General features: G+C 45.8%; 35 protein-coding genes and 1 tRNA gene. 14 read left to right on the top strand and 22 right to left on the bottom strand.

What is annotated here, in order from left to right; all coding sequences use genetic code 11:
* Window positions 1-359 precede the first annotated feature (359 nt).
* Both QZV86_RS03090 and QZV86_RS03085 read right to left on the bottom strand, forming a co-directional pair.
* A tRNA-Met gene (locus tag QZV86_RS03090) sits at window positions 360-436 on the bottom strand.
* A gap of 82 nt (window positions 437-518) precedes the next feature.
* On the bottom strand, window positions 519-1,385 hold the full coding sequence (locus tag QZV86_RS03085) for a PA4780 family RIO1-like protein kinase (RefSeq protein WP_295623926.1): 867 nt from the start codon (window positions 1,383-1,385) through the stop codon (window positions 519-521).
* 311 nt (window positions 1,386-1,696) lie between these two features.
* Between QZV86_RS03085 and QZV86_RS03080 the strand changes: the two genes are divergently transcribed.
* The gene (locus QZV86_RS03080) at window positions 1,697-2,845 is read left to right on the top strand and encodes an HD domain-containing phosphohydrolase (RefSeq protein WP_295623924.1); all 1,149 of its coding nucleotides are present in this window, start codon (window positions 1,697-1,699) and stop codon (window positions 2,843-2,845) included.
* A 19-nt stretch (window positions 2,846-2,864) separates the two neighbouring features.
* Here the strand turns inward: QZV86_RS03080 and QZV86_RS03075 are convergent, their stop codons facing one another.
* The gene (locus tag QZV86_RS03075; protein WP_295623922.1) at window positions 2,865-4,112 is read right to left on the bottom strand and encodes a dicarboxylate/amino acid:cation symporter; all 1,248 of its coding nucleotides are present in this window, start codon (window positions 4,110-4,112) and stop codon (window positions 2,865-2,867) included.
* A gap of 7 nt (window positions 4,113-4,119) precedes the next feature.
* Window positions 4,120-5,016, bottom strand: a complete 897-nt coding sequence (hemF, locus tag QZV86_RS03070) for an oxygen-dependent coproporphyrinogen oxidase (RefSeq protein WP_295623921.1) — start codon at window positions 5,014-5,016, stop codon at window positions 4,120-4,122.
* A gap of 229 nt (window positions 5,017-5,245) precedes the next feature.
* Between hemF and aroC the strand changes: the two genes are divergently transcribed.
* Together aroC and QZV86_RS03060 are read left to right on the top strand one after the other, a co-directional pair.
* Window positions 5,246-6,415 carry a chorismate synthase gene (aroC, locus tag QZV86_RS03065; protein ID WP_295623919.1) on the top strand — a complete coding sequence of 390 codons (1,170 nt, stop codon included), beginning with the start codon at window positions 5,246-5,248 and terminating at the stop codon, window positions 6,413-6,415.
* Window positions 6,416-6,823: 408 nt separating this feature from the next.
* A complete protein-coding gene (locus QZV86_RS03060; RefSeq protein ID WP_295623917.1) occupies window positions 6,824-7,222 on the top strand; it encodes a DUF3579 domain-containing protein in 399 nt (132 codons plus the stop codon).
* Window positions 7,223-7,271: 49 nt separating this feature from the next.
* Here QZV86_RS03060 and QZV86_RS03055 read toward each other — a convergent pair whose 3' ends face one another.
* Window positions 7,272-9,344 (bottom strand): di-heme-cytochrome C peroxidase, encoded by a 2,073-nt coding sequence (locus tag QZV86_RS03055; RefSeq protein ID WP_295623916.1) that lies wholly within the window; start codon window positions 9,342-9,344, stop codon window positions 7,272-7,274.
* A 232-nt stretch (window positions 9,345-9,576) separates the two neighbouring features.
* Here QZV86_RS03055 and QZV86_RS03050 point away from each other — a divergent pair, with 232 nt between their 5' ends.
* The 3 genes from QZV86_RS03050 to QZV86_RS03040 are packed head-to-tail and all read left to right on the top strand — an operon-like array spanning window position 9,577 to window position 15,178.
* Complete coding sequence (locus QZV86_RS03050) at window positions 9,577-10,845, top strand: TolC family protein (protein WP_295623915.1); 1,269 nt, start codon at window positions 9,577-9,579, stop codon at window positions 10,843-10,845.
* The gene (locus tag QZV86_RS03045; protein ID WP_295623913.1) at window positions 10,842-12,014 is read left to right on the top strand and encodes an efflux RND transporter periplasmic adaptor subunit; all 1,173 of its coding nucleotides are present in this window, start codon (window positions 10,842-10,844) and stop codon (window positions 12,012-12,014) included. The genes QZV86_RS03050 and QZV86_RS03045 overlap by 4 nt, the downstream gene beginning before the upstream one ends.
* 2 nt (window positions 12,015-12,016) lie before the next feature.
* Window positions 12,017-15,178 (top strand): CusA/CzcA family heavy metal efflux RND transporter, encoded by a 3,162-nt coding sequence (locus QZV86_RS03040; protein WP_295623911.1) that lies wholly within the window; start codon window positions 12,017-12,019, stop codon window positions 15,176-15,178.
* Window positions 15,179-15,238: 60 nt separating this feature from the next.
* Here the strand turns inward: QZV86_RS03040 and QZV86_RS03035 are convergent, their stop codons facing one another.
* The 3 genes from QZV86_RS03035 to purL form a co-directional block, all read right to left on the bottom strand.
* On the bottom strand, window positions 15,239-17,203 hold the full coding sequence (locus QZV86_RS03035; RefSeq protein ID WP_295623909.1) for a M1 family aminopeptidase: 1,965 nt from the start codon (window positions 17,201-17,203) through the stop codon (window positions 15,239-15,241).
* Between the two features lie 89 nt (window positions 17,204-17,292).
* Complete coding sequence (locus tag QZV86_RS03030) at window positions 17,293-18,525, bottom strand: ChaN family lipoprotein (protein ID WP_295623906.1); 1,233 nt, start codon at window positions 18,523-18,525, stop codon at window positions 17,293-17,295.
* A 41-nt stretch (window positions 18,526-18,566) separates the two neighbouring features.
* Window positions 18,567-22,550: a phosphoribosylformylglycinamidine synthase gene (purL, locus tag QZV86_RS03025; RefSeq protein WP_295623904.1), complete on the bottom strand. Its 3,984-nt coding sequence runs from the start codon at window positions 22,548-22,550 to the stop codon at window positions 18,567-18,569.
* Window positions 22,551-22,636: 86 nt separating this feature from the next.
* Between purL and QZV86_RS03020 the strand changes: the two genes are divergently transcribed.
* Entirely contained in the window at window positions 22,637-24,199 is a 1,563-nt protein-coding gene (locus QZV86_RS03020) for an NAD(P)H-hydrate dehydratase (RefSeq protein WP_366925681.1), read from the top strand.
* 50 nt (window positions 24,200-24,249) lie between these two features.
* Here the strand turns inward: QZV86_RS03020 and QZV86_RS03015 are convergent, their stop codons facing one another.
* From QZV86_RS03015 to QZV86_RS02990, 6 genes are all read right to left on the bottom strand, one after another.
* Entirely contained in the window at window positions 24,250-26,160 is a 1,911-nt protein-coding gene (locus QZV86_RS03015; protein WP_295623902.1) for a GGDEF domain-containing protein, read from the bottom strand.
* A gap of 483 nt (window positions 26,161-26,643) precedes the next feature.
* On the bottom strand, window positions 26,644-27,687 hold the full coding sequence (locus QZV86_RS03010; protein WP_295623900.1) for a ribonuclease T: 1,044 nt from the start codon (window positions 27,685-27,687) through the stop codon (window positions 26,644-26,646).
* A 61-nt stretch (window positions 27,688-27,748) separates the two neighbouring features.
* Window positions 27,749-30,649, bottom strand: coding sequence for an EAL domain-containing protein (locus tag QZV86_RS03005; protein ID WP_295623898.1), 2,901 nt, complete (start codon window positions 30,647-30,649; stop codon window positions 27,749-27,751).
* An 11-nt stretch (window positions 30,650-30,660) separates the two neighbouring features.
* Window positions 30,661-32,076, bottom strand: a complete 1,416-nt coding sequence (locus tag QZV86_RS03000; RefSeq protein WP_295623896.1) for a hypothetical protein — start codon at window positions 32,074-32,076, stop codon at window positions 30,661-30,663.
* Window positions 32,045-32,452 carry a hypothetical protein gene (locus tag QZV86_RS02995; protein WP_295623895.1) on the bottom strand — a complete coding sequence of 136 codons (408 nt, stop codon included), beginning with the start codon at window positions 32,450-32,452 and terminating at the stop codon, window positions 32,045-32,047. Before QZV86_RS02995 ends, QZV86_RS03000 begins: the two co-directional genes overlap by 32 nt.
* 94 nt (window positions 32,453-32,546) lie before the next feature.
* Complete coding sequence (locus QZV86_RS02990; RefSeq protein ID WP_295623893.1) at window positions 32,547-33,317, bottom strand: PEP-CTERM/exosortase system-associated acyltransferase; 771 nt, start codon at window positions 33,315-33,317, stop codon at window positions 32,547-32,549.
* 541 nt (window positions 33,318-33,858) lie between these two features.
* Between QZV86_RS02990 and QZV86_RS02985 the strand changes: the two genes are divergently transcribed.
* The gene (locus tag QZV86_RS02985) at window positions 33,859-34,497 is read left to right on the top strand and encodes a transposase (RefSeq protein WP_295623891.1); all 639 of its coding nucleotides are present in this window, start codon (window positions 33,859-33,861) and stop codon (window positions 34,495-34,497) included.
* A 12-nt stretch (window positions 34,498-34,509) separates the two neighbouring features.
* On the opposite strand, the gene QZV86_RS02980 is transcribed toward QZV86_RS02985, so the two are convergent.
* Window positions 34,510-34,863, bottom strand: coding sequence for an FAD-dependent oxidoreductase (locus tag QZV86_RS02980; RefSeq protein ID WP_295623889.1), 354 nt, complete (start codon window positions 34,861-34,863; stop codon window positions 34,510-34,512).
* A 207-nt stretch (window positions 34,864-35,070) separates the two neighbouring features.
* Between QZV86_RS02980 and QZV86_RS02975 the strand changes: the two genes are divergently transcribed.
* Both QZV86_RS02975 and QZV86_RS02970 read left to right on the top strand, forming a co-directional pair.
* Complete coding sequence (locus QZV86_RS02975; RefSeq protein ID WP_295623887.1) at window positions 35,071-36,720, top strand: multicopper oxidase domain-containing protein; 1,650 nt, start codon at window positions 35,071-35,073, stop codon at window positions 36,718-36,720.
* A 244-nt stretch (window positions 36,721-36,964) separates the two neighbouring features.
* Window positions 36,965-37,972, top strand: a complete 1,008-nt coding sequence (locus QZV86_RS02970) for an NAD(P)-dependent alcohol dehydrogenase (protein ID WP_295623885.1) — start codon at window positions 36,965-36,967, stop codon at window positions 37,970-37,972.
* 75 nt (window positions 37,973-38,047) lie between these two features.
* Here the strand turns inward: QZV86_RS02970 and nudB are convergent, their stop codons facing one another.
* From nudB to QZV86_RS02955, 3 genes are all read right to left on the bottom strand, one after another.
* A complete protein-coding gene (nudB, locus tag QZV86_RS02965) occupies window positions 38,048-38,503 on the bottom strand; it encodes a dihydroneopterin triphosphate diphosphatase (RefSeq protein ID WP_295623883.1) in 456 nt (151 codons plus the stop codon).
* An 11-nt stretch (window positions 38,504-38,514) separates the two neighbouring features.
* Entirely contained in the window at window positions 38,515-40,302 is a 1,788-nt protein-coding gene (gene aspS, locus QZV86_RS02960; RefSeq protein ID WP_295623881.1) for an aspartate--tRNA ligase, read from the bottom strand.
* 73 nt (window positions 40,303-40,375) lie between these two features.
* Window positions 40,376-40,699, bottom strand: coding sequence for a zinc ribbon domain-containing protein (locus QZV86_RS02955; protein WP_295623879.1), 324 nt, complete (start codon window positions 40,697-40,699; stop codon window positions 40,376-40,378).
* Window positions 40,700-41,003: 304 nt separating this feature from the next.
* Between QZV86_RS02955 and QZV86_RS02950 the strand changes: the two genes are divergently transcribed.
* Window positions 41,004-43,940, top strand: a complete 2,937-nt coding sequence (locus QZV86_RS02950; protein WP_295623877.1) for an aconitate hydratase — start codon at window positions 41,004-41,006, stop codon at window positions 43,938-43,940.
* Between the two features lie 71 nt (window positions 43,941-44,011).
* On the opposite strand, the gene QZV86_RS02945 is transcribed toward QZV86_RS02950, so the two are convergent.
* The 3 genes from QZV86_RS02945 to guaB are packed head-to-tail and all read right to left on the bottom strand — an operon-like array spanning window position 44,012 to window position 49,515.
* Entirely contained in the window at window positions 44,012-46,486 is a 2,475-nt protein-coding gene (locus tag QZV86_RS02945) for a hypothetical protein (RefSeq protein ID WP_295623875.1), read from the bottom strand.
* Window positions 46,477-48,039 (bottom strand): glutamine-hydrolyzing GMP synthase, encoded by a 1,563-nt coding sequence (gene guaA / locus QZV86_RS02940; protein ID WP_295623873.1) that lies wholly within the window; start codon window positions 48,037-48,039, stop codon window positions 46,477-46,479. The genes QZV86_RS02945 and guaA overlap by 10 nt, the downstream gene beginning before the upstream one ends.
* A gap of 12 nt (window positions 48,040-48,051) precedes the next feature.
* Window positions 48,052-49,515: an IMP dehydrogenase gene (guaB, locus tag QZV86_RS02935; RefSeq protein ID WP_295623871.1), complete on the bottom strand. Its 1,464-nt coding sequence runs from the start codon at window positions 49,513-49,515 to the stop codon at window positions 48,052-48,054.
* A gap of 171 nt (window positions 49,516-49,686) precedes the next feature.
* Between guaB and QZV86_RS02930 the strand changes: the two genes are divergently transcribed.
* Together QZV86_RS02930 and QZV86_RS02925 are read left to right on the top strand one after the other, a co-directional pair.
* Window positions 49,687-50,139: a DUF4124 domain-containing protein gene (locus tag QZV86_RS02930; protein ID WP_292920912.1), complete on the top strand. Its 453-nt coding sequence runs from the start codon at window positions 49,687-49,689 to the stop codon at window positions 50,137-50,139.
* An 18-nt stretch (window positions 50,140-50,157) separates the two neighbouring features.
* Window positions 50,158-51,480 (top strand): hypothetical protein, encoded by a 1,323-nt coding sequence (locus tag QZV86_RS02925; RefSeq protein WP_295623868.1) that lies wholly within the window; start codon window positions 50,158-50,160, stop codon window positions 51,478-51,480.
* A 148-nt stretch (window positions 51,481-51,628) separates the two neighbouring features.
* Here the strand turns inward: QZV86_RS02925 and QZV86_RS02920 are convergent, their stop codons facing one another.
* The gene (locus tag QZV86_RS02920) at window positions 51,629-52,714 is read right to left on the bottom strand and encodes a biopolymer transporter Tol (protein ID WP_295623866.1); all 1,086 of its coding nucleotides are present in this window, start codon (window positions 52,712-52,714) and stop codon (window positions 51,629-51,631) included.
* 160 nt (window positions 52,715-52,874) lie between these two features.
* Between QZV86_RS02920 and QZV86_RS02915 the strand changes: the two genes are divergently transcribed.
* The gene (locus tag QZV86_RS02915; protein ID WP_295623864.1) at window positions 52,875-56,261 is read left to right on the top strand and encodes a M20/M25/M40 family metallo-hydrolase; all 3,387 of its coding nucleotides are present in this window, start codon (window positions 52,875-52,877) and stop codon (window positions 56,259-56,261) included.
* Window positions 56,262-56,430 lie beyond the last annotated feature (169 nt).

The raw sequence follows: 56,430 nt of genomic DNA, 5'->3' as shown, positions 1-56,430 counted from the left end.
CAAAATTCAATTAGCACAAACAGCTCTTTCTGGTCAGTTTTGGGTTAGCGTCAACGCCCAAAGCGTCAGGAACAGAATACGCCATCGACCTGCATGGCGACCTTGCCGGAATTTTGACAGTTGCGGCAGGCAAGCAGCAAAAGATTAGCGATCATGATCCTTTGTTGCAGCAAGTCAAAATGATGACCGAATCAGGTGATCAAAAACATGGTTGTCAGAAAGATTCTAATGCTGACGAAATTTCCTCGAAAGAGGATTTGTCAGACAAGAACGAGATGGTTAACCTAAATGCACGTTCATCCCGTAAATCTGAATCAGCTGAAAAGCCGCATGAAACGGCGATTCTCAGCAAGGATAGATGGTTGCGGGGGCAGGATTTGAACCTACGACCTTCGGGTTATGAGCCCGACGAGCTGCCAGACTGCTCCACCCCGCGTCAGGAGCGGAATTATAACACAAGCAATCACACACCAGTCAATCAACATCTTCACTCTATACTGATATCGGTGAACAAATACTCAATACTGCGAAGAATGGTTATTCCATTTTGTTTGCTTATGGCGCTGCCAGGCAACTTCTTTTCTGAGTACTGAGTCGATGATCTGGAGAACATTACCAACATTTACCGGTTTTTCTTGCTGTTTAACATTTCCGGTTAAACGCGCCTGCGGCAACTGACCGCGTTGATAGTAAGACCATATCTCAGCAGCATAATCTGAATGCGCCAATTCCGGAGCAAATCGGCTGAAATAAGCTGTCAAATTATCGATATCGCGTTTTATCATGATGCGCGCTTGATGATTCTCCGTAGCACTCACAGCTTGCGGCAGATCAATAATCACCGGTCCTTCTCCATCAACCAGTACATTGTAGGGTGAAAGATCTCCATGAACAATTCCGACACATAGCATTTGCACAATCTGGTCAATCAAAATTTTGTGATAGGTACGTGCCTGCTTGGGTGTCAGTATTAATTCACTCAATCGAGGTGCCACATTTCCTTCAGAATCCGTGATCAATTCCATAAGCAGGACACCAGCAAAAAGATTATAGAATTTTGGCACGCGAATCCCGACCGTCGCAAGTCGACATAACATGTCAACTTCAGTGCTTTGCCATGCTTCTTCACGCGCACTGCGACCATAATGGCTACCTTTCTCCATCGCCCGTGCACGCCGACTATTTTTAATTTTACGCCCCTCTGTGTAACTAGAACAGTGATGAAAATCACGCTTATTACTATCTTTGTAAACTTTAGCGCAACGGGCACGGCCTCCACTGCTGACCATATAAATCATCGCTTCCTTGCCGCTCATGAGCTGACAAATTACGCTGTCGATCAAACCTTCTTCAATTAGTGGCTCGAGTCTTGTAGGTATTTTCATAGGGCATTATGCAAGCGCATCAAGGTATTCCTATACGCTTCTCATCCTCCTGTGTTATTGACGAAAATAATACTTATAAACCTCTCGTGATATCCGCTAGCTATTCCAATCTGGATTAACCACGTTATGCGAATTGTAGAAAGATTGATTGGTTTTTGGAATGTGACAAATTGTCGCGCGACAATTTGTCGCATTCATGACAAATCGTCTAAAATGATGTGAAAATTTATTGCTTTGTCCCAATATAATCACAATCATTATTGCCGCAATAGCCTAGGCCTCGCGACCCTTCACCTGATGAAAGGACTGTTATGCAATCGGAAGAAGATCTGTTTACACACCAAGACACTCTGGCCAATTTACATGAGAATTTGCCGCTGACAGAGAAGTTACGCTTTCTGCATCAAGTCATCCGCCAGGATTTTCTCTTCATTGATCGGTTGGCCATTGCTTTGTACGATGAAAAAACCGAGATGCTCAAAACCTATACGCATAGCACTGAAGGTAACGAAAATCCGGTGACCACCTACGAGGCACCACTGAGCGCAGCACCGTCTTTATTGACTATTATCGAACATCGCCGCCCGCGTTTAGTGCAGGATCTTGATATTTTCTCTCACGGCACACATGAGCACACCAAACGAGTAGCCGCCAAAGGGTATAAATCCAGCTACACGATGCCACTCTATCAAAGTGGTGTTTTCGTAGGATTTCTTTTTTTTAACTCGCTGCAGGAGCACCCATTTACCCCGCAAACACTGCGCCAGATTGATATTTACGGTCATTTAATCGCTTTGATGGTCATTAGCGAATTAACTGCTATTCGCACTTTATTGGCTGCAGTTCGTGCGGCCCGAAGCATGACGCATTATCGTGATCTTGAAACGGGCTCACATATCGACCGAACTGCCCATTATGCGCGATTGATTGCACGTAAACTCGCATCCAGTTATGGAATAACCGATGAACAGATCGAACATATATTTCTGTTTTCACCCATGCATGATGTTGGCAAGATTGGAATTCCGGATAATATTCTGCGCAAGCCCAGCAAATTAGATGCGGCAGAGTTCGATATTATGAAAACGCATCCGGTAAAAGGTCGTGAAATTATCGATTCCGTACTGGATGATTTTGGCCTGGGCGCATTTGGCCACACTAACATCCTGCGTAACATCGCTGAATACCACCATGAAGCAGTAGATGGCAGTGGTTATCCTGGTGGCTTAAAAGGCGAAGAAATTCCGATAGAGGCACGCATCAGCGCCGTTGCGGATGTGTTTGATGCATTGACCTCGCGCCGTTCGTATAAAGCGCCATGGAGTAATGAAGAAGCTTTTGCGGTATTACGGCAAATGTCCAATTCCAAATTAGATCGTGATTGCGTCGAAGCGTTGATAAATAACGCCGACAAAGTTTTGGAAATCCAGCAACGCTTCCGCGATAATGATCTGATCTAATACTCAAAAGAACTTAAATCTATTTGCCAAGCTTATCTTTATTGATCCAGTGCTGCACCACCAGGCTGCCCACCATATCCCCTTCCACATTGACCGCAGTACGCAATGTATCGAGTATACGATCGACGGGCAACAATATTGCGATCGCTTCAACCGGCAATCCGACAGATTGCAACACCACCACCATCGTCACCATCCCTGCGCTTGGAATGCCCGGTGCACCAATTGCTGCCAGCATGGCGGTCACAAATACAATCAATTGTTGCGTCAAGCTAAGTTCAATGCCAACCAGATTAGCGATAAACAAAGCTGCAACCGCTTCATACAACGCTGTGCCATCCATATTCATGGTAGCGCCCAGCGGAATCACAAATCCGGCAACGTCACGCTTGACATGCAAATGTTGTTCAGCGCAGCGTAGTGTAACCGGCAGCGTTGCGGCGCTGGAACTGGTCGCAAAAGCAGTGATCAATGCTTCACGCGCGCCCAGCCAGAATTTGAAGGGTGTCATACCCGTAGTCAGATAGAGGATCATTGGCAAAATCACCAATCCATGCAGTAAAGTGGTTCCTGATACGATCGCCACAAACTTAATCATCGTTGACAGCAATCCGGCATCTTGCGTAGCCACCAGCTGCAATACCAAAGCCATAATACCGAGTGGCGCCAGACGCATGATCCAGCCAACCAGCATTAGTATCAATTCCAGAAACTCCTGCATCAGCGTCAGGATATTGCGATAACGTTCTCCACCCACGACCAACGCAATACCCAATAACAAAGCAAATAATACCACCGCCAGCACATTACTTTGCGCTAAAGCAGCGATTGGATTCTGAAACAGCGAGCGCATGAACTGTGCAAAAAAATCCGGTAATGACATTTGTGTTGCCTGAAAACTCTGCATCGCATCCTGGAACATTGTAATCTGCAATTCGCCCCCAGGCTGCAACAAGTTGGCGGAGGTCAATCCCAAGATCAGCGCAAGCATCATCGTGGAAGTAAAGAAAATCAGCGCCACCTGCCAGACGCGATTCATTTGTCGATGTGAGCGTAAATTGGCCACACCGACCACGATTGATGTAAATACCAGTGGAATCAATACCATTCGCAACAAATCAGTGAATAATGTACCCACCAGTTTTGCGATATACAGTCCACTTTGTATAATCGTCGATTGCTGCTCCAGCGCTGTAAACCAGAAACCCAGTAATACACCCACTACAACACCAAACAAAATCTGATTATTAAGTGATATTTTGTTCACAGATTAATTACACCCAATCCTTACCAATCAGAAAATCCGTATATAACTTATTCTCAGCGCTACCTGTCGCCGGCGTCCAGTCATAGCGCCATTTCACAATCGGTGGCAAAGACATCAGAATAGATTCAGTACGACCGCCTGTTTGCAAGCCGAACAGAGTCCCACGATCCCACACCAGATTAAATTCCACATAACGTCCACGCCGATACGCCTGAAAATCCCTCTCGCGTTCACCATATGAAGTGTCCTTGCGGCGCTCTAATATAGGGCAGTAGGCGTTAAGAAAGTTTTCACTTACATTACGTATAAGTTTAAAGCAGGTGTCAAAATCAGGTTGATTCAAATCATCGAAGAACACACCACCAATACCACGAGGCTCTTTGCGATGCTTCAAATAGAAGTACTCATCGCACCATTTTTTAAAGCGTGGATAACAATCCTCACCAAAGGGTTGTAGTGCGTCTTTGCAAGTTTGATGAAAATGAACTGCATCTTCTTCATATCCATAATAAGGTGTCAGATCCATACCACCACCAAACCACCAAACGGGTTCAGCGCCTTCCTTGTGCGCCTCTAAGTAGCGTACATTCATATGCACGGTTGGCGCATAAGGATTACGCGGATGCAAAACCAACGACACGCCCATCGCTTCAAATGATCGGCCTGCGAGTTCAGGGCGAGCAGCAGTGGCCGATGCAGGTAATCCGGCACCATACACATGGGAAAAATTAACCCCGCCGCGCTCTAGTACATTCCCTTCTTCGATGACACTGCTCATGCCACCACCTCCTTCCGGGCGATCCCACTGATCACGTTTGAACGTTTTGCCGTCCACCTGTTCCAGTCTACCGATGATGTTATTTTGCAAATTAATAAGAAACTCTATGACTCGTGGTGTATTCATGCAAACTCCTATTGATAATACTCAGTAAATATGGCTAAAATCTCGCGTATTCCAGACAATAAGCTCCATTTTATCGCAGGTATATCATGACAATTGCATTTCATTGTTGATTTTTCTCAAGCCAAATTTGAATTATTTGCATGTATATAACTCTGCTCCTATTTTTCGACACAAAAAAGAACGAACACGTATGATAGACTCGCACAATTCGTTATAAGAGAATAAGAGAATGTCTGGCAATACATTTGGCACGCTTTTTACCGTAACCTCATTTGGTGAATCACACGGTCCCGCAATTGGTTGCATTGTCGATGGTTGCCCTCCGGGCCTAGTCATCAGCACTGAAGAAATCCAACTTGAATTAGATCGACGAAAACCCGGCACGTCGCGTCATGTCACACAACGGCGTGAATCCGATACGGTAGAAATTTTATCTGGCGTATTCGAAGGACAAACCACCGGCACGCCCATTGCATTACTGATACGCAATGAAGACCAGCGCAGCAAGGATTACAGTAAAATCATGGATACGTTTCGTCCCGGCCATGCAGATTACACCTACTGGCAGAAATATGGCGTTCGCGATTATCGTGGTGGTGGCCGTGCATCGGCACGTGAAACTGCGGTGCGCGTTGCCGCCGGTGCGATTGCAAAAAAGTGGCTGCACGAAAAATTTGACATTGTTGTTCGCGGCTATATGGCGCAGCTGGGACCGATTGGAATCCCATTCAAATGCTGGGAGGATATCAGTCAGAATCCTTTTTTCGTTGCTGACAGTAGTTATTCAGATCGCCTGGAAACATTTATGGATCAACTGCGTAAGTCGGGCGATTCGGTGGGCGCCAAAATCAGCGTAGTGGCACAGCATGTACCAGTCGGCTGGGGCGAACCAGTAAACGACCGATTGGATGCCGAAATCGCCTACGCCATGATGAGCATCAACGCAGTAAAAGGAGTCGAAATCGGCGCAGGTTTCGCCAGCGTAACACAAAGAGGCACCGAACATTCCGACGAAATGACACCGAATGGCTTCTTAAGTAATAACGCAGGCGGCATTCTTGGGGGCATTTCAACTGGTCAGGACATCACCGCCAATGTTGCGATCAAACCGACATCCAGCATTCGTCTCGGGCGGCGTTCAATTGATAAGAACGGCGATCCGGTCATTGTCGAAACGCACGGGCGGCATGATCCTTGCGTTGGTATCCGTGCCACACCGATTATCGAGGCCATGCTTGCACTGGTATTGATGGATCATGCTTTGCGACACCGCGCACAGAATGCCGATGTGCAGTGCAAAACACCCAAAATTCCCAGTAGCGCAAATGCTGTAGAAAAATCTGCAGCGGCATCTCAAGCACCTTCGAGAGAAGACCCGGAGCCTGAAGAAGATGTCTAAGCGCTAACAAACACGACAGAAGCTTCAGCGTCATCAAAGCTAGGCGGGTATTAGCTTAAGAAAAGATCACAGCACTACTACGACCTGTTCCCAGCTAGTCGCCGTCGAATGCAAAAACAGTTGCATAATCCAAAAATTCAAGTATTCCTCAAAGAAACCCGCTATAGCGGGTTTCTCTTTTTCCGGCCGACTATTTTAGCTTTTAATCAAAACGCTATTCATTTTTCTTAAGATTTGCCGATATGACAGCATAAATTCAAACGGAAAAGATTCACTGATGAAATCACGGCATACTCACAAAATATATCATTCTAACACTCCCTCACCACAGGCCAGTCAAGCTAACCAAGATCGATTGTATAGTGTTTCTAATCTTTTATTTTTTCTCGCATTATTACTACTACATTCATGAAAAACCAGTACAAAGAATTACTGATTCTGGGAATTACCATCGAGGGCCGCCCATTTCGACCCAGTGATTGGTCGGAACGGCTATGCGGGGCACTTGCCATCTATAATCGCAATGGCCGCTGGGAATACTCAGAGTATGCTCAGCCTGTTATATATGAAGGAAAGATAGGTGTTCATGTAAAAACCGCACTAAAAGATATCAATCCAGCCATGTATCAATTTATGATGGATTTTGCTTACAATAATCAACTCAAGGTAATTCCAACTGGCAAAGTCACTTATTTGGAAGAATCTCCAGTCCCTGAGGAAACAGAAGTAGCATGGTCTGTAACAAAACTGACACTTGCACTGTTACTGCATCAATGGAAAATAAGATTTAAGAATACTGGGCATTAGGCAGCAGTGTTTAATCTTAGACTATGCAAAATCATTTCTTACCTACACTTCAGAGTGATTTAAGGTATTCAACAAGATCAAGTCGCTGTTCTCCAGTCAAAGCTGGAAGAAACATCCCATCAGGCTGAGGCATCCTGCCAGAAGCAAACTCGTGACCACCATTATTGTTACCCCAAATATGTGTACGAAACAAAAAGCCATTATAGCCCGTGGATTTTAATCCAACTTTCACTGGATCAAACTCGCGCGATCCCACCATAAATTCATCCGGACGATATTCGCCTTCTACAGGATCATCAGGTCGCCGTTTAGGCAACAACAAATCATACAATGTTGGAATGGAGCCATTATGCAGATAAGGAGCAGTCGCCCAGATACCGTTGAGCGGGCGAGCTTTATAAGCCAAAACTGAAGCAAAAGGATTGTCGGTTGTATCAGGAACATAATTGCCATGTTTCAGGGAAGATTGCACTTCATTATCAAGAAATGTATAGGCAATATCAAGCGATCGCTCGAACCATCTGCGCACAAACCATTTATCTGGATCAGGTGTCGTCACCACATTGCGCGTAGCTGAAGTTAATAGTGCTACCACTGGCGCTTCACGTTGCAACAAGAGGTTTCCTGTACTGGCACCGACATATTGATTCCGCAAAATACCGCTATACCCGATATACTCAATCCCATTGTCAGCCATCTTAGAATCCGTTCCAACAAACGAAACATCAATCATTTTAGCCACAACGCGACGATCTGGATCAATGCGATCAATGTGACCGTGGCACGATGCGCAATATTGGGAGAACAACTTCGCACCTTTAGCCATTCGTGCTTTATCGATTTTAGGCAAAACATGCTCAGGCCACTGCGGCGAAGTTAATTTACGCAGATGCCTCTCCACTCGACGCAAATTTCTAATATCAATAGAAGACCGGAAATCAATATGCTTTGAACCAAATCCTTGTCCGCCAATAACTGAAGACAACGTAAAGCCATCTCCTTCTTGCCAATCCAGTGTACCAAAAACACCAATCATCTGACCTGCATTCCTGGCCATGGGACCTAATCCGCTGTTGTCGACTCTACCATTCCATTGAACGTAATCATGCTGCGGTATATCCCACAGGAATGGATAACTCACCGGCGCATCGGCTGGATTATAGATTTTGTTGCGCAACCGAATGATCTGCTTGCCAGTCAAATAGGCTTGAATCCTTTCAATAATGTGGTCGCGATTTGCGCTGCTGAGAACGGATTCCACATCTGGCATTATTTCAATCAATTCTTCCGGGGTCAGAATTTCCGTAAGCAATTCGCGCAATTGTTGTGCACTCATGATGTGTTCAAGCACACGATTATAGATTCTTCCAAACGCATCCAATCGCGCATAGCCATAACGAGTCAATGATCGTTTAGTATCTCTTGGGATGTTGATGATGGTATAAGTTTTGATTCGCTGCGTGTATTTCTTGAGATCCATCACCACTTCATTTGTTTCCTTATATTGACCTTGCCTCAATACGTTAGCAACGAAACGGTCACGTTTCTCTGAGTCCTCCAAGGTGACATGCAATGCTTCCGCCAAATCCATCATGAAAATTTCCATATCCGAATTTGCCGGACCGCCATCGATACGAATTCCGGTGCCCTGGTAATTGATTTGGGTTGTATGGCAAGCTGCGCAAGTAAAGCCCATAAATGTCTTGCCTTGATACTCATCTTGCACCATGCCAACGGGCAGACCATCTGGATTGCTTGTGGTTGGACGTTGCGGCAAATAGCCATAACGGTCTATGTTTTCATTATTGCGAAATAAAGCAGATGAATCAGGCTGCTCCAATACAAGAAAGAAGCTGTACGGTAATAAATTAGAACCCTGCGTCGTATTATAAAACCACAAACTATCGGATGTCGACCAACCCTGATCAAGGTAAATTGTTTGAGAAAATTGATCACCAAATTTATCGATACCACTCGAAATGACACCCCGGTTAGGGTCATTATCACGAAATTCATATACCCCTAGAGCTATTCCGGCAATCAGCCAAATCACCGATGATAAAACTAGAATCGTCGTTAAAAACTTTAGGTAAAAGTAATAATTGATAAACTTAAATTTCATGCGGTGTATTGTGATTGTTCAGCAAGCATTCAGGATTTATTTGATTAAATCCAGGACATCCGAATAGCCTTTTAACAATTGATATTGCAGGTATTGCTTCAAAACAACGATTTAAAACCCTATTATGCCTAATATTGATACTAATGAATCTTATTTTTCATATATGATTGCCAATCAATTTTATGCGAAGAATAAGCACAGAAGAAATTTCTTAATAATTATGAAGAACTCGATGCAGATTTTCTCATTTTGGTACTTTCTACTAGGTATCCTCTTAATATTTCCAGCGCCATTTGTATATGCCCAGCCACCAGCTCGCCTTACAATTGAAGAATTACAACGTGTGGGATTACAAGCAAATGGGCTCGTGCAAGCCGCTCGTTCGCAAGTGAATATGGCCAAAGCAGGTGTAATCGCCGCATCTGCATTTCTCAACCCTGAAGTAACTGTAATTGCTGGTCCAGATGACAGGCGCCTTCCTTTTGATCTTACTGGACCAGGAACTGTGCAGCGCACCTTAACAGTTAACCAGGGAATCGAAAATCCTTTTATGCGCAGTGCCCGGATTGGTGCATCAGAAGCTGTCGTTGATGCAAGCCGTGCCAGCTTTGATCAAATACGCGCAGATTTAGCAGCGCAACTGAGAGTTAGAGCCTATGAATTATTGTTACGAATAGAGCAAGCTACATTGGAACAGAACATTTACGACTTATTGAAAGAAGTACGGCGTCGTATTGCAGCCAATGTCGAAAGGGGGGAAGTCGCGCGCTTTGAACTCATTCGGGCAGATACCGAATTACAAAGCACAGCTAATCGCATGGAAGCTGCACAGTTAACAGCACAGCGCGCTCGAGTAGCGTTACTGCAACTGACGGCAGGAGCCATTCCAATTGATTTTGAGATTCAAGCTTCTCTGAAAGATCCGATTAATTTACCGCCATTGGACACATTACGTCAGGAAGTACCATCCGTAAATCCGGATGTCATCCGTTTGCAGGCAGAACAAGAGCGTGCCAAATTACGAATTAGCCAGGAAAAAGCTTCGGTGCTGCCGCAAATTAATTTTTTATATTCCAATTATCAAGACGCGCAGTTCACGTCCAATCTAGCGGGCATAAGCGTTAGAATCCCTTTGCTCTATCAACGTCGCGGCGAAATTGACACAGCCATTTATGATTCCGCACGGATACGTGAAACACTTGAATATCGCCGCTACGAAATCAGTCAATTATTCGAAGCAGCATGGCAGTCTCTGCAGATCGCGCGACGACGCGTAGACATGTTTGAAGGCGGTTTAATCAAAGAAGCAGAAAATGCAGTAAAAGTTGCCGAAGCCGCTTACAAGTTTGGTGAGCGGGGTTTGATCGAATTTTTGGATTCGCAACGTATACTCCGAGGAATCTTAGGTGATGCCTTGCTAGCACGTTTTGATCTTCAATCATCGGCTGTCGAAATTGACCGATTGCGCGCACATTATCCCAAGGAGCTAATTCCAGAATGAGTTTCAAACTAATTTTAATCAACTTCATTGTTTTTTCTACACTACTATTAACAGGGTGCGATAAAAACGAATCAACCAAAACCTCTGATAAAGAAATAGCTCAAAGCAGCGCCGAAGAAGACCGAGATATCAACAGCATTACTATCCGACCCGAGCTAGCAAACCGTTTAAAGATCGGACAACCTGCTTTAATTGATCTTGCGGATAAAATTCTTGTCCCGAGCAGAGTACAAGTCGATGAAGAAAGAACCGCGCAAATTGGTTCTTATGTAACCGGGAGAATTATCAATCTGTTTGTCATCTTAGGCGATTACGTTCAGGCAGGCGAACCATTAGCTCGCATTACCAGCCCAGATCTAACACAATCGCAGTTGGCTTATTTGCGTGCATCTTCACGCGTTGTTGTAACTCAGAAAGCAGCTGAGCGTGCGCACCATTTGTTTGCTGCTGATGCGATCGCTCAAGCTGAAGTGGAACGACGTCAATCCGAATTGGAAATTGCCCAGGCTGAACTAGGCGCAGCCACCGATCAGTTGAGATTATTTGGAATGACTGACGCTGAATTAAAAGAATTGTCCAAGAAAGGAAAAATTCTTCCGTGGTTGGATATCAAAGCCACCCGGGAAGGGTATGTCATTGCACGTAATGTGATGGTGGGCCAAGTGGTACAACCTTCCGATCCGTTATTTCAGATTGCTGATCTTTCTCACGTCTGGGTGGTTGGCGATGTACCAGAACAAATTGCGCGTGACGTGCGATTGGAACAGCATGTAGAAATCAATGTACCCGCAATAGGCGGTGCTGATTTTGATGGCGTCATAATATTTGTCTCGGATACCGTTAATCGTCTGACTCGTACCGTAATGACCCGGGTAATGGTGGAAAACCCAGATCGGAAATTGAAGCCGGATATGCTGGCCAATATGCATATCACCGATACACAGCATAAAAACCTAGTTGTCCCGGAAGCAGCAATTGTTCGCGAATTAAACCAAGATTATGTTTTTGTCGCGATCAGTGATAACCAATTTCAACGTGTGCCTGTCGAACTGGGTCCAGAAGTGGCTGATTACCGTCCTGTGCTAAATGGGCTATCAATTGATCAACGAATTGTAATGACAGGTGCTTTTCATTTAGACAGCGAGCGCAAGCTGGCTGAATTGGAATAATCATGATGGCTGCTATAGTACGTGCGGCATTAAACCAGCGTTTGTTGGTATTAGTAATTGGTCTATTGTTGTGTGTCGCTGGTGGATTTGCCGCAAAAAACCTGTCGGTGGACGCCTTCCCTGATGTCACCAATATACAGGTGCAAGTGGCTACGGTCGCCATTGGCCGTAGCCCAGAAGAAATGGAACGGTTAGTCACGGTGCCGGTTGAGATTGCCATGACCGGTCTACCAGGCTTGGTCGAAATGCGCTCATTGAACAAAAGCGGACTATCGCTGATTACCCTGGTTTTCACTGATCAGACAGATGTATTTTTTGCGCGTCAGCTAGTCATGGAGCGCATCATTGATGTCACACCTCGCTTAATACCCGGCATTACACCAGTACTTGGGCCGGTTTCTACCGGATTAGGCGAGGTCTATCAATATACCATCGAGCATCCAGACGACGGTACACGTGCTCTAACCACTGAAGAACTCACCGAACGCCGCACTATTCAAGACTGGGTAGTCCGTCCATTGTTACGATCAATTCGTGGCGTAGCAGAAATCAACTCAATGGGCGGGCACGTTAAGGAATATCAGGTCTATGCCAGTCCCAACAAGCTGCGACATTATAATCTGACACTGACGGATGTGGACCGTGCTCTGGCCAGCAATAATTCCAATGCGAGTGGAAATATACTGGCATTGCACTATGAACAATACCTGATCCGTGGTGTGGGTCTGATTGCTACGCTGGACGACATTCGCAACATTGTGCTCAGAGAAATGGATGGTGTTCCGATTTATGTACGTGATGTTGCCGAAGTTACTTTTGGGGGTGAAGTCCGTCAAGGAGCCAGTATCAAGAATGGCTATACCGAATCAGTTGCAGGTATAGTGATGATGCTGCGTGACGGCAATGCCAAGGAGATTGTTGGCAGGATTAAGGAAAAAGTCGCTGAAATCAACGATCGCGGGTTGTTGCCGGATGGTTTGCAAATCGTGCCGTTTTATGATCGCACCGAACTGGTGGATGGCGCGTTATCCACAGTACAAAATACTCTAATGCAATCTCTGATTCTAGTCATAGTAGTGCTATCGATTTTTCTGGGAACCATCCGAACCAGCATTGTCGTTTGCTTTACTTTGATTATCACGCCGCTGATAACTTTCATGGTGATGAATTACAACGGCATGCCCGCCAATTTGATGTCATTAGGTGGGTTAACAATTGCACTAGGTATGATGGTTGATCCCACCGTAGTCGTCGTTGAAAATATTTATCAGCGTCTCGGCCAGGCAAAAGACACAGGCCAGTCCAAGTTTGATGTCATTGTGAGTGCGGTTGCTGAAGTCGGCACACCGGTCATTTTTGGCGTGTTCGTTACGATACTTGTATTCCTGCCGTTAATGACACTCGAAGGCATGGAAGGAAAAACCTTTAGTCCACTGGCAGTTACAATTGCTATCGCACTGCTGGTCGCTCTTTTCGTATCATTATTAATATCACCGGTATTGAGTGATTATCTTCTGCAAGGTGGGGGTGAGCAAGACACAAAAATTGTTGCTGTCTTGAAAGGCGCGTACTTGCGTGTTTTTAATCTGGCCATGCACAATCAGAAAAAAACTATGGTTATCGCCATAAGTTCTCTGATGTTCGCATTTGCGTTGTTTCCTTTTCTGGGTACATCCTTTATCCCGATCATGAAGGAAGGCTCGGTGACGCCAGTGATTATTCGCGCACCTTCCATCTCATTGGATGAAGCTATCAAACTGGAAACAGAAGCAATGCAGTTAATCGCTGCAATTCCAGGAGTTAGGAGCGTAGTGTCTAAACTGGGTCGTGGAGATACGCCCGCGGATCCCGCATCGCAAAATGAATCCGACCCTATTGCCAACTTGGATTTGGAAGGATCGGGCCGAACTCAGGAAGAAATCGAGGAAGATATCCGTAAAGCATTGGAGGTGTTGCCTGGTGTCAATATCGTACTATCGCAACCGATTGCACAACGCGTGGATGAAATGGTCACTGGTGTCCGCTCGCAAGTAGCAATCAAAATATTTGGTGACGATCTGGAGCAATTGCGTAAGCTATCTGAGCAAGTGGCTCGTATTGTTAAATCGACAGCTGGTGCCAGAGATATCCGAATTGAACGCTTATCAGGACAGCAAGAGCTGACGATCAATATTGATCGCCGTGCCATTGCACGGCATGGTATCAATGTTTCAGACGTCAATGAACTGATTTCCACAGCAATTGGTGGCAAGGCCGTTACTCAGGTTTTTGAAGGTGAACGTCGTTTCACACTGCTGTTAAGATTTCCAGAGGAATTTCGCCATGATGTGGAAGCGATCAAGGATCTTTTATTAAGACCCGCCAAGATGACAGCAGAAGGTAAAATTGCACAAGGCGGTATGTTAGTACCACTCAGTGCTGTAGCAGAAATAAAAGTAATTGACGGCCCAGCGATTATTTCGCGTGAATTTGCCAAGCGCCGCGTTGTGGTGGGTGCTAATGTGCACGGACGCGATATGGGTGGATTCGTGGAAGAGCTACAGGAACGTACTGCTAATGAAATTAAACTACCTACGGGTTATTATTTTGTCTGGGGTGGACAGTTTGAAAATATGCAACGCGCAATGGCAACCCTTTCCGTGATCGTGCCGGTTACACTGGCAGCTATTTTCTTCTTGTTATTCATGTTATTCAACTCAGTCAAGCTGGCCGGGCTGATTTATCTGGTATTACCGTTTGCTTCCGTCGGTGGTGTTGTCGGGCTTTTTGTGTCCGGTCAGTATCTATCAGTTCCGGCATCAGTCGGCTTTATTGCGGTGTGGGGTACTTCCATACTGAATGGCGTGGTACTAATTTCTTTCGTGCGGGAGTTGCGAAATAAAGGCTTAACTGTCGAAGAAGCAGTCAGAAAAGCCTGTGAGCAGCGCTTCCGGCCAGTCATGATGACTGCGGCGACTACCGTGCTAGGCTTGGCTCCGTTTCTGGCGGCTACAGGGCTGGGTTCTGAAGTGCAAAAGCCCTTGGCCATCGTGGTCATATGCGGATTAACTACAGCAACGATGATGACCATGGTGGTCATGCCAATGCTGTATCGATGGTTTGATGATAAAACTGATGAAGTACCGCCAGCTCAAACCGAGAAACTATCTCCCCCGGCTGCGTGAAATCTTATTTCTGGTCCGCTGTAAGATACCGATTACCGGCTGTTGCGTTCAATACGTATATCATTCAACCGCTACCTTTTGCACCTGTATGGGCCAAACACCTTTCTCTATTGCTTGCCGGCCATCAAACGCAAGATAACTTTGTCGTCCGTAATGTGGTAGCGGTCGGATCAAGGCTTCGAGTGATGCAGCATCTTGAGCGGAGATAACCGCCAATGATGCTTCTTCATCACGAGCTAAGGTCCAGACTTGCGCAGTACCCTTGTTATTGATTTCATCTGGCCTGGCGGACAGCTGGTTAGCAGCAAGCCAGGCATCAACTTCCGATTCCAGGCCGATAACCAGCGTAGGCGCCGTGGAAAGTGGTTCACGCAGCGCAGCGATTTGTGGTTTGCGGCCTTGCAATTTATCCGCAAGAATTTCAGCAATTTTACGAATCTCGGCTTTAGCAGATAATAAAACTGTCTGCGTAGCGGCGTTAACCATCACTTCGCGCAGGATTGGTGGCGCTTCATCAAGCGCCAGTTGGCGAAATAGGCGCAAATCCGGGTCCAGCGAAACCGATAATGGTTTATCCGTTAATTTCAGCGTAAAAATCTGCTGTTCTTGATGCGAATCAAGTATGTGTGTTGTTGTACCCTGTGAATTTTCAATTACTACTGGAACGCGCAATTGATACGCTGGTCCGGATTGTTTCAGAGTAATTGATAATTCATAACCGGAATCTATCGCAATATTTTTTACCTCACTGATCGTAATAGCCGGCGCACCGGTACGTTCCAACCATTGAGAAAAAAATGGTTGGAGATTCTGTCCCGAAATCATCTCAAATACTTTCTGCAACTCTTGCCACGAAGTAATTCTAAAGCGCTGCACTTTCCACATCCCCTGGATGCCGCGCTGAAAAACCATGTCACCTAGATGATCCCGCAGCATAAAGAAAAACATGGCAGCTTTGTTATAACCGACAATTTTGGATGCACCATGCGTACGTGAAGTAAATGCTGTTAATGGGGCATCCTGACCTGGTTGCAATGCGGCAAAGTCACGTACCCACCCTAATCTCATTTCACGTGCAGCTTCGCTGCTTTCCTGTTCTTTATAGGTATAATCGGCCATGAATGTGGTCAATCCTTCCGACCAGTTGCCACTCGAATAGTCTGGATAAACCCCATTACCCCACCAATTGTGCAACACTTCGTGACCGAGCGAAGTATCGCGGATAAACGGCAATCGCAACACATCAATGCCAAGATAAGTCAATGTAGGCATACCAAATCCGGTCGGCGTAGGGCTCGAAACCACACTGAATTCAGTGTAGGGATATTCGCCAATCCAGGATTCGTAGAGATTCAAATAGCGCTTCACCGCATCCAGATAATCCTTTGATAAATTACTAATTTGTGGATGAAAGTAGGTGCGTAATTGAATTGGTTTGTGATTAACACTCTGGTGAGTCTGTGTTTCAATCACATACGGTCCTGTCATCAGATCAATCCCTTCGGTTGGATGAAAAAATTCAAAAGCAGCGTAATAACCTTGCTCCGATTCACTTTCTTTCATCAATTGGCCTGCCACCAAGCCTTTCTGACCGCTCGGCAGTTCAATGCTGATCTTATATCGCGCCAAATGTCCAACTATGCGCGGATACCAATTCGATCCATCCGGTAAAAACGAACCAGATTCACCACTTACCGCGACCGGCTTTCCTAATGTCTGCTGATGATCCAGAGAAGTATCCAGTGCAGCCAATGTCCCTTTCCACTGTATCAGAAACTGGATTTGATTCCTGAAATGAACCGGAATGTTCCAGATATGCATTTGATTGATTTGCTCACGGCCAACGCCCAGTGGCCCATCATTAAACTCCGCTTGAGTCACTTCATAGGCCGCTCCCAGCATCAATTGCAACTCTCGTGGATTGTGAACGGTAATAAGGCTTTTTCCTACGATGGTGCGATTTACAGGGTCAATTTTTACCGTGATATCGTACTCGACGTCATTAAAATTCATTGGTACAGGCATCGACAATACCTGCCCTGACACAGAGTAAAAAAACAGAAATAAAAAGCAACTTTTAATTAAACTATCAACTGTCATAGATTGAAATAAAATTAAAGATTCAAAGTAGGAAATTTTGCAATGACTAGCACTTCTATACCATCTCGCTCGATTTTGATCGGCAACCAGGTTCCGGGCGCTTGCCGTTTTACAACATTAATCACATCTTCGGTAGCTTTGATCGGCACACCGGCCATTTCCAGAATTACATCTGAAGCCATGAATTCCGCAGCTTCGGCAATGCTATTTTTCTCGACTTGCAGCACCACTGCTCCGCCCCGACCCATTTCGTAGCGTATTCCCAAGCGCTGAAATTGCGGTCTGAAAGACTCAGAAACATGCGGCAACACGCCAAAAACAGCGTCAGCAACACCTTCAACTAACTGCTTACAAGATTTACTGCTATCCCACGGTAACAATGCAATAACATTCTGGATACCTAGGTCATGTAGTTGATGCGTCACACCAAAACCGTGCAGCACATGGCCCGTACCCATAACCCCCACAACCAGCGGTTTTTCCGGATCGGTAGATTCTGTTGTGGCTTGTTGCAGTACCTGGGCCATGGCACGATCCCATAATTGTTGCCCACCGATAAAACGACGGAAATCCGGATCATCTGGTGTAATTTCGCCTGTTTTCTTGTCTTTGCGGTCATGTTGCTTGTAAATCGGCAGTAAAAAATCCATATACGCCTGACTTGGCTCCGCCGGACGCGTCACCCCTTCTCGTTCTTCCAACGGAACGCCATAAAAGCCCTTTTCTGCCACTTGATGGCGCAATTTTGTTTCAATATTCAATGCGACCATTGGGATACGATTCATCCGCGCAAAATGAAACAGAGGTAAATATAGATTGGCATCCGTATTCCAAACCCGATCCCACTCAGCTGCACGAAGGAATTCCTTTTCACCCAGCTCGCCGGCAATCCATTTATCCAATGCTGCTTGCACGCGACGTGGGAACATCTCGAATCCAATCACCATATTGGGGCGCACGACGTGTAAAGCCACCAATGTTTGTAACTGCCAACGATGATGATCCGCATTGACATGCGTTTCGCCCAACAGCACCACCGAAGCCTTCGTTGCACGTGCGATGATTTCCTGTTGTGAGGTTTTACCCAAACCTGGAACTACCCAATCCCCCAATGGCACGCAATCTTTTGGTACCGGTTTTTTTGCTGGAGTAATGGCGTTTGCCAATGCGGTATTTACGCATAGACTCAGTAGCAAGACGGTCACGCTAATAATTCTGCTACAGCGGTTTACATTAAAATTTGCCATTTCTTTGATTATCCTGTTAACAGATTCATAAAATCAGAGGGTCATCCAACCCATTTACGTGCATTTCGAAACAAACGCATCCAAGGCCCATCCTCTATCCAACCAGAGCGAGCATCAGGATACCAGGAATGTTGCGTCACTCGAAATACCCTTTCCGGATGCGGCATCAACACATTAAAACGTCCATCCGAGGTAGTCAATCCGGTGATGCCTTGGAGCGATCCATTCGGATTATCAGGATACTGCTCGGTTACTTGTCCGTGGTTATCTACAAATCGTAGGGTCACTAAGGATGCAATGTTTTCAGACTGACCGGAAAATTCCACCTTACCTTCACCATGCGCCACCGTGATCGGCATTCGGCTTCCGGCCATGCCATCAAAAAATAGCGATGGACTGGGTTGTACCTCCACCATGACAAAGCGCGCCTCAAATTGCTCCGATAGATTGCGTTTGAAGCGCGGCCAATGCTCTGTACCTGGTATGATCTCATGCAGATTACTCATCATTTGGCAACCGTTGCACACCCCGAGTGCAAATGTATCGCTGCGCTGAAAAAATGCTTCGAATTCTTCACGTGCGCGTGGATTGAACAAAATTGATTTAGCCCAGCCTTCACCCGCGCCCAGCACATCGCCATAGGAAAATCCGCCACATGCAACCAATCCCATAAAATCTTTTAATAACAATCGACCTGACAGGATATCGCTCATATGCACGTCGATCGCGGCAAAACCAGCATGATCGAAAGCCGCCGCCATTTCCACATGTCCATTCACGCCTTGCTCACGCAATATCGCCATACGCGGACGCACTCCCGTTTGAACGAAAGGCGCAGCGATATCGTCATCAACAGCATAACTTAATGTAACCTGCAATCCTGGGTCATCCGCATTAAGAATCCGGTCATATTCCTGCTGCGCACAAGTTGGATTATCACGCAGCTTTTGCATCTGATACGTGGTTTCCGACCAGGCACGTTGCAAATCCACCCGCTTCTCCGCCAACACCGGCTTGTTATTGCGCATCAAGCGGACTTCATCGGTTTTATTCAAGTGGCCGATGGTGAAACTGACATCTCGCAACCCAGCCTCGGTTAACACCTGCAGCACCTCCCGGTGCTGTGTAGCTGCAATTTGAATCACAGCACCCAGTTCTTCATTGAAAAGTACCGCCAAAAGGTGTTCTAGGAAACGCCCCTCCAATTGCTCAGGTCGCAATTCCGATCCATCGATATCACAGCTGTGCGGATCAAAGCACAACTGATCCAGATTCACGGTCAAGCCAGTATGTCCGGCAAAAGCCATTTCACATAATGTCACGAATAAGCCGCCATCGGAACGGTCGTGGTATGCGAGCAGCTTGTCCATTTCGTTGAGCTGCTGAATCGCGTTGAAAAAATTTCGTAAGCGTTGTGCGCCGGTTTTGCCGTCAATATTCGGCGCAATATTGCCAACTTGCTTATACACCTGCGCCAATGATGAACCACCAAGTCGATTTTGGCCTTGCCCCAAATCAATCAGAATCAATTCAGTATCGCCGCAATCGGTGCGTAATTGTGGTATCAGGGTTTTGCGCACGTCCTTCACTGTTGCAAAAGCAGTGATAATCAGCGATAACGGTGCCGTAACTTCCTTGCGCGACCCCGATTCTTCCCAGGCAGTTTTCATCGACATCGAATCTTTTCCGACCGGTATGCTAATGCCTAGTTGTGGGCACAATTCCATACCAACAGTATGCACTGCGTCATACAATCCGGCGTCTTCACCTGAATGTCCGGCTGCGGCCATCCAATTGGCCGACAATTTAATCTTTTCAATTTTGCCAATTGATGCCGCCGCAATATTTGTAATCGCCTCACCCACCGCCATGCGCGCTGCCGCTTTGAAATCTATCAAAGCCAATGGCGTACGTTCGCCAATGGCAAATGCCTCCCCCAAATAGGTCTGATACCCCATGCTGGTCACCGCAACGTCGGCAACTGGGATTTGCCATGGACCAACCATCTGATCACGCGCTGATAGGCCGCCGACACTGCGATCGCCGATGGTAATTAAGAAAGTTTTATCGGCCACCGCAGGCAAATGTAGCACTCGATAGACGGCCTCGGTCAAATTCACACCCTGCCAATCAATTATCGGAAGTATTCGAATATGATGAGCAACGTCGCGCGTCATTTTTGGCGGCTTGCCAAGTAGCACTGGCAACGGCATATCAACCGGCGCTGTAAGGGATTGCGCATCGATTACCACCAATTGTTCGTCGCTCGTGGCTTCACCCACTACGGCGAACGGGCAGCGTTCGCGCTCGCAAATGCTTTGGAACAACGCCAGAGATTCTGGTTTGATCGCCAGAACGTAGCGCTCCTGTGCCTCATTGCTCCAAATCTGCATCGGTGACAAACTGGTTTCTTCGGAAGGAACATTGTGCAAATTAAAACGCCCACCACGGCCAGAGTCATGCACCAATTCTGGGAACGCATTGGATAAGCCTCCCGCTCCCACGTCATGGATAAATAAAATCGGATTCTCAATACCGCTTCGCGGTAGTTGCCAACAGCGATCGATAACTTCCTGCGCACGCCGTTGCATTTCCGGATTACCTCGTTGCACCGAATCAAAATCCAATGCTTCGGTATTGCTACCGGTATCCATGCTGGAAGCTGCGCCACCACCCAAACCAATCAGCATACTCGGTCCACCCAGTTGAATCAGCAACGAGCCTGCAGGGAATTTTTCCTTACGCACATGCAAATCTGAAATCTGGCCGACGCCACCCGCCAGCATGATTGGCTTGTGATAACCACGCATTTCTCCGCCCAGGCGCTCTTCAAAAGTGCGGAAATAACCCGCTAAATTGGGGCGTCCGAATTCATTGTTGAATGCCGCCCCGCCAATCGGACCTTCCAGCATAATCTGTAACGCTGATGCGATGCGTCCGGGCTTACCATAGGTTGCTTGATTATCGGTTCCATCGTACTCCCACGGTTGCACAAACTCCGGAATATTCAGATTGGATACCGAAAAACCGCATAATCCGGCTTTTGGTTTTGCACCCCGACCCGTTGCGCCTTCATCGCGAATTTCACCGCCGACACCCGTTGCAGCACCTGGAAACGGTGAAATCGCAGTCGGATGGTTGTGTGTCTCCACTTTCATCAACACATGCGTTTTTTCCTCGGCGTAACCATATGCTCGCTGACTATCCGGATAAAAGCGCTTTATTTTTGCTCCCTCAATGACGCTGGCATTATCGGCATATGCCACCAGCGTGCCTTGCGGATGACTTTGATGCGTGTTGCGTATCATAGCAAACAGCGATTTATCCTGAGCCTTGCCATCAACAATCCAGTCTGCGTTGAATATTTTATGGCGACAATGCTCGGAATTGGCCTGCGCGAACATCATCAATTCGACATCGGTTGGATTGCGCTGCATGTGCTGAAAATGATTCAACAAGTACTCAATCTCATCCAATGACAAGGCCAATCCCATATTTTGATTTGCCTGTAATAAAGCCTCAATACCACCGTGCATCACATCAATCGTGTTGAGCGACTGCGGCGGAAAATGCTGGAATAGTTTGGCGACATCATCAAATGAAGAAAACGCAGCTTCGGTCATACGGTCATGCAGCAAAGAAACGAGATGAGATTTATCATCAATCGAAAGTTGTGCGCTGCATTGGATATAATACGCAATCCCGCGCTCAATACGTTCAACAGTGGTTAAACCGCAATGCTGGGCAATATCCGTCGCTTTTGTAGACCACGGTGAAATTGTGCCCGGACGCGGCAAAACTAAAAGAAACTCGCCTGAATGGTATTCCTCTTCCTGCACCTGATTGTGGTTAAGTATTTTTCTCAGCACATTCAGTTCATTATCGTGCAAATTACGCGTCACCGAACAAAAATGCCAATATTCTGTATGAATGGCTGTTACTGGCAGATTGAGGGTTCTAATTTGATTAAGTAATTTCTCCAGACGAAACGGAGAAAGGGCACGTCCACCACAAAATTGGAGCATCAGAGAAAATAAAGCAATTATTTAAAGATTGCAATTTTACACGAGAAGATGTACTTATCGCTGATCATCCCGTGAGTGTGAGAAATATGATGACTGCTGATCCGATTTGGCTTACCGCAGAAATACGCGAAATAGAACACCTGGCCACCCTGCTGCCCGAACCTCCCCGGCTAATGGAAAAGGCAGGTCTGGCCGCCGCACAAATCATCCGCGACCAATTACACAAAAAACCTGGCCACCATGCATTGGTGCTCGCTGGCCCGGGCAATAACGGCGGCGATGCTTTCGTTGTAGCGCGGTATTTGAAGGAATGGGGAAATGCGGTTACTGTGGTTTTCAACGGCGACCGCAATATCGCTCCACCAGATGCTAAACAAGCCATGCAAGCCTGGATCGATACTGGTGGTGAAATTCTCACTGACATACCCGATAGCGATCCAAACTGGGATGTGGTGATTGACGGCCTATTCGGCATCGGCCTGGATCATTCTCGAAGCCGCCCCATCGAAGACAAGTATCGCGAATGGGTGGATACCGTCAATCGCATGAATGTTCCCATCGTATCCCTGGATATTCCCTCCGGTCTCGGCAGCGATAATGGCTGTATTTATGGCACAGCAATCCGCGCCAGTATCACCGTAACATTTATTGGTCTGAAACCCGGGCTGTTTACCAACTTTGGGTCGGAATGCTGCGGCGAAATAGTGTTGCGCGATCTGAATATTCAGTTACTTTCACTACCAGAACCTAATATATGGCTGTTAAATAAGTACCTTGCACAATCATTTCTGCCGCCGCCCCGCGCAGCGAATAGCCATAAAGGTTCATACGGTAACGTAGCGATTCTCGGTGGCTCTACCGGCATGATAGGCGCCGCACTACTGGCAGGCCGATCGGCATTGCATCTGGGCGCGGGGCGAGTCTATCTCGGTTTACTAGCCGATAACGCGCCACCGGTCGATCTTTCACAACCGGAATTGATGTTACGCCACCCGTCTGAGCTTTTCGCGTTGGAATGTTTGAATTGCCTAGTCATTGGCCCCGGTTTGGGACAATCCAAGGAAGCCTTGTCGTGGCTGGAACAAGCATTAAAGAGTAAACAGGTACTCGTGATAGATGCCGATGCGCTCAACTTGATTGCACAGCATCAAAAATTAGCTAAAAAACTCAGCCAGCGCAGCGCTTCCAGTATCCTGACTCCACATCCTGCCGAGGCTGCACGACTTTTAAATACCGACACTGCGACCGTGCAAAACGATCGCATGCATGCTGCGAATCAAATCTCACAACACTTCAATTGTTATACCGTGTTGAAAGGCGCTGGCAGCATTTGTTGTTTCCCGGATGGAAAGCGTTATCTGAATACTAGCGGTAATCCTGGGTTGAGTACCGCCGGCACTGGCGATGTATTAGCCGGATTTATTGGCGCACTGATCGCACAAGGTTTAAATCCTGATCAGGCACTATTGCCTGCGGTCTACTTGCATGGCGCTGCAGCAGATCATCTATTACAGCAAAATTATGGGCCGCTGGGAATGGTTGCATCAGAAGTTATCGGTGTGGCGCGATTGCTGCTCAATAAGTGGACTTCCCAAAACGAGTCAACAAGAGTGAAGAAAATAATATTGGCGCACAAGCAAGGCAAGTGATGTTCGGTCTACTGATATTTAGCCCTGGAGATTTCCGTAATTACATTAGATCAAACAGTGCTAACTGAATCTTTATTCTGGCTTTTACAATCTTCAGCGGCTGTGACAGTCTCTTCGGCTGCAACAATCTGATTCTTGCCATTTCTTTTAGCAAAATATAACGCTTCGTCAGCTCGCTTGAACAAGCTATCCTGTGATTCCCCCGGCTGCAATTGCGCAACACCAGCGCTAAATGTAATCAACAATCGATCATTTCCATGCAGAAAGAATTTCTTGGTTAAATAGCGCCGTATCCTTGCAACCGTTGATATCGCCGTTTTTAACCCGGAATTAGGTAACAAAATTGCAAATTCCTCTCCACCATAGCGTGATATTACATCATCCCGGCGCACAGTTTCTTTGACTGCCTCAACCAAGTATTTCAACGCGTCATCACCCACATGATGCCCATGCGTATCGTTTAACTGTTTAAAATTATCAATATCCAATAAAGCAAAGCAGAGTGTTCCCTCGCTGCGAGTTAACTGTACAACCTCACGTTTAAATGCAGTATCTAATCCTCGTCGATTCAATGCACCTGTGAGATGATCTTCTTGCACTTGTTCGCTCATTTCTTGCAATTGTATTTCAAGCTGATTGATTTGATTTTGTGCTTCGTCAATTTCTGCGCGCACAAATGCCAGATCATTGCGATGATTAAGCACATTATTTTGCACTTTTTTAGTTTCTTGCATTATCTCAGTAAGTAATTGATTTATATCTTCAATATTATTAGCTTTACTGATTCTTTCGGAATAACATTCTAATTTTTCATGATACCCACCCGTGGCATCTGAAAGTTCCTCAAGATTGGAAATTAGTGAGGCTACCATTTGCCGCATGGTTTCCCTTGTCTTGTTCAGGCTTTGCTTTACTTTGGCCTGTCTCTGTATTATTTTTTCGAGCGAAAATTCAGCTTGCGCTATTAGCTGCATATCCAATGGCTTAGACATGACTTTCTTCAGCTTGGAAATCTGCGTTTTAATCCACTGATCTTCCGACAATAATTCGCTTGTACTATCCATCAGCATGTTTAACAAATTAAGCAAGCCCTGCTGTATACTCGTTTTGTCTTCATTACCCAATTCTAGCCTAATACAAAATTTCCGAAAGCTGGCGATAAACTGCTCCATTGCTAGCTTACTTTGAATTTTTTTAACCTGCTTACCTAAAGATCTAGCTTCGTCTGCCAGAATCTTATCTGCAACCTGATTAGCAATAATTTGATCTAGAATCTGTGCCAGCAATTCTAACAACTGATCTGTATAGCTGCTGATTTCACATTCTTGCGCCAGAATATCTTCTTTGAAATGTGATTTTTGCATAGAAGAATTTGCACCTGATGCTGATATCGATATATTTTCGACATTACCTTCTGACTCTTGAAAAGCCCAATTCGAGGACTTCCACGACTGAACTAATGCCATTAATTCACTATGAATAAGTTCAGGACTGCCAGAAAATTCAACTAGCATCTGTTTTATTTTTTTTCTTTTATTTGCACTTTCAGAAAATTTCTCCGAACTAACGACATCATCGAATAAGCTGTTAATAACTTTTACCCAGGATGCTCCAGGTATAGATTGCGCAGTATCAATCGGTGAAGCAGTCGTGGTAGAACCTGTTACAGTCGCAACACATTTTATCAATACAGATTTATAACTATGCCAGTTGTTATCTTTGACAGCCTGCTCTAAGTTATTAACACAATTAAGTAGATTCGGCGTGTGACACGGAAATTCTTTCGCCAGCTCTAGGAGCATTTTTGCAGTAATGCCAGATAAATTATTATCTGGATTACCTGCGATTTTATTGTATAGCTTAAGATAATTTTCGGGAGTAGGTTGTATTTTGAGTATCGCAAGCTGCTTTAATGTCTCACGAGCGATCACGGATGGACTAGCATTAGCAAATTGATTCATATTACCACTCCATACCATTACCCGACTGAAACTCTAGCAGCATAAATATAAGCAATAACATAAGCTTAATGATCTAAAATTAACCGCTTACAATAAATTTCAAGTTTGTCACTCAATTACTCACAACCACCTGAATCCTTTTTGATACTAAATATCCGGACTAAACTCATCTGTTGTATATATAACTACGGGGTTCTGAGTATTTTTCATAATAATCTTACAAATAGAAAACCAATTTTCCTACCCCGAGAAGAAATATCTAAATGTTATTTTTTGAGCAGCAGTAACCGAAAGACCATCTGATTAACCCTACTTTATTTGGTATTATAAAATACGCACAGGATAGTAAACAGGAGAACTGACGACAATTATGGCGGTATTTCGCAATAAAGAAACATGCCTAAATCTAGTTTAATCTTCTGCAGATATCGAGATTAAACTGAAATCTGCCGTGGGTAATTTTTGCTTTTCCTTGGACGAGGGTTATTGCCCAATGCGATCAACCCGGAAAGTTTCTCCACAATTGGATTTTTCTTGCACTGGCGCATCCATGATCAGATTTTCAAGATCAGCACCTGGGATTAACTCAGCTGACAAACTCAACTGAATTTCCATTAGCATTCCTTGCCGATTACAATCCAGTTTAATTCGGTCTCTGGCAGCAGAACCCAAAACCACTCCCAAGCGATTGAGAAAATCTTCGGTACGTACCTGTTGATCAATCCTGCGATTCATAAAATAAGCCATGCCGGAATCATTAAATTGCCGAGCCAAATCAACAGATACATCAAAAAATTCACTCACTGACCAGTTTCCCTGACAGGTACCATGCTTATGCCACTGATGCCGCTCCAGACAAGAACCAGCTACCACACTGGGCATTACCTCGGCCAGTGATACTTGAGACGCGGCACCCAATTGAACGACCGGATAATCACAAAACTCATCTTCCTTCTTTTTTACTGAACCGCAAAATGCATAATTTTTATTACAGTTTTTTTTGTTCGGCCATAAACCATGTAACGCAAAATGCCTGGCTTGATAAGCATGCGGATCTGAAATTTTACATTCCGGTTTATCTGATTTAGTTTCACAGAAAGCAGGTTGCCAAGACAGTGCCAGCACATAGCTATCCGCCTCACCTGCAACATTACAGCCATTACCTCCCTCGCCACTTCCGTTAACTTTCGAGCTTTGGCCTGATAAATGTGCCTGACCACATGCCGCACCTACCCATCGCGCTTTAGGATTTACATTGGGTAAGACAACTCGATACCAGACAGGGTGATTTGGATTGATAACCTCGATAATCTCATACTGATTGCCCACCACAATTTGTGCATTATCCGGGTTGGTCGACTTATTTTTTGAAACAAAGGCTGGGCAAGACTGCTGTGCAGAGAAAATACCGGTAACCTTATCCGCAAATACGGGATGAATGAACAAGAACGCCAACACGGTCAGCAAGACCCGAAGAATCCTACGGTTGCGAAATCCCGCGCTGATATCGCTCCATTGATTTACCATTATTCTGGATAAATGTCTGTCGAATAAGCTATGACAATTGCTACGCCTGGATCATTAATCACTATTTCGTCAGAAATTGACTTGCAGGTGCTGGCTTCCCTATGTAATACCCCTGAGCATAATCGATATCCATTTTCTCTATCAAGGAAAGTATTTCTGCGCTTTCGACAAATTCAGCTGTAATTTTTTTGCCAAAACCTCTTGCAACACTGCAGAGTGCATTCACCAGAATAAGATCATCACTATTCTCGCTTAAGTTACGTATAAACGAGCCATCAATTTTGACAACCTCAACCGGCAATTCCCGCAAATAATAAAACGACGAAAAACCAACCCCAAAATCATCCAACACAAAGCCACATCCTAATTCTATAATTTCCACCATCAATCCGCGCGCTCCAGGCAAATCTTCAAGCGCTGCTGTTTCAGTGATTTCAAACATCAAACATGCCGGATCCATTTCATGCAATGTCAATTCTGCCTTAAGTATAGGCAACAATTCAGGGTCATTGAAGGCATGCGCAGACAGGTTAATCGAAAAATTAACTTTAAATCCAGCCTGGTAAATTTCAGCCACTTGCGCTATGGCTTTGCGCAATACCATATGATCAATTGCATGAATTAACCCAGTATGCTCTGCAGCGGGAATAAAGTCTGCCGGCGATAGCACCGTGCCATCGATGTCTTGCATGCGCAGCAATACTTCATAATGTGAAATTTCTTTCGATTTAACATGCATAATCGGTTGTAAATACAATATAAAATTATCATGTACATGCGAGTATTCGATCTTCTCTTTCCAATACACCAACGTATGAATGCGTTCGCGACTGCTGTCTTTATCCGAGAACAGGTACCAGGCATTCCGCCCCATCGCTTTTGCCTGATACATGGCAAGGTCAGCCGCCGCCAGCAAATCATGTATATTGGCGCCGTGTTCTGGAAATAAGGCAATCCCGATGCTGGCCGAAATTTTATGGGTACGATTATTGATTGTTAATTGTGCCAAACTCAGTTGATCCAGTACCTTCTTAGCGACGCCTATCGCCCCATTAGCATTAATTTCCGGCAAAATAATCGCAAACTCATCTCCTCCCAGACGCCCTGTAATGTCATCCGCCCTAATGTTTTGCGCCAGCATGCTTGAAACCATTTTAAGCAACGTGTCGCCGGCTTGGTGCCCACTGGTATCATTGATATACTTAAAGCGATCCAAATCAAAAAATAACAACGCACCTGGATGGTCATACCGTTCAGCCCGACTAAGCACCTGCTCCAACTCTTCACTAAAACGGCGCCGGTTATACAAATTAGTCAACGGATCATGATCCGCTAGCCAAGCTAAATGCCCTTCAACCCGCTTATACTCGGTAACATCCAGACCGACTGATAAAATTGACGGCTCGCCGGGAGAATTCCGGGGCAAATGAGAATGCAGCCAAGCGACATGACGTGTTGTTCCATCTTTACAATGTGTAATAGCCTCATGGCGCAATTGCATCCTTTGTCCGGCATGAACTTCTTGAATGTGGAAAAATAAGTCATGCAATTCATAATCCGGAATTAAGATATCCAGAAAAGATTTACCAAATAATTCACCTTCCGAATAACGAGTTAGCATTTCTCCATAAGCGTTTAATGACATAATTTCGCCGTCAGAATCCTGTGTTAATACGATCGCCTGCGCCGTATCTAGTAAATTCTTCACAAAATCTCGTTCTTTACTGAGTGCATTCTTTTGTTCAATAAGCATTGCGGTACGGCTTGATACTTCTTGCTGTAGTTTTTCCAGCTGCAGCGATAAAGACACAGCCGCTTCCGACAACGTATCGACCTCATCTCGGAAACGTTGCACACGACCTGTAGAGGCCAGCGATAAGCGGAATTTCTCAAACTGTCCATTGGCAAGAAGCGGGAGTACAAACGCGACATCTTTGAGCTTTGCCAATAGCCTGGTAAAAATAAAAAATAACAAAATCTCAGAGCAAATTAGCCCAAGCAAACCGATTAATGCAATTTTCCAGATTGAATCATGAATATTAATTACTGCAGCCGTAACATCCATGATGACAACCAAATGAGCTTTATCTAGCTCATATGAATTGAGTGGAAATACTTTTAATTGAAAATACTGATCATTCCGGTGAACCTGAGCGCCATCGCTCAGTGCAGTCATATCTTTATAGTTCTGAGCCGCCTTTTTGAGAATCTCAAGATTTCTTTCTTTGTTGGTCAGTGCTGAAATATAGATATTCCAATACAAGAGATCAGAATCGCCATTTTGTAAACTATCCGGCTCCTTGACCAACAACCCCATATCGGCACCGGATAACCGCTTAAAAGCTAAAAGCACATCCGCCAAAGAAATTCCCATGACGACGACACCCGCTTTCTTTCCTTCTACCAGCAAAGGCGCAACGATGTATTGGATACAACTTTCCCGGCAGAGTAACGGATTTATCGGCCGTTCGGATTGATTAACCTGACCCACCCAATCCGACAGTAAAATACCATCATCGATATTGGCAGCCAAACTATCCCAACTGGCGCTCAGTTGATTCGATGGGTTATAAAAATGAATGAATTCAACACTATTATGAAATTGCAGCAACGCCCAATGTGCATCAAAAGCATTGCTAATGGTTTCCTCGTCATTCATCAACAAAGCTTTTTTCATGCCATCCAGAAACGGAATCATTTCAGCAAGCTGATATAAATTCTGCGTAGTATTCTGGATCAAACTATTGACTTCTCTGGAATACCGCCGGTAATCATCCTCTCGCTGATTGTCAAAATTAGCCATCAAACTCAGATAGCTAACAAAACAAAACAGCATCACAACGGCCAGTAATATCAAACTGCTGCTGAATGAAATTTTCCATCTCAGGCTGCGGAACCTGCGGCCCTGATAGTTCGGTACAATAGACGCTTTTTCCAATTTAACCCCGGAATTAGTTTCCATCAGGAACCTGCCTAGAAACGATAAGAACCCAGAATCCCATAAAGATGCCAGTGTTGTTCTGTGTCTAAAGGCGATGGATTATCCAATCTTGATAGCCAAGCAGTTCCATTCACATAATGATATTCAGCACGCAGCATGAACGCCGGAGTAACATTCCAGCGTAAGCCTACGGTAATGTCTTTGGCAAAACGTGTATGAGATATTCCGCCAGAAATCTTTGCAAATTCACTTCCGTCTCGGTCAGATCGATCAGTAAATAGAGCATCATACCGTACAATACCTTCCCATTTTGGAGTAAAACGATATTCACCCTGGAAGTAATAACTCTCGCCAACGATGTCTATCCCGTTGAGTCCCCGGGGGGCTGGCGGCGTTCTAAAACCATTATTATAGTCGAAGGGACGTATCGCATATTCGGAAGTCAACGTCCACCGCTCTGCATTATACTGGGCAGAAAAAATCACTGGTGTGAACTGCAATGCACCTGGTCCCAAGGGATCATTCAATCGGTTATTAGGATCGTAGGATGTATTCAGCCATATTCCACTGATACCCAAACGAAGACGCTTGTCATTCGTCTCAAATATTCCACGACCAATATACGAGATTTCTCGATTTAAATGCCCTTTTCGTACATCACCAAGAAGCGAACTTTCAGTGTCCTTATCACCTACAACTGGCAACGTTATGCCAAATTGGGCAGAAAATGTACCCCAATCAACCACCGCAGTATCACCATAGAGTTGCACCGAATCACTTGAAAGCCCCAAATTTCGAGTGCGATCAAAATAGATCGACTGTGGCAAAAGAATGCTGGGGCGCGTAAACGCCACATCTCGGGTTTCATTATAAAAACCGAAGGGATTCTTCAATCGACCCACTCGAATACCAAATTGGTTTGCTTCGTGAGCATACAACTGATAGTCGAAAATAGCATAATCAAGGCGCGGCTCACCCGAATTTCCTTCACCAGCACGACGTGACAACACCTGCGCCGACAACTGCAGCCTCGGAAGCGGCCGCACCGAAGCATTGAATCCAGCTTCAGTCAAACCGAAACTACCACCTTTGTCACTATTTCCAAAAACATCATTATCGGAAGTTGTGATATAAGCCTGGCTGACAAAGCCATGAAACTGTAAATCCCCTGGGCGGTCTGTCGAACGTAACCATTGCATCGCAGTACTTACCAATCCGGTTTTTTCGGTAACACTACTGACCTCAGTCTCGGTAGCTTGAGCAAGTAAATCTGTACTTCTCAACCTTTCACTACGCGGCCTGATCAATTCAGATTGTTTTTGCGTTGGAGATTCCTGAGCTTGAGCAGAAACATTTCCAATCACAAATAACAAAATAACCCCCTTGGCAACCCATTTGGATGGATTGCCAAAGTAGCTATTTAATCTGGAGCACGTTAACATTTTCATTAATATTGGCTCTCCACAAATAACCTATCGCCCCTGGGGTATTGGCAACCTTATCAAGCATCTCTTCTATTGAATTAACTCTGACAGGCGCCTGACCCGTACCCGAAAATACTAAACGATCCCAGGTGGACCTTAACTGATAAGGAAATACATTCAGTTTTCCCTTCGAAACCGCTTTATGCAATTGATCATCATCGGACAATACGAATACCCGAATCTTGGTTCCATTCGGCCAAGTTTTCAGGCTCATACTAAAAATGGAGCGCAATGAGTTAGCCGAAAGCGCCACTTCACTGACATTCGGGTTGGTCACAATCTCAAAATGATCATTCGCCCTGGCATCAGCCTTAACACCTAAAAGGCCGACAAATATCACAAACCAAAAGTATGATCTGGCTCTTGACAAAAGGTAGCTTGATATTCGAGCTTGTATTAAAAGATGAAGTAAATTCAAGAAACAAGTCCCTAATTTAAGGATGTTCCATTAATGAGTAATGATTGAGGTTATATTCACCATTATCGGTCACAACCTCCCATGCGCCGCGGTGTACTTCATACATTCTTTCCAAAGCATCCTCTACTTTCACATAATAAGGCCTGCGAATACCGTGATAATCAACCGGGGGGCCAATCGGATTAAAGTTCAAACCATAAAAACCCATCAATTTATTTAGCGCAGGATCTGCTACCGACAACCAATGTCTGATGTCATATTTGACTGACATGCGCATGACGCCCGCCATAAGCACCAATCCAATACTAAGCGAAGAGCGACGATCAGAGGAACGCCGATCTTGCACTTCTCTTTTTTCCCCGTCGATTTCTTCGTTTTGCTTGCGACGGTCTCCCCTACGCCGATCAAACTGACTGACAACCAGGAAACGTGAAATTTCAGCAGTATGTTGGCGAGGCAACGCTTTGACATCACATAGCGTTGGATCCAGTTGTCCATACAACTGTACTGGCAGAAGCTTCTCGGGCCTGGATGAGTCAGGCAAAATCAGTCTTACGGTACCAATATATGCCTTGGAAGGACGATAACGCAAAAGAATGTGTGATGAGTGACTATCATAACTATCCATTTCCTTCTGATCCGGACACAGCATCGGATCAAAGCCAGGCAAACGTTGTTCAACACACAATACCTGATAGCGAATCCTATAAACATGCTCCAACAGCTCAGCGGTATCAGCGACAACAAGTTCAAAGAATTTCTGAAAGTTTTGATACAAATCACTCATAGAATCACCCAGTTTGGTTTTAAAATTTACCGTATCCACATTTAATTGAATTTTTCAAGCAATTCGTAATTACTCAAAAAATTAATAAGATAATGAATTGGTTAATAGCATGAGCTGACACCATACATCACATTTACGATATTTCATTAGTAATAAAACGCAATAACTACAGTGTATTTTCTATTTTACTGGCGCAATACAAACACTTTCCCATATCTACAAGTAATGCATATTCAATTGCACTGGTCATTTAAGTATATTTAAAGCGAATATTCAACTGGTCACTATCGATTTATCGAAGAAATTCACAAATGATTCAAGCTTGTGCACAATAAACAACATTTACACTCAGCGTAAAGAATTTTATCGAGATGGATTATCTAGTCGCCCCTGAAGTACTCCCAAGCATTTGATGGTAAGAATAAGTATTTTGTTTTTGCTGATCCTGTCGACCAGGAAAGAGCTTTGCACGGTTAGAGTCATTTTCAGGTGTGAATGATGACATAATAATGTTCTAAATCATATTGTTGAGTTAATTGATATGAGTTTTTCTAAGTTTGATGTCACCCGCCGCACCCGCAAAGGAAACTTTCTTAATCAAATCGATTACCTGATTGATTGGGAACCGATAGAAAAAGCAATCGCTGAACATTATGCCCCCACATATGATGCCGCAGGCTGTCCTGCCTATCCCGGGTTGCTGCTGTTCAAGATGTTGCTGGCAAGAATCTGGCACGGTGGACTCAGTGATGATCCGTTGAAGACATGGCTAACGCGAATGTACGTAATGCGATTTTTGAGCCTAAATCTGGAACACGATGTTCCAGATCATTCGGTACTGTCTCGTTTCAGGACACGATTACCACAAGCGCATGCCTGGGATGATTTGCTGAAGAAGATCAATCAACAGATCCAAGGGCACGACATCATGGTGACTCAGGGCTGTCACGTCGACGCCAGTATCACGCACAGCCCGCGTAAACCAAAGACCAGGCCATTGTATGAAATGGTTGCAGATCGGGAGAATCGAGACGATGAAGCAGAGGCGAAAGCGGCTATGCGCGTTATTGAAGTTGCTCAACCCGGCGTAGATGCAGAAGCACGCTGGGTTAAAAAAAATGGTAAATCTGTGTTTGGTTATAAACAGCATACGCTGGTTGATAATAATGGCTTGGTTTAGCTGTTGAAATCACTACTGACTCTGCTTGATAAAACCAAGATCTAACCGGGCAAATGCTTGCGCCAGTTTGCAGCCTATCGGCCCGCCACCCAGCACAATCAAGCGCCCCGGACGTTCGGTCAGTGACCAGGGCGCATCAGAAGTGTAATAACGCACGGATTCCAGTCCCGGGATTTTCGGCACCATCGGATGTGCACCGATGGCAATGACAATGGCGCGTGTTGTCAGGGATTGTCCGTTGATCTCCACCGACCACGGTGAAGTAATTCGAGCTTTGCCTTGCAATACCTCGACGCCTAATTGGGTATAGCGCTCAACTGAATCGTGCGGCTCAACCGTTTTGATCACATGCTGAACACGCGCCATCACATCGGAAAAGTTATAATTAATAACATTAGCTTTCTTTGATCTGGATCTAATACTTATTTTGTCAGATTTAGTACGCTATTTTCTGAATTACAGTTAAATTACAGTTGAGTTGAAAGCTGTTATTCTTAGAATCCAGAGTACTGGATATAAGCTTAGTTTCCAAACCACACACAAGTTTTTTCGTTGTAGCGCGAGAGGTTAATCATGACAGACATTGATTATAAAAAACGTCAATTCCTGCAATATGCAACATTGAGCACGCTAGCTGCCACGATGCCTGGCTTCGTTCTTGCTGAAAACCGAAAAATTAACAAGACACCCAATAATTCGTTTAAGGCTGATGTCGAAATCGCACTGACGGCTCAAGCGGCTGATGCCCCTATCCTGCCGGGTGCTCTTACCCATGTTTATAAATACACCGGAAAATTGCTGAAAGGACCTCAAACGACACTTAAAGAACTACCAGGCTACCTAGGGCCGATTCTCAATTTCGAGCAAGGCCAGAATGTTCGAATATATTTTTATAATCAATTATCAGAACCCTGCATCACTCACTGGCATGGCATGCATGTACCGCACCTGATGGATGGGCACCCAATGTATGCCATTTATCGTGGAGAGCGGTACGTGTATGAATTTGAGGTAAAGAATCCCGCCGGAACCAATTGGTACCACCCACATACGCATGAATTAACCGCACCTCAGGTATATCAGGGATTGGCTGGACTCATTACTATAACGGATGAAGCTGAGCGTAAGCTGGATTTACCCAGCGGCGAATATGATATTCCTCTTGTCATTCAGGATCGCAGTTTTTCCAGTGGCAATCAATTGCGCTACATTCTTGGCATGCATCAAAGAATAAGGGGTTTCCTGGGTGACATCATTCTTGTGAATGGTCAAAAAGACAATACAATCTCTGTAAAAACCAGAACCTACCGCTTGCGTATATTGAATGGATCAAACTCAAGAATTTACAAATTAGGCTGGAGTGATGGGACAGTTGTAACCGCGATCGGAACAGATGGCGGACTACTGGAAAAACCAATAACTTTGCCCTATGTCATGCTTGCGCCTGCTGAACGTATTGAGTTATGGATCGATTTTAGCGGACGTAAACTAGGCTCTGATCTTACACTACAAAGTTTGACCTATCAGGAATCTACTTCACATATGATTGCTGGTATGAGAAGTGGAATGCGCCATGATCGCGGAGGAATGGGTATGATGGGTAGTGCATCCGGCCAGGATGAAGTTATCTCTATTGCCAATTTTCGTATCACCGAACAAATCAGTGATTCACCAAAACTGCCAGACGAACTTGTTCCAATACGCCGCTTAACAGCCCATGATATTACCAATCCCGACAAAACTGTTCCTATTGCCATCGGTATGCGGCACATGGCATTCCAATTAAATGGTCGTACATTTGACATGCACGGCTACAGTGAGCTTGAAAAAATCCCGCTGAACACCATTCAAAAAATCAGAATATTCCACGAGAATCGAAGCAGACGCGGAGGTATGCGTGGCGGTGGCGGTGGCGGTGGCGGTGGCGGTGGCGGTGGCGGTGGCGGTGGCATGGGTATGATGATGTCTTTACCGCACCCTATTCATTTACATGGTCAGCAATTTCAAATCTTATCGCGAACGCAAAACCATCAAGATAGTGGGTACGATACTATCAAAGATGGATTTATTAATACCGGCTGGAAGGACACTGTTTTGGTTATGCCCGGGGAAGAGATTGAAATCATCAAACCATTTAATGACTATAACGGATTATTTCTCTACCATTGTCACAATTTAGAACATGAAGATATGGGCATGATGCGCAATTTCTTTATAAGCTAGATACAAAGATTGTGCTGCGTTTTATGGAAACGAGCCTGAAATAGGTCAGGCATTAGTCGATGTTTTTGATTCCGGAGATGTAAAAAGAGAAAACCTGTGAATGACTGCTCCCTTCCTTTTATGTGCGGATTGTCACTTTTCTTTTCAGAAAATAGTAATATGTACTGGATACTTCTGAAGCAAAAATCGATTGGTCAGTCCAATCCCAGCAAAGAACCTGGTTAACAATAAGAGGAGCCTGAAAGTGAGTACAGTTCATGCATATGCAGCCAGAAAAGCCAATGGTGCCTTAGAACCCTTTGAGTATGAACTAGGATCAATTGGCCCGGAAGAAGTAGATATCACGGTGGAATCCTGTGGCATCTGCCACAGCGATCTAAGTATGCTCGATGATGCATGGGGTATAACCCGATTTCCTTTAGTTCCAGGACACGAAGTAACAGGAAAAATCTCAAGAATCGGTGACCACGTTTCACATTTCTCAGTGGGTGATCGGGTCGGCTTGGGTTGGCACGCAGGATACTGCATGACTTGCAACCAGTGTCTCGGTGGAAATCACAATTTATGTTCAAGTGCTGAGTCCACAATTGTCGGTCGTCACGGCGGGTTTGCCGATACAGTACGCGCGCATAACACGAGTGTTGCTAAACTGCCCGATGCCCTGAATGCCAAGATCGCAGGTCCATTACTCTGCGGCGGAATAACGGTGTTTAATCCCTTGGTTCAGTTCGGCATTTCGCCAACAGACAGCGTTGGTGTAATCGGGATTGGCGGCTTGGGACACTTGGCTATCAAGTTTGCACGAGCTTGGGGCTGTCATGTCACTGCCTTTACCTCAGAGGAGGCGAAAGAGCAAGAAGCCTTGGATCTTGGAGCTCACGACACGATCAATTCACGTAAACCTGGAGCCATCAAAGGTGCTGCAAACCGCTTTGATTTGTTGCTCTCGACCGTCAACGTCAGGCTTGATTGGAATAGCTATATTAGTTTGCTCAAACCACGCGGCAGATTACACATGTTAGGTGCAGTCACAGATCCTTTGGATCTGAATCTTATTCCAATGATGTTTGGCCAATTGTCAGTTAGTTCGTCACCGGTCGGTAGCCCCGAAACCATCCGTAAAATGCTTGAGTTTGCTGCACGTCATGATGTGACACCAGTGACCGAGCATTATCCGATGAATAAAGTCAACGATGCCATAGAACACCTTCGTTCTGGTAAGGCGAGATATCGAATAGTATTAGACCGATAGCCAATTTGCCTAAAGCTTAAAATGTAAGACGCCAACTATGCACTACAGAGGTGAGGAAGGAAGCTATTCCGTTGGCTAGGAGTTGTTTTGAACAAATTCCACTCGTGCTGGTAAATTTAGAATAGCCTCGGCATTACTGCTTGAAAATACTTTCTCGGCCGCTTGCTGCCATGGCAGCCAGATATAATTTAAATGTTCTCTGGCAGAGATCATAATCGGCGTTATGTCCGGCAAACACAAACCGAATACATGCTCAGTATTGAATCTTACATCCGGCCCATAACGCCAGCGCCATTCTTGGTAAATTTCGTAGCAATTCTCAATCTGCCAATTAGTCAGAACATAACTAGTTGGGCTTAATCCGGTTTCCTCGGACACTTCCCGCATTGCAGTCTGAAGTAGTGTTTCGCCAGGATCCTGGCTACCTGTAACCGATTGCCAGAAACCCGGATGATCCGCGCGCTCTAATAATAATACCTGCAAATCAACTGTATGAATAACAACCAGAACAGAAACCGGAGTCTTATACATTGAAGCAACGGCTACCCACTACTTGATTTAGTTTCAACTTGGCGTAAGCGAATATTGAGTTCTCTTAATTGCTTTTCATCGACAGTGCTGGGCGCATGAGTCAACAGGCACTGCGCACGTTGGGTTTTAGGAAAGGCAATGACATCGCGAATTGATTCTGAGCCGGTCATCATGGCTAGAATACGATCCAATCCAAACGCGATGCCACCATGCGGTGGAGCACCATACTGAAGCGCTTCTAACAAAAAGCCAAATTTTTCTTGGGCCTCTTGTTCGGAGATATTTAAAGCACGAAACACCTTGGACTGAATATCCTGGCGATGAATCCGCACTGAGCCACCACCAATCTCGGAACCATTCAGAACCATATCATAGGCTTTGGATAACGCCTGACCGGGATGGTTTTCGAGTAAATCCTCATGTCCATCAGCCGGTGATGTGAAAGGATGGTGCAATGCCTGCCAGCGATTTTCTTCCTCGTCACGCTCGAACATGGGAAAATCAACCACCCATAACGGTTTCCATCCGGATTCAGCATGACCGTGTTGATGCCCAACTTTAATACGTAATGCGCCCAAAGACTCATTAACAATTTTGGTTTTATCCGCACCGAAAAAAATTAAATCGCCATCTTGAGCCTTGGTACGGGCCAGAATAGTTTGAATCGTATCTTCCGGCAGGAATTTCAGAATCGGTGACTGCAGTCCTTCCACACCATCGGAGAGACGATTAATCTTAATATACGCCAAACCCTTAGCGCCATAAATTGCAACAAACGACGTATAATCATCAATTTCCTTGCGCGATAATGCACCACCCTTAGGCACCCGCAAAGCCGCTACCCGTCCATCCGCTTTTTCGGCAGCTTCACGGAATACCTTAAAAGAAACTTCTCTCATGATGTCGGTTAACTCAGTAAACTCTAGTGAAACGCGCAAATCTGGTTTATCAGAACCATATTTGAACATCGCTTCGGCGTAACTCAGCCGTGGAAATGGATTGGGCAAATCCACATTACTCACATTCTTGAATAGTCCGCGCATCATCTCTTCCATCAAAGACATGATTTCATTCTCTGACAGAAATGAAGTTTCTATATCGATCTGGGTGAATTCAGGCTGTCGGTCCGCGCGCAAATCTTCATCACGGAAACAACGAGTAATCTGATAATAGCGATCAAAACCAGATACCATCAGCAGTTGTTTGAATAATTGCGGTGATTGCGGCAAGGCAAAAAAATGACCGGCATTAACCCGTGACGGCACCAGATAATCCCGCGCACCTTCAGGCGTGGATTTAGTCAGCATCGGTGTCTCAATATCTAAAAAACCATGTTGATCCAGGAATACCCGAACCGCCATAGCAACTTTATGCCGTAAACGAAGATTCGATTGCATCGCCGGGCGGCGTAGATCCAGATAGCGATGCTCCAGTCGCACAACTTCACTGATATTGTCATCATCCATCAAAAAAGGTGGTGTCAATGAAGTGTTCAATACCTCAATAGCTGCCACCAGAATCTCGATCTCCCCGCTGACCAAAGACGTGTTAATCGTTCCTTCAGGTCGTCTTCGCACCTTGCCAGTAATTTTCAGTACATATTCATTGCGTATTTTTTCTGCCGCCTGAAATGTTTCCACGTTATCGGGATCACATACAACTTGTACCAAACCTTCACGATCACGCAGATCAATGAATATCACCCCGCCGTGATCTCTGCGCCGGTGTACCCAACCGAAAAGAGTGACTGTTTTATCTAAATATTCGGTATTAATGGCGCCACAGTAGTTTGTACGCATAATTCTTTCAATGATCTAAGTAAGGAGATTGATAATTTCTGGTTTATATCGCCGCAATATGGTGACACTCAGGTCAATCAGCAGCTGCAGCAGTCTTCGTTGTCGGACTACTCTCTTTTTTCGTAGCCGTATCCGCAGCTGCGGGTGTTGCTAATGGAGTACTTGCGGTATTTTCTTTTGCAGCAGGCTCAGTCTTAGTATCTGCTGGTTTCGCCTTGTTCTTAAAATCAGTAACGTACCAACCGCTGCCCTTCAATTGAAATCCTGCAGCAGAAATCAGTTTTGTATAATTATTACTGCCACACACAGGGCATGCTGTAATGGGTGCATCGCTAATCTTTTGCAAATGTTCTTTCTCGGCACCACATGAATTGCAAAGATATTCATAAATAGGCATAGAGACCTCCAACAATTCAAAATTGAGAAACCGGGGATTATACCTTAACCTGTTTTATTTTAAGTGTGCAATCGCTATGGAACAAGAATTCACACCCACCGTAACATAATCCTATTTTCTCAATTGTTGTCAATGCGCGGCGTTGTGCGAAAATTGTCATAATGGAGATAAATTATGTTTCATTTACACCTACAGATAGGGAAAACATTCAGCCTATACGTGACTTTGTTGGATCAAAATTATATATTATGGTCAGAATCTTTTATTTATCTGTCCAGTCGCGCTTATCTTCAGGAACATTGCCATGAATCACAATTTATTCAACAGCCTGCATGAACTCAACCTTCCCCAAGGAAATCGCGCGAAATATTACTCACTCCCAGCATTGGAAAAAAACGGTGCCGGGAAAATTTCCCGCCTGCCGATTTCGATCCGCATTGTTCTAGAGTCTGTTTTACGCAATTATGACAATAAAAAAATCACCGAAGCACATGTCCGTCAATTGGCGGAGTGGAAACCGGATGCCCCCAGGGTAGATGAAATACCGTTTGTTGTTTCTCGCATTGTACTGCAAGATTTCACCGGGGTACCGTTGTTGGTAGATCTCGCCGCCATGCGTAGCGCGGCAGTCAAACTGGGAAAAGACCCTAAGCTAATCGAACCATTGGTACCAGTTGATCTGGTGGTGGATCATTCGATTCAGGTTGATCATTACGGCAACAAAGATGCGCTGAATTACAACATGGAAATTGAGTTTTCCCGCAACAACGAACGCTATCAGTTCATTAAGTGGGGCATGCAGGCATTTGACACTTTCAAGGTCATCCCGCCCGGAATCGGGATCGTGCATCAGGTCAATCTGGAATATCTTGCGCGCGGTGTACATCAAAAAAATGGACTGATTTATCCGGATACCTTGGTCGGCACCGACTCGCATACTACGATGATCAACGGAATCGGCGTAGTCGGTTGGGGTGTCGGCGGTATTGAAGCGGAAGCTGGCATGCTAGGGCAACCGGTTTATTTCCTCACGCCCGATGTAGTCGGCGTGAATTTGACCGGCCAATTACGTGAAGGCGTTACTGCAACCGATTTGGTGCTGACAGTCACCGAAATGCTGCGTGAAGCCAATGTAGTCGGCAAATTTGTTGAGTTTTTCGGCGCGGGGACTGCCTCGTTGACATTGCCCGACCGTGCCACCATTGCCAATATGGCACCCGAATATGGCGCTACGATGGGTTTTTTTCCGGTTGATGATGTCACCGTCGAATACTTTAAAGGCACAGGACGGAATGAAGAAGAAATCAAAGCATTCCAAAGTTATTTTCAAGCACAGCAAATGTATGGCATTCCCCGTCAAGGCGACATCGACTATAGTAGCGAGTTGACGCTTGATCTAAATTCTGTTGCACCATCCTTGGCAGGCCCCAAACGACCACAGGATCGTATTGAATTGAGTGCGATCAAATCCAGATTTACTGAACTCTTCAACAAACCCGCCAAAGAAAGCGGCTACGGCAAACAAGATCACGATCTCAATCAGCGTTACTTGACACGCAGCAGCCGCGCTCAGGATCCCGAGGTATGCACAAACATCGACGCCTGTGAACCAGATGATAGCCGGTTGTCGTCACCCGTTCCCGATAACGCATTGAGAGAGGATAACGCACCAACAGCGCACAACACGGCACCTGTCGAACGGCGAATGACCTCCCGCAACGTCGCCGAAATGACCAGCAATCGGCCAACATCCGATTCGATCGAATTATCTCCGCATAAATTGAACGGTTTCTCGATTGAATTAGGTCACGGCGATGTCCTAATTGCCGCCATCACATCCTGTACTAACACCTCCAACCCCAGCGTGCTGCTCGCCGCCGGGTTACTGGCTAAGAAAGCTGTCGAGAAAGGATTATCGGTCAAACACCACATTAAAACCTCGCTTGCGCCGGGTTCACGCGTGGTTACCGATTATCTGACCGTTACCGGATTGCTGCCTTATCTGGAGCAATTGGGATTTAATCTAGTCGGCTATGGCTGCACCACCTGTATCGGCAATAGCGGGCCTTTGGCAGAACCGATTGAAGAAACGATTGTGAAGAATGATCTGGTTTGTGCTGCGGTACTATCGGGAAATCGCAATTTTGAAGCACGCATTCATTCAAATATCCACGCCAATTTTCTAGCATCTCCACCGCTCGTGGTTGCTTATGCCATCGCAGGCTCGATGCTCAAAGATCTTACTACCGAACCAATCGGCATCGGAAAAAATAATCAACCGGTTTGGCTTAAAGATATCTGGCCCAGCAGCGCGGAAATTTATGCGCTGATGAAATTTGCCACGAATGCGGATACTTTCCGGCAACTCTACAGCAACCTCACCAAGAATCATGACCTGTGGAATAACGTCACCGCTATCACAGGACAAACCTACAACTGGCCACAATCCACTTACATTGCCGAACCGCCTTTCTTTGAGAATTTTTCGCTGCAACCAGCAGCAACCAGTGACAGCAACGATATCAAGAATGCCTTTGCACTGGGCGTATTCGGTAATTCCGTGACCACCGATCATATCAGCCCAGCTGGCTCAATTAAAGATACTTCTCCGGCTGGCCAATATCTGCTAAATCACAATATCACAAAGACAGACTTTAATAGCTATGGCGCCCGCCGCGGCAACCATGAAGTAATGATGCGCGGCACCTTTGCCAATGTACGCATCCGAAATCTAATGATCCCCGACAGTGAAGGTGGTGTCACGCTCTATCAGGGCACAAACGGCGCTGCACCTGAGCAAATGAGCATTTATGATGCCGCAATGAAATATCGCACACAAGGCATTTCCACCGTTGTTTTCGGCGGCAAGGAATACGGCACTGGCTCAAGCCGCGACTGGGCCGCCAAAGGCACACAACTTCTGGGTGTCAAAGCGGTGATCGCCGCCAGTTTTGAACGCATTCACCGCAGCAACCTGATTGGCATGGGCGTCCTGCCGCTACAATTCAAGGAAGATGACAGCGTTGAAACGCTTGGAATCAAAGGTGATGAACAATTCGATATTTCAGGTCTGAATGATATTCAACCACAAAAAGATGTCACGTTGGTGATACACAAGAAAGACGGTAGTAGCCAATCGGTGCAATTACTATGCCGTATCGATACTGCGATTGAGATCGATTATTACAAGCATGGTGGTATTTTGCCTTATGTGCTGAGAGATTTGATGAACCAATCTTAAACGGAAGGAATAAAGCACACCCCGCCGCAAGCAGCGAGGAATTAAACCCGGAAGAGATTAACGCAATTCCACTATTTTCTGGCCTGCAGGGTAAACACATCAACGAGGCAAATTTTAGTCTTACTGATGTCTTTTTCTGGTGTTTCTATCCCAATAACATAACCGGTTAATGTATCTTCGGTTAGTTTAATACGGATCATGTGGCGAAATTTCTCGGATCGCGCACCGCCCCCAGCCTCATTGTTATGGCAATTAAACGCCAAGGATACTGCCAAATACCAGCCTAGCCAGATACAACCAAATACCGCACCCGACAAAAAAGCCATCAGCAAACGCGATGCATCTATCGCAACAGGCTCGCCTTGCATGGTAGCAAAGAATACGGCCATTCCGATCACAATCCAGGCAAGCAATAACCCTTGGCCAATTTTTTTCTGAACATCAGCTGAAAATTCCCTGAAAAAATATTGAGACGTAAACAAGTGCCCGGCAATCACAGTTATGGCTATCGCAGCACCGCAAATAATCAGCCAGTTTGTCCAATCGACATACAAAGCCAAACACACCGGTATTGAGATTTGCAGGATGGCATGCCAAAGACCTATAGCCAGAAATTTGCCTACATTGGCTTTAGCCACTCCGAGCTTATCCGGTGCAAAAAACGGAAATGCGGCTAAGCCAAGAATTACTAATGACCAGACAACGATGACCAACAAATCAAAACTCATGATCGATGCTTTGTATAAGCCATAATGCAGAAAACCCACAGCCATATAAAAGATTCCCATCACGCTCAGTATCCATAAAGGAATAAAATCCAACCAGGTTTCTTTTCTGATTCTGGAGCGTTCGAATAAAATATCACTGTAACTTCGAATAAGACTGAATATCAGTAGCCCTGCCACACACGACAAACCCATCAAAATAGCTGCCAGGAATGATGGAGGAGTCGATTCTCCCGGCTCCAGGATCATAATTAATAAGGGAATAAGCCACAATACAACAGGGATGAGAAATGTTGTCAGACGCCTGTTCCAGATATCCCATGAATCACTATATTTAACTTTCAATAACTCCGGGATACTCATGAGCCGCCATGCGACCAGAAATGCAACAAACAAAAGGAGGTAAATCAAATCAATCCAATATCCGCTGAGGGTTGCGTCGATATCCGCAAGAGTCAGCGCTATCTGAATGCGCGCCAGAACGTCCTGACCTCCCCAGACTGGCCGTAAGTTATTGGGCACAAGTTCAAATAAAGACCACGTGCTTTGTGGAATGGTCACTGCGAAATAGGTTATGAAACCAACCATTGCCCCGATTAACCACGCATACCCTCCCAGAAAGATCTGCCAGGGATTGAGAATCCGCTGTGTCACTTCACGATGAGAATCTATCGCAACTGGATAAACCCTTTGCTTCTTAATTTCGCCCGCATCCGTATGACTTGGATGCAAAAAAGCACCACCACCGCCTGCCACCACGGAAGCATAATTGCCGGATTCGCCATGCTCATTAATATTGCCCCAATAACGCTCATAATGATGGACATCTCCTGAAATATCCAAACGGCATTTGTTTTGGCTCAGCCTTCCATCATGCAAGAAACTGGGTTCTAATCCCAGTCGCAAAAACGATTCTGTCATAGCAGCATCGCTTGCTGCACGCTTCCCAAATACGGTGCTGGGTTCAGGTGTTGCGACAATTAATTTATCGGGAATTGCGGTGCGAAGCGTTGCTTGCACTTCCTTTTTTTTATTTTCATCAAATAAGCTGCCGTCCTGGGTAAATTTACCACAAAATTGATTGACGAAAAAAGCCTGTTGACGCTTATCCATCTTGCCTTTTTGTGAATCAAGCCCCCACAGCATCCAGCCAAAAGGCAACTGCAGCGAAACATAACTTGATTTTTGTTCACGTCTAAAACCATGCAATCCGAGTTGAGGATCTTTAAGATCCTCTTGAGCACGAACAAGAGGATGAATATCTGGTGTCATTGGACTGCAGAATTGCCGATTAAAACCATCTAACGCATCATAATAATCATGATTAGCAGGGATACCATAAATTGGGCGCTGCTCAACCTTTTTCCCTGTGGTGACAATATCCTCATAAGCCCAGTTAAAAGGTGTTTGAAAGCGCTCTTTCAAGGCAGCGATATCCGCCACATGATAAGCCGTATCCCCACCGACAAACAAAAATTCACCGCGCGGCAGTCGCTGATTAAATTCGCCAGTTTGACTTAATGAAACTTGCCCCTCTGCTGTCTTTCCATCCCCCTTAAGCCACAGCTCACTCAGGCACAAATAGGCAACATTATAGACCGCTCTAGAACCATCACCAGTATCCGCAATATAATCAAACCAGTATGAATCTTGTTCATCACTATTACAGTGTGGAGGTGTAATGGCTTCTGCAAACATCCAATCTCGGGAATCCTGCTTTTCACCATTTAATACATAGTTCAGAGTACTCTCAAGGCTGGCCAGAAGCTCCCTGCCTGCCAGCCAGCTTACTGGTCGTTTGAATTTACGCTCTACTCCCATTCTATCGTCGCCGGCGGCTTCCCGGAAATATCATAAACGACGCGATTGATGCCGCGAATTTCATTGATAATACGATTAGAAACCTTGCTGAGTAACGAATACGGTAACTCCGCCCAGTTGGCGGTCATAAAATCCTGAGTTTGCACAGCTCGAAGCGCAATAACATATTCGTAAGTACGCCCGTCCCCCATCACGCCAACGGATTTGACCGGCAGAAAAACCGCAAAGGCTTGCGAAGTTTTGTCATACCAACCGGAACGCTGCAGTTCTTCGATAAATATTTGATCGGCGTGTCTGAGCAGTTCGGCATATTCGTATTTGACTTCACCCAAAATACGCACACCCAGCCCAGGGCCTGGGAACGGGTGACGAAACACCATTTCGCGCGGCAAACCCAATACCAATCCGAGCTCGCGCACTTCGTCTTTAAACAATTCCCGTAATGGCTCGAGCAGTTTGAGATGCAATGTTTCCGGCAATCCGCCGACATTATGATGTGATTTGATCGTGTGCGCTTTCTTGGTTTTGCCACCGGCAGATTCGATCACATCGGGATAAATCGTGCCTTGCGCGAGCCACTTGGCATCGTTGATTTTTTCCGATTCACGTTGAAATACCTCGACAAATTCGCGTCCGATGATCTTGCGTTTGGCTTCCGGATCGCTAATGCCGGCAAGACTGCGATAGAAATCACGGCTGGCATCAACATGAATCACTTTAACTGCCAGATTAACCGCGAAAGCATCCTTCACCTGTCTGGCTTCATTGGCACGCAGCAAACCATTGTCGACGAATACACAGGTCAATTGATCGCCAATGGCACGATGAATCAACGCCGCTGCTACCGATGAATCGACACCGCCGGACAACCCCAAAATGACCTGATCACTGCCAACGGCAGCACGTATTCTATTAATCGCCTCCTCGACATAGTCCGGCATGTTCCAGTCGCGCCCCAGGCCGCAAATATCGTGCACAAACCGGTCGATTATCGCTTTGCCTTGCAGCGTATGCGTGACTTCGGGATGAAATTGGATGCCGTAGAATCGACGCCTGTCGTCCGCCATGGCAGCAATAGGCGTAGCGGCGTTATACGCCATAACCTCAAACCCTTGCGGTAATGCAATCACGGCATCACCATGACTCATCCAGACATCCAGAATGTTACTTCCACCCACGCTAGTGCGGTCTTTAATCTCCTGAAACAACGCGCCACGCTGCGTCGTTTGAATTTCCGCATAACCAAATTCACGAACTGGGACATTTTCTACCGAACCGCCTAACTGTGCCGCCATGGCTTGCATGCCATAACAGATACCCAGTACCGGAACGCCCAATTCAAATACGATTTGCGGCGCACGCGGCGTTTCGTCCTCGATAACCGAAGCGGGACCACCGGAAAGAATAATGCCGTTAGGTGCAAAAGTCTTGATAAATTTCGCATCAACGTCATACGGATGCAATTCGCAATACACATTCGTTTCGCGAATACGACGGGCAATCAGTTGTGTGTATTGAGAACCAAAGTCCAGAATCAGGATTTTTTGATGCATTATGATGTGTTGTTATTTGACGTGATAATTGGGCGCTTCTTTGGTAATCTGAACATCGTGCACATGCGATTCATGGATACCGGCTGAGGTAATTTCAACAAATTCTGCCTTGTCGTGCATTACCGCGATCGTTTTACACCCCAGATATCCCATGCTCGAGCGCACCCCTCCCATTAACTGATGAATAACCGCAGAAATGCTTCCTTTAAATGGAACGCGCCCTTCCACGCCTTCAGGAACCAGTTTGTCGTTATTTTTATGTTCCTGATCCTGGAAGTAACGATCGCTGGAGCCCTGCTGCATCGCCGAAAGCGAACCCATGCCGCGATAGCTTTTATAAGAGCGGCCTTGAAACAATTCAATTTCGCCCGGTGCCTCAGCAGTTCCGGCAAACAATCCACCGAGCATCACTGAATTTGCTCCGGCTGCCAGTGCTTTGGCAATATCACCCGAATAGCGAATACCGCCATCGGCAATCATCGGCACACCACACCCCTTCAATGCTTCGGATACGTTATGAATAGCGGTTATTTGCGGAATGCCAACCCCCGCGACAATACGCGTGGTACAGATAGAACCAGGACCGATACCTACTTTCACCGCATCCGCACCATGATCCGCCATCGCTCTAGCAGCCTCTGCTGTCGCCACATTTCCCCCAATCACCTGGATCGACGGCAAATTCTTTTTAACCCAGGCAATGCGATCCAGAACACTTTGCGAATGGCCATGCGCGGTATCAACCACAATCACATCGACACCAGCTTCCGCCAACGCTATTGCACGCTCTTCACTCCCCTCTCCAACCCCTATGGCAGCGCCAACACGCAGCTGCTCATCCTCATCCTTGCTGGCAAGCGGATATTCCGAAGTTTTGATAATGTCCTTAACCGTAATCAGCCCGCATAATTCAAATTTGTCATTGACAACTAAAACGCGCTCCAGGCGGTGTTTATGCAGCAATTCCAGCACGGCCTCTCGCGTCGTATCTTCCTTGACCGTCACTAGGCGGTTTTTCGGTGTCATGATGTGCTTGATGGCCTGATCAAGATTGGTTTCAAAGCGCAGATCCCGATTGGTAACAATACCGACGACTTTCTTGCCATTCACTACCGGCAATCCGGATATTTTGTGCCGGCGTATCAGTTCAAGCACTTCGCGCACGGTCATGTTTTGATAGATTGTGACAGGATCTTTGACTACACCGCTTTCAAACCGTTTGACTTGAGTCACATGCGCAGCCTGGGCTTCAATAGACATATTTTTGTGGATGATACCGATACCGCCTTCTTGCGCCAGAGCAATGGCCAGCGGCGCCTCCGTCACGGTATCCATGGCTGCTGATATGAGTGGAATATTCAAGCTAATGGTGCGTGTCAATTGTGTCGTCAAACTGACATCGCGCGGCAGAACTGTCGAATGGGCCGGAATCAAGAGAACATCATCAAAGGTGAGCGCTTTTTGAGTCAATTGCATAATGGCAATCCTTTGCAAAGCGACATTATAGCTAAAATCCAACAGTTTTCGTGCCAATTCAGCCAAGAATACAGCATATTTCCAGTTAATATGTTTTAATGCACGAAATCTTTAGGTTGCCTAAATACGAGACCGATGTATTTCAGATCGATTATTTTTCTGGAGCATGCAATGAGAATTTTTGTATTGACTGTAATCGCCTTGCTATTTAGCACTTCTGTCAGTGCGCAAATTTACAAATGGGTGGATGAAACCGGCAAAATACATTACACCGATCAACCACCCCCTCCTGGTGTAAATACACAGCAGGGACAACAGTTAAATATCAACACAGCACCGGCTACCGGCAGCCACCAAGGCAATCAAGCAAACAATCCATCAGATGCACGGGATGAATTTGAAAAACGCAGAAAACAAAGGCAAGAAAACGAAGCCAAAGATCAGGCGCAAGCTGATGTAAACAAGAAAAAATGTACGGAAGCTCAGACTCAGCTTAGAATGTACGCCGATTCGCCCCGTTTAACGATTCCCGACGGTGCTGGTGGAATGGTCTATGTGGACGATGACCTGCGCCAAAGAAGAATTGATGACGCGAATAAAGCAATAGCTACATTCTGTAAATAATCGATATTCTTAAATTAAATGGTTGCAATTATTGGTAAATTAATTACCATCTTTCTTTTCTTTCTAACAGGTACTTCAGTTTTGGCTGAAGTACCTGTTTCATATTCTGAGCTGGATAGTCATTCGTCTAGCCAGATTCATGTTTCCAAGCAAGAAAGTTCAAGACCTGGAATACCGTGGCAAATTCGACCTGGTGAAGATATATTGCAGATCGCACGTCTGATATATCCTGAAAATACCGCTGCACAAGATCATCTCATTCGTGCCATCATTCGAATTAACTCGAAACATTTTCCGGATGGCATTTATCAACCCATACCCGCTGGCACAACGCTCCATATTCCGGATTTAAGAACAATTAGCGCCTACGCAAAACCTGCGGCTCAATCGCGACAAAGCAAATCCACAAAAAAACCATCTGAATACAAGCCGCAAGAAACAACCATAGAATCAGCCAAATCCGAATCAGCAAATCATCAACTGACACTCAATCTGGTTGCACAATTAGAACAAACTGCTGATAGCGAAGCCAATCAACTCAGTTTGCTCACCCAGCGCATTGAGTCAATGGAAACACAGATTGCCGCAATCCAATCTTTATTGTTATCCGAAGCCGCGATGGCGCAAGAACAACAAATTGAGAGCATTGCATTTATTATGGACGCTGAGATCGAGTCTCACATCGATCCAGTGGCACAACCCGAAGACAACACACAGCCGATAGATGGCGTTTTTGCCCCCCTAGAAAACATCCTACACCCGATTGAAAATTCAGCAAATCCGGATGAATTCAATATTGTTCCAATAGATCTGGATTTATTGTCGGATACTGCTTTTCTATTTGGAATTTTACTGACTTTACTAATCATTTTTATGATGCTACGCAATCATAAAAAGATGAAACAAAGACTTATGCCGTCCTCGGATGAATCATTTACGACTGCGCGGCATCGCTATGCTGCAGTTTTACTGCAACACACCGAAAAAATTGCCCAAACCGAAGAAAACTCCCCTGCACCGCCTGAACAGACGATGTCCGCAGCACGCACATTAATCGAACAGGAAAAACCTGAGGCCGCCATTGAATTACTCCAGAAACAATTAGCGACTAATCAACATGATATACCCACATGGTTGATGCTATTCGAATTATTATACAAATCAAACAATAAACGAGATTTCAAAAAGAATGCCCGGCGTTTTAAACGAATGAAAATGTTTCCTGATATATGGCGGCAAATTCGAAGCCTAGGATATCGACTCGAACCCAACGAATCGCTTTATTTTGATGAGCAAAAGCGCAGAGAAAAGTTCTTCTCTGACACATCAGAAGTCAGTTAACAATACTACAACCGATTGTATATTAATGTATTTGTTGAAAAAATGCGAAGCAGCTGATTAAGGCAAAAACAGATAAAAAACGCAGTGAGAAAATCGATGATAACCATTCCATAGATTTCTCACTGTATTAGAAGCCGTCAATGCCTGACTATTTCAACGAAAGACTTTCCAGTGCTTTCGCGTGATTCCAGTTACCATGAAACAACAGCCCCTTCTTCTCCGGGGTGCGGTCACTGGTCCAGGTGATATGGTTGCCATCCGGCGTAAATACCGGCAAGCCGTCAAAACCTTCTTTATCGGTCACACGAACCGGTTCTTTTTGCCCGTCGACATCGACAATGTACAATTCAAAATTGCGATGTCCGTGTAAATTGGTCGCAAAAATAATGTACTTGCCGGAAGGATGATAAAAAGGTGCCCACGACATGACATTCAGATGCGTGATTTGCTTTTGATCGCTGCCATCGATGTTCATGGTGAATATTTCCGCTTCGCGGCCACTATCCGAAAACCGCCGCCATACGATGCGTTTCCCATCGGGGCTGAAGAATGGGCCGCCATCGTAGCTTTCTGTGTGCGTCAGCCTTTTGACGTTGGAACCATCGGCATTCATGATGTAAATATCAATCATCGAAGCTGGATTAGTTTTGAACAATGCAGCTTCTTCATTGGATAATTCGTCGCTGTACGCGCGACGATTGGATGCAAATGCGATCAACTTGCCATCTGGAGACCATGAAGCTTCGGCGTCGTACCCCAATGTTTTGGTCAGATTTCTGATATTGCCGCCGGAAAAATCGGTCTCGTAAATATCGTAAAACTCATCGTAATCCCATGCGTAAGACTTCTGCTCACCGGACTTACGGCGCTCAATCTCTGCGACCATCTTGGCCTTGGCTTGCGCATCTTCATGGGTCGATGAAAACAGGACTTTTTCCTGTGCCGGGTGCACCCACGCACAGGTGGTTTTACCGGTACCCGGTGATACCTGCTGCACCACACCGCTGTTAATATTCTTCAGGAAAATCTGATAAAACGGATTGTCATCCGCTACTTCCGCCTGATAAATCATCCATTTCGCATCCGCACGGTAATACGCCTCTCCGGCTCTTTTTTCTTTGACGGACAGCTGCTGCTCGTCGGTGATAAAGTCAATTGCACTGGCGTTGGCTGTGGTCAGAAAGACCAATGGCAGCAACAAGCCACAGGATGTTACTTGTATAAAATTTCTCATAGAATTAAAAATACCTTGTTACCAAATAATTAAAAAAACATTTAAACATAGGCACAAAAGGAAAGTAAACACTCAATGTTATAGAATGCAGTAAGCGACCACGCAACGTCTTTATCCGAATGGCCAAATTTATAACCTATCCAATAGATTTTAATAAAAAATGCAAAAATTAGTTAACCTTGCTGTGACATGTATATTTATTGTCACTCACATGTTCTACAGTATGGCTGCATCCGCCAGCACCTCAACTTTCCATCACCAGATGCAAATCCAACTATCACCGGACACCTCGGAGATCCAAGTCAAGGATCGGATCCAACTCCCTAATTGGGCGCGTAATGCAAAAGAACCGGTGCAACTTGAGTTCTTTCTACACGCCGGTTTAGCGATTACGCATATAGAAGGCGCTGCAATCCAGAGAGATGAAAACGAAGTTGCGCTAAAATCCAGGCCGATTTCGATCCGGCGTTACACGATGACATTGCCACCCGGCCAGCAAGCAATCACGCTGCAATTCAGCGGCAAAATTCATCACACAGTACAAGGGCCGGGGCAAGAGTATTCGCGCAGTTTTGGTTCAACGCCGGGGACGATTTCACCGGAAGGCGTATTCTTGGCTAATTCCAGTGCATGGTACCCGCAGTTCGGCAATGCGTTGGTATCGTTCCAACTGGATATTCAAGTGCCACCCGATTGGGATGTGGTGAGTCAAGGCACGATGCTGCGCGAAAACAGAACCAACACGATGCAACACGTGGTTTGGGAGGAAAAACAACCGCAGGATGATATCTATCTCGTCGCGGGACGGTATCAGCGTTACACACAATCTGCCGGCGCGGTAAATGCAATGGTTTATTTGCGCAGTAGCGACCCAGCGCTGGCGCAGAAGTATCTGGACGCGACGGCGCAATACATTGCGATGTACAACAAGCTGATCGGCCCTTATCCGTACAACAAATTCGCGCTGGTCGAGAATTTCTGGGAAAGCGGTTACGGCATGCCGTCGTTTACGCTGCTTGGCCCCAGAGTGATTCGCTTCCCGTTCATTCTGCATTCCTCGTATCCACATGAGATCCTGCACAATTATTGGGGCAACGGCGTGTTCGTCGATTACGCCAGAGGCAACTGGGCAGAAGGATTAACCGCATATCTGGCCGATCATCTGGTCAACGAGCAGCGTGGCAAAGGCGACGAATACCGCCGTGACGTGCTACAAAAATATGCAGATTTTGTTAGTAAGGAAAAAGACTTTCCAATCATCCGCTTCGTGTCGCGTCATAGTGCCAGTTCGGAAGCCGTCGGTTACGGCAAGACTATGATGTTTTTTCACATGCTGCGCCAGGAATTGGGTGACGAGGCTTTTACCCGCGTACTGCGGCAGTTTTATCAGCAATTCAAGTTCAAACAAGCGACATTTGCGGATTTGCTCGCAACATTCAATTCAATTACTGGGCTGGATCTTGCACAACAGTTTGAGCAATGGGTGCATCGTGCCGGAGCGCCCGATCTGGTGCTGCGTAATGCCGAGACTGATCAAACGGAGCAAGGGTTCAAGCTCACACTCACCGTCGAGCAATCACAACCGGGCGATCTTTATCGTTTGAGGGTGCCCATTTCCGTTACGCTGGAGGGCGAAGATATGGCGTTGGAATCGCACATTATGGTTGATCAACGCACACAAACCATTGAAATGAATTTCCAAGCCCGTCCGGTGCGTATTGATCTTGATCCGCATTTCGATGTATTCCGGCGCCTGGATAGTCGTGAGATTCCATCCGCATTGTCGCAAGGTTTTGGTGCGGAAAAGCCGTTGCTGATTTTGCCTGCAAAGGAAAATCAGTCTGTTTTGGCAGCGTATCGTAAATTGGCCATGAACTGGCAGAAAACTCAATCGAGTCCGCTGGAAGTCATCACCGACGATCAACTACAGACTTTACCCGCAGATCGCACCATCTGGATCATGGGATGGCAGAATAAATTCGCCGACGCGGTTACCAAAAACCTGGCAGATCGCGGCGTTGCCCATCGACACAAGCAATTGCAACTGTTTCAAAAAATCTATCCACAGATTGATCATGCCGTTATGTTGACCGCCCGACAACCGTCCAATCCGGACAAAACGCTGTTATGGGTCGCTGCTGGCAATTCCAATGCGATTGCAGAACTCGCCAATAAATTGCCACATTACCGCAAATACAGCTATCTGGTGTTCAAAGGTGACGAATTGACCAATATCGACAAGGGGCAATGGCCAATCACGCAATCACCGCTGACGCAGTGGATCAAGCAGAAAGACAATCATCCTGTCCAGAAACTGCATACTGGCATTACCAAACCGCGCCGCGCATTGGCGGAACTGCCGCCGGTTTTCTCTGAAAGCCGCATGATGGAAGACATCGTGCATTTAGCCAGCGATTTGTTCAAGGGACGCGAACTGGGTACGCCGGAACTGGATATCGCTGCCGCGTATATCGCCAAACAATTTCAGCAAATCGGCTTAGAACCTGGCGGCGACGGTAACAGTTATTTCCAAACCTGGCAGCAAGATGTTGGCGCACCCAAAGGCAACATTTCTTTGCGTAACGTGATCGGCATTCTGCCCGGCACCAATCCGCAACTCGCCGGACAAAGTCTGATCATCGGCGCACATTACGACCATCTCGGCATGGGCTGGCCGGACGTGCGCGCCGCGAATCAGGGCAAGATTCATTATGGCGCGGACGACAACGCCAGCGGCGTCGCCGTGATGCTCGAACTGGCGCGCCAAGTCGTTGGCAAATGGCAACCGGAACGCAGCATGATTTTTATCGCGTTCACTGGCGAAGAGGCTAATTTATTGGGTTCCAAACATTACATTGGCAACGGCAAAGATTACCCCAGCGAAAAAATCATTGCTATGCTGAATCTGGATACCGTGGGACGACTGGAAAATAACCCGGTCACAGTGTTTGGCACCGGCACCGCGCGCGAATTGGTGCATATTTTCCGGGGCGCAGGCTTTGTCACCGGCATTCCGGTCAACGCTGTGCAAGACGATTTCGGCTCCAGCGACCAGACTGCCTTCATCCAAGCCGGTATTCCCGCGGTGCAGTTCTTTGCCAGCGCGCACGAGGATTTTCACGCTCCTGGCGACACCGTCGATAAAATCGACTCCGCCGGACTAATCAAAGTCGCCGCGATTCTCAGGGAAGCCGCCGAATACCTCGCCAACCGCATCGAACCCTTGACGGTCACGCTGTCCTCACAAAATGCGCAAACCGAACCCACCGGCACCCGAGAAAAGCGCACAGCCAGCCTCGGCACCGTCCCGGATTTCTCATACCAGGGCGAAGGCGTGCGCGTCGACAACGTCAACCCCGGCTCTCCGGCACAACAAGCACAACTCCAACCCGGCGACATATTGATTCAACTAGCCGGACAAAAGATCAGCGATTTAGCGTCGTATGCAAATATTTTGCGTACGCTTAAAACGGGAGAGAAAGTTGAATTGCAGTACCAGCGCAAAGATCGACTTTATTCGGTCGAGGTCAAGCTAGTGCAGCGTTAAAGATTTTGTCTACATCAAATGAAACTATAATCCACGCAACAATCTTCTCTGTAGCAACTAAGAAAAACAAAAAGGTGTTGGCTTAAAAAAGAAGATTCTGGAAAAACTCCCATGATTAGTCAGTCCTGCAAAACGCTTGGAGACCCTATAAATATTGGAATTCATGCGA

The organism is uncultured Nitrosomonas sp., assembly GCF_902826915.1.
Taxonomy (GTDB): Bacteria; Pseudomonadota; Gammaproteobacteria; order Burkholderiales; family Nitrosomonadaceae; genus Nitrosomonas.
This window is presented reverse-complemented; position numbering and strand designations above follow the sequence as displayed.

What these genes read in the sequence shown, in the direction of transcription:
- QZV86_RS03060 (WP_295623917.1), top strand. Translation starts at nt 6,824, where the DNA reads ATGAAAAACCAGTACAAAGAATTACTGATTCTGGGAATTACCATCGAG.
- QZV86_RS02975 (WP_295623887.1), top strand. Translation starts at nt 35,071, where the DNA reads ATGACAGACATTGATTATAAAAAACGTCAATTCCTGCAATATGCAACA.
- purL (WP_295623904.1), bottom strand. Translation starts at nt 22,550, where the DNA reads ATGCTCCAATTTTGTGGTGGACGTGCCCTTTCTCCGTTTCGTCTGGAG.
- QZV86_RS03085 (WP_295623926.1), bottom strand. Translation starts at nt 1,385, where the DNA reads ATGAAAATACCTACAAGACTCGAGCCACTAATTGAAGAAGGTTTGATC.
- aroC (WP_295623919.1), top strand. Translation starts at nt 5,246, where the DNA reads ATGTCTGGCAATACATTTGGCACGCTTTTTACCGTAACCTCATTTGGT.
- QZV86_RS02915 (WP_295623864.1), top strand. Translation starts at nt 52,875, where the DNA reads ATGCAAAAATTAGTTAACCTTGCTGTGACATGTATATTTATTGTCACT.
- QZV86_RS02920 (WP_295623866.1), bottom strand. Translation starts at nt 52,714, where the DNA reads ATGAGAAATTTTATACAAGTAACATCCTGTGGCTTGTTGCTGCCATTG.
- QZV86_RS03000 (WP_295623896.1), bottom strand. Translation starts at nt 32,076, where the DNA reads ATGAAAATGTTAACGTGCTCCAGATTAAATAGCTACTTTGGCAATCCA.
- QZV86_RS03055 (WP_295623916.1), bottom strand. Translation starts at nt 9,344, where the DNA reads ATGAAATTTAAGTTTATCAATTATTACTTTTACCTAAAGTTTTTAACG.
- QZV86_RS02955 (WP_295623879.1), bottom strand. Translation starts at nt 40,699, where the DNA reads ATGCCTATTTATGAATATCTTTGCAATTCATGTGGTGCCGAGAAAGAA.
- QZV86_RS03035 (WP_295623909.1), bottom strand. Translation starts at nt 17,203, where the DNA reads ATGCCTGTACCAATGAATTTTAATGACGTCGAGTACGATATCACGGTA.
- QZV86_RS02930 (WP_292920912.1), top strand. Translation starts at nt 49,687, where the DNA reads ATGAGAATTTTTGTATTGACTGTAATCGCCTTGCTATTTAGCACTTCT.
- QZV86_RS03005 (WP_295623898.1), bottom strand. Translation starts at nt 30,649, where the DNA reads ATGGAAACTAATTCCGGGGTTAAATTGGAAAAAGCGTCTATTGTACCG.
- nudB (WP_295623883.1), bottom strand. Translation starts at nt 38,503, where the DNA reads ATGTATAAGACTCCGGTTTCTGTTCTGGTTGTTATTCATACAGTTGAT.
- QZV86_RS03020 (WP_366925681.1), top strand. Translation starts at nt 22,637, where the DNA reads ATGATGACTGCTGATCCGATTTGGCTTACCGCAGAAATACGCGAAATA.
- QZV86_RS02990 (WP_295623893.1), bottom strand. Translation starts at nt 33,317, where the DNA reads ATGAGTGATTTGTATCAAAACTTTCAGAAATTCTTTGAACTTGTTGTC.
- QZV86_RS02950 (WP_295623877.1), top strand. Translation starts at nt 41,004, where the DNA reads ATGAATCACAATTTATTCAACAGCCTGCATGAACTCAACCTTCCCCAA.
- guaA (WP_295623873.1), bottom strand. Translation starts at nt 48,039, where the DNA reads ATGCATCAAAAAATCCTGATTCTGGACTTTGGTTCTCAATACACACAA.
- QZV86_RS02945 (WP_295623875.1), bottom strand. Translation starts at nt 46,486, where the DNA reads ATGGGAGTAGAGCGTAAATTCAAACGACCAGTAAGCTGGCTGGCAGGC.
- QZV86_RS03010 (WP_295623900.1), bottom strand. Translation starts at nt 27,687, where the DNA reads ATGGTAAATCAATGGAGCGATATCAGCGCGGGATTTCGCAACCGTAGG.
- QZV86_RS02925 (WP_295623868.1), top strand. Translation starts at nt 50,158, where the DNA reads ATGGTTGCAATTATTGGTAAATTAATTACCATCTTTCTTTTCTTTCTA.
- QZV86_RS03040 (WP_295623911.1), top strand. Translation starts at nt 12,017, where the DNA reads ATGATGGCTGCTATAGTACGTGCGGCATTAAACCAGCGTTTGTTGGTA.
- QZV86_RS02980 (WP_295623889.1), bottom strand. Translation starts at nt 34,863, where the DNA reads ATGGCGCGTGTTCAGCATGTGATCAAAACGGTTGAGCCGCACGATTCA.
- QZV86_RS03015 (WP_295623902.1), bottom strand. Translation starts at nt 26,160, where the DNA reads ATGAATCAATTTGCTAATGCTAGTCCATCCGTGATCGCTCGTGAGACA.
- guaB (WP_295623871.1), bottom strand. Translation starts at nt 49,515, where the DNA reads ATGCAATTGACTCAAAAAGCGCTCACCTTTGATGATGTTCTCTTGATT.
- aspS (WP_295623881.1), bottom strand. Translation starts at nt 40,302, where the DNA reads ATGCGTACAAACTACTGTGGCGCCATTAATACCGAATATTTAGATAAA.
- QZV86_RS03030 (WP_295623906.1), bottom strand. Translation starts at nt 18,525, where the DNA reads ATGGCAAATTTTAATGTAAACCGCTGTAGCAGAATTATTAGCGTGACC.
- QZV86_RS02985 (WP_295623891.1), top strand. Translation starts at nt 33,859, where the DNA reads ATGAGTTTTTCTAAGTTTGATGTCACCCGCCGCACCCGCAAAGGAAAC.
- QZV86_RS03050 (WP_295623915.1), top strand. Translation starts at nt 9,577, where the DNA reads ATGCAGATTTTCTCATTTTGGTACTTTCTACTAGGTATCCTCTTAATA.
- QZV86_RS03045 (WP_295623913.1), top strand. Translation starts at nt 10,842, where the DNA reads ATGAGTTTCAAACTAATTTTAATCAACTTCATTGTTTTTTCTACACTA.
- hemF (WP_295623921.1), bottom strand. Translation starts at nt 5,016, where the DNA reads ATGAATACACCACGAGTCATAGAGTTTCTTATTAATTTGCAAAATAAC.
- QZV86_RS03080 (WP_295623924.1), top strand. Translation starts at nt 1,697, where the DNA reads ATGCAATCGGAAGAAGATCTGTTTACACACCAAGACACTCTGGCCAAT.